The sequence below is a fragment of the Agromyces bracchium genome (assembly GCF_009709675.1).
GTDB lineage: Bacteria > Actinomycetota > Actinomycetes > Actinomycetales > Microbacteriaceae > Agromyces > Agromyces bracchium.
This window is the reverse complement of the sequence record NZ_WMLB01000037.1, coordinates 1-55,567: the sequence shown is the minus strand read 5'-3', so window position 1 is coordinate 55,567 and position 55,567 is coordinate 1. Positions and strand designations below refer to the sequence as shown.

The following is a 55,567-nucleotide window of genomic DNA, read 5'->3' as shown; positions in this document are numbered from 1 at the left end:
AGCGCATCGCCGAAGCGGCGGCCCAAGCGGCAGGCACCGAGGCCGGTGAGGGCATGACGGATGCCGCGCGCCCGCGCCGCGGCATCCGTCAGCTGCTGCCGCGTCGCCTGCGGCCGCTCTCGCCACCGCGCCCCACGATCGGCCCCGGAGCGGCGTGAGCGCCCCGCGCACCGCACGCCGGGGACGGACTTCCGGTCCGTCCCCGGTGCGGATCGCACGATCCGGCCCTAGAATCGGCGCCGTGGCGGGGCAGACGTTAACCCCGCGCGAGAGCGCGATTCTGGCCGCGGTCGAGCGGCGACTGAGCAACCCCGAGATCGCATCGGAGCTGTTCATCTCGGTGCGCACCGTGGAGAGCCACATCGCGAGCCTGCGCCGCAAGCTCGGGGCGGAGAGCCGGGCCGACCTGGTCGCGGCCGCGAGCGAGCGCCGCGAGGCATCCGTCCGCCTGCCGGACACGCGGTTCATCGGACGCGAGGCCGAGCTCGACGCGCTGACGGCGCTGCTCGACGCGCACCGCTGCGTGTCGGTGATCGGGCCGGGCGGCGTGGGCAAGACGCGCCTCGCGCTCGAGTTCGCCGCACGCCGGCACGGCGAGAGCTCCCCGATCGTGATCGAGCTGGAGCACGCCGAGCCCGACGACGTCGTGCCGCGCATCGCGCGCGCACTCGACCTCGAGGCGGTACCCGGGTCGGACGTCCTGTCCTCCGTCGCGACCGCGCTCGCGTCGCGCCCGTACCTGCTCGTGCTCGACAACATCGACCGGGTCGGCGACGCGGTGCAGGCTGCGGCGCACCGGCTGCTCCGCGAGTCGCGCCAGCTCCGGATCCTCGGCACGACGCGCACGCCGTTCGGCGACGATGCGGAGCACGTGTTCGCGTTGGAGCCGCTGCCGGTCGAGGGCGCGGAGGCCGAGGCCGTCGCGATGTTCCTCGACCGGCTGAACGCCTACGGCGTGCCGCCGACCGCCGGCGAACGTGAACTCGCGGCGCGCATCTGCACGCGCCTCGACGGGCTGCCGCTCGCGCTCGAGCTCGCCGCGACCGTGTCGCGGCACCTCGGGCTCGAGGAACTCGCCGACCGGCTCGACCGCGATTTCGCCTCACTCGACCGCGCCGCGCCGCGCGGCCGTCACCGCACGCTCGAGACCACCTTCGAGTGGACGTGGGACCTCCTGGAGGACGACGAACGCGACGTGCTCTGCCGACTGGCGGCGCTCCCCCGCACGTTCGACGTCGAGCTCGCGACGGCCGTGACGCATCCGGGCGCCGAGGGCGTCCTGTTCCGCCTGCTCGACCACTCGATGGTCGTGCCGACCGGAGGCACGCCGCGCCGCTTCCGCCTGCTCGCGGTGATGCGCGAGTTCGTGCGTGCGCGGACCGATCCGGCGACGATCCGGGAGGTGCTCGAACGGCACGCCGAGTACCACGCGGCGGTCGCCGCGCAGTTCGTCGAGCACGCACGCGTCGACGACAGCGACGAGGCCATGCAGCTCTCGATCCGCCTGTGCCCCGAGGTGAACGCGGCGCTCCGCTGGGCGATCGCGGCGCGCCATCCGTCGGCCCGGACGCTCGCGGCCTCGCTCTCGGTCGGCGTCGAGCAGTACGGATCCGACGTCGACAGCGTGCGCTCGCTCGCCATGGCCGCGCGCGACCCGCACGTCGTCGAGGGCGCGGCGCCCGGCGAACTGTTCGTGCTCGGTGCCGGCATCGCCTACCTCGACCTCCCACTCGTCGACGACCTCGCACGTCGCGCGCTCGCGATCGCCGAGGCGCGCGGCGACGCGGCCTCGCGCCTCGATGCGCACCACCTCGCGGGCCTCTCCGACGCCTACCTCGACCGCGGCGAGTCCGCGCTCGAGCACCTCGCCGAAGCCGAACGGCTCGCGATCGAACTCGTCGACGACTGGTCGCTCGCATCGATCCACCAGTTCCGCGGCATCGCGCTGCGAGGCGCCTCGCTCGACGATCCGGCCGCGGCCGTCGCCGAGTTCGACGCGGCGATGCGCGCCTACGCGCTCGCGGGCGACGCGATGCACGTCAACAACGCGCGGTACATGATGGCCTCGGTCGCCGCGCAGGCGGGGCTCGAAGCCGAGAAGGCCGCGATCTGGGCGGCGGAGTGCGCGGCCTACGCGCGCGGGGCGGGCAACGCGCACGAACTCGCGCACGCCGCGCTCGTGCAGCAGACCCTGGGGGTGCCGGATGCCGCGCTGCCGCTCGACGAGCTCGAGGCCTCGCTCCGCGCGCTCGGCGACGTGCGCTGCCTCACCCGCACGCTGCTGCTCACCGCCGAGCGCGCCCCGTCGTCGAACGCACGACTCCCCCGCCTCGAGGAGGCGCTCGCGCTGGCCGAGTCCGCCGGCGACGACGCGCACCGGATCGCCGCGCTCACGGGCCTCGTCGACGCGTACTGGGCCGCGGGCGACGTCACGCGGGCGCGCACGGCGCTCGGGCGGCTCGAGGCGATCGCCGGGGCGGATGCCGCGGCATCCGCTCGCGCGCTCATGGACGCCTGAGGACGGGGCTGAGCCGTCAGGCCCCTCAGGCTCCGGCGCCCGGCCGGATCAGGCCGCTCTCGTAGGCGAACACGACGGCCTGCACGCGGTCGCGCAGGCCGAGCTTCGCGAGCGCACGCGACACGTACGTCTTCACCGTCGTCTCGCCGAGGTAGAGCCGCGCGGCGATCTCGGCGTTCGAGTAGCCCGCCGCGACCTCGACCAGCACGTCGCGCTCGCGCTCGGTGAGCGTGGCCAGCCGCGCGACGAGGTCGGGGCGCACGCGCGGCGCGGCCGCGAACGACTCGATCACGCGCACCGTGACCGCCGGGTCGAGGAGCGCATTGCCCGCGGCGACGCTGCGGACCGCCGCGAGGAGCTGCTCGGGCGGAGCGACCTTCAGCAGGAACCCGCTCACGCCCGCGCGGAGCGCGGCCGCGAGCTGCTCGTCGTCGTCGAACGTCGTGAGGATCACGACCCGCGCGTCGGTGGCCTCGAGGATCTCGCGGGCCGCCGTGATGCCGTCGCTTCGCGGCATCCGGATGTCGAGGAGCACCACGTCGGGTCGGGTCCGCCGCACCGCGGCGACCGCGTCGAGCCCGTCGGCCGCCTCCCCCACGACGACGATGTCGGGCTGGTGCTCGAGCAGCATGCGCAGGCCCGCGCGGACCATGGCCTCGTCATCGGCGAGCACCACGCGGATCCGCGCGTCGGTCGGGGCGGCCTGCGCCGTGGCATCCGTCATCGGGTCGCCTCCAGGGGGAACTCGGCGCGCACGTCGAAGCCGCCGTCGTCGTTCGGGCCGGCCGAGAAACGCCCGTGGAACATGGCGACGCGCTCGCGCATCCCGACGAGGCCGTGGCCGCCGATCACCGCGGCGGAGGGGGTGTCGACCGGCCCCTGCTGCGCCGGCGCCCCGGCCGCCTCGCCGCCTCCGGCGCCCACCGGGACCGGCACGGGCGCCGTATTCGAGACCGCCACGACGACCGCACCGTCCGTCCGCTCGACCGAGACGGTCGCCCGGGCGCCGGGTGCGTGCCGCAGCACGTTCGTCAGCGCCTCCTGGAGCACCCGGTAGGCCGACACATCGACGCCGCGTGGCACGTCGTCCAGGTCGCCTCGCTGCTCGAATCCGATCTCGAGCCCCGCCGCGCGCACCTCGTCGACGAGTTCGGCCGCCCGAGCCAGGGTCGGTGGTGCGGCGGGCGGCACGTCGTCGGTGTCGCGGAGGATGCCGACGAGGGTGCGCAGTTCGGCGACCGACTCGCGCCCCAGCCGCTCGATGCCGCGCAGCATCTCGGCCTGCGGGGCGTCGGGTGCGAGCGTCGAACGCACGGCACCGACCTGGAGGGTCATCACGCTGACCGAGTGCGCGACGGCGTCGTGGATCTCGCGAGCGATGCGCTGGCGTTCCTCGATGAGCGCGGCGTGCTCGCGCGCCTCGCGTTCCGCGTCGAGTGCGGCGGCGAGCCGGCCGAGCCGGTCCGCCCGGTCCCGCGCCCCGCGGGCGACGAGGCCGACGGCCCACGACGCCCAGGCGAGCGAGGCGAAGAAGAGGTTCTCCCAGACCGCGGCGGCGAGGTCTGGGGACGCCGGGGCGGATGACTCCCCGCCGATGCTCGCCGACAGTACCCCGCCGACCGCGACGCCGACGGTCGCGAGCACCTGCACCGAGACCGGCGCGATCCACGAGCGGCGCGGCGGGCGGCGGAAGGCCGCCCACCCCGGGAGCAGGAAGCAGGCGAGGACCCCGACGCCCGTCGGACCTTCGAGTCCGAGGGCGGTCGCGACGGGGAACATGAGCGACGCGACGGCGGTGCCGGCGATCGGCGCCACGGCGGCGACCAAGGTGCCCGCGACCACGGGCAGGAGGACCAGCGCGGGCGCGAGGGGCGCCGAACGGAAGCCCGGGTCGAGCACGATCTCGACCGAACCGAGCACCGCGAACACCGCGGCGGCGAGCACCGGGATGAGGCGTGCGGATCGGGGCATGGCGACTCCTCGTCGTCTTCGCGGACCGTGGCGGCGGGCCGCGGTGGCTCAACGCTAGGCGACGGGCGCCGCCGGTGCGGTCATCCTCGTGGACGACACGGCCCGGCCGCATGTCGTCCTCACGGTCCGACCGGTCGGGCCGCCGGGCGGCAGACCGGCACCGCCGCCGATTCCTAGCGTGATGACCGCCGCCTCGACCGAGTCGGCGCACCGACCCAGGAGGACCACGCCATGACCACCGAAACGCTCGACTCCACCGCCGGCGCCGCCGAACGGCGACCGTCCGACGCACCGCGGCCCGCGCGACCCGTGCAGCCCACCCCGTCCACCCCGCCGACCCATCGCGCACTCGCGGTCGCCGCGGGCATCGCCCTCATCGCGGGACCGGCCCTGTTCTTCGCCGGCCTCGCCACCTCGCCGGTGCAGGAGGGCGACGACAAGGTCTCGTACATCACCTCGCTCGCCCTCGATGCCACGCTCACGCAGGTGTCGGCCGTGCTCCTGCACTACGGCAACCTGCTCATGGGCGTCGGCGTGCTCGCGCTGCCGTGGCTCGTGCGCGGCACCCGCGGCGCGGTCGCCGCGGTGATCGGCGGGCTGCTCGCGGCGGTGGCGCTGCTCGGCAACTCGGGCGCCCTGTTCGCCGACTGGATGCACCTCGAGCTCGGGCGCGCGATCTACCTCGAGACCGCGGCCGACATCTCCGACGCGGTGCTCGCGCACCCCGCGTTCCAGCTGTGCTTCGGCATCGCGCCGCTCATCTCGGTCGGCCTCATCGTCGCCGCGATCGGCCTCGCCCGCGCGGGCGTGATCGGCTGGTGGAGCATCCCCGCCCTCGTCGCGGGCTACGCGGGCATGCTCTTCCTGCCCTACTCGATCCCGATCCTGCCCGCGCTCGGCACGCTCCCGATGCTCGCGGTGCTCGTGCTCGCTGGTGTCCGCGTGCTCGGTCGGGTCCGCGCCGATCGCCGGGTGCGCGGCGCCTGAGCGCGACCGCGGCGAGCGGATGCCGCGGGGTGCTGCCCGCGGCATCCGCTCGCCGCCTCGCGTTCACCTGACACGTGCATGAGCATCCGTGCGAAGGGCCCGCCTGCGCGGCCATCGCACGGATCTTCATGCACTCGGGGCGCGACATCGGCGCGCTGCCCGATCATCCCGACGCGATCGATCCCGCGTCAGCCGGGCTGACCGAGCGGACCGGTCCCCGTCCCGTCCGGGACGGTCCGGACCTCGACGAGCTCCTCGCGGCCAGCGCCGCCGGAGATGTCGAGCGCGAGCAGCGGCCCGACGGCGCGCGCGTAGAACTTGTACTCGACGACGTCCGGATCGAGCGGCGTCGTGTCGCGCGTGACGAGCACGTCGTCGAACGCGCCGTACGGCGCCTCCGCGAGCTCGCCCGTCCTGAGGACCTCGCCCTCGTCCTCGGCCTCGCCTGCGAAGTACTCCTGGCGGTACGCCTGGCCGGGCTGCGGGTCGCCGGGCAGGAGCACACCCGCCTCGGCGCCGTCGACGCCGGCCTCGAACGAGCCGGCGGTCGTCGCGATCTCGCCGTCCTCGAACTCCGCGGTGTCCTCCCCGAGGTACCAGACCGAACCGTCCTCGTGCTGCGCGTACCAGTCGAACGTGTCCTCGACGATCGAGTCACCCTCGTAGACGGTGTCGCGGACGACCCGAGCGGTCACGCCGTTCGCGATCTCGCGCGTCTCGGTCGTGACGGTCACGACGATGCGAAGCTCACCACCCTCGCCATCGAGTTCGCGGTACTCCCACTGCGTCCCGGGCGTCATCGGCCAGTACGGATGGTCGATGTCGGGGCTGAACTCGGCCGGATCGAGTTCGACGTGCTCGTCGCCCTGCGGAAGGGCGACGGAAGAAGCATCCGTTCCGCCCCCGGCGGTGCAGCCGGCGAGCAGGACACCTGCGACCGCGACCAGCGCGACGACGGGAAAGGCTTCGGACGTTCGCGACGGCATGGTCCACCTCCTGCGGAGGCCCGCGGCGAACGGTCGCCGCCGCGGCCCCGGTCGAGTCGCCGCGGGACCGAGGCGACTCGATGCTACGCCGCTCGATCCGCAGCCGACAGGTCCTCCGTCCCACGCAAGCCCTCGACCGGCGCGGCGCCGAGGGCTACCGTGGCCCGCGGAAGGGAGCACGACCATGGGCATCCTCGCCGTCGACCTGTTCATCACGCTCGACGGGGTCTACCAGGCCCCGGGCGGTCCCGAGGAGGACCCCGAGCACGGCTTCGCGTTCGGCGGATGGCAGGCGCCGTACATCGACGAGAGGTCGGGCGAGGTGATCGGCGCGGGCATCGACCGGCTCGATGCGCTGATGCTCGGGCGCAAGACGTACGACATCTTCGCCGACTACTGGCCGCGGCACGCCGACACCCAGGTCGGCGCGAAGTTCGCGGAGGTGCCGAAGTTCGTCGCCTCGCGCACGCTCACCGACCCGACGTGGTCGGGCACGACGGTCGTGACGGATGTCGCGGCCGAGGTCCCGGCGATCAAGGACCGCTTCGACGAGATCCACGTGATCGGCAGCGGCGCTCTCGCGCGGTCGCTGCTCGCCGCCGACCTCGTCGACCGGCTGAACCTGTACCTCTACCCGATCGCGTTCGGCAGCGGCAAGCGGCTCTTCGACGAGGGCACGGTGCCGGCCGCCTTCACGCTCGCCGAGCCGCCCGTCGCGTTCCCGAAGGGCGCGGTCTCGCTGGTGTACGAGCGCGCGGGCGTGCCGGTCACGGGCATCGACATGGACCCTGAGGGGCGATAGCCGCACCCGAACACAGGCCGTTCGGCCCGGCCGCAGTCAGTCGAGCTCCTGGAAGATCGTGAGCTGCAGCCCGGCCGGCGCGCGCACCCGGCCGTTGACCGAGCGCCAGGGCGTCTCGCGAGCGGATGCCTCGAGCTCGGCGCCCGCCGCGACGAGGTCGTCGGTCACCGCCGCCGCGTCGTCGACCTCGAGCGCGACCCGGATGCGGTCGCTCCGGCCGCCGTCGGTCTCGACGCGGTCGATGAACCGCACCTGAGCGGGGTTGGAGAGCTCGAGCGTCGCTCGACCCGCGTCGAGGATGCGCACCTCGGCCCCGCCCTCGCCGCTGTAGGCCTCCTGCTCGGGCATTCCGAGCACGTCGCGGAAGAACGCGAGCGCCGCCTCGAAGTCCTCCGCCTCGACGACGAGACGCAGCTGGCGCACCCGCCCGCCGCCGGAAGCAGCAGCGCCGCCCGAGCCGTCGGCACCCGAACCCGTCCCTGCGCCCGCGTCATCCGTCATGCCGTCCCTCCTTCGTCTCCGCCGCGGAGCAGCGCCCGCAGCGTCTGGATCGTGTCGGTCTCGCCCGGCTCCTTGTCGGGCCGGTAACCCTTCACGCGTGCGAACCGCAGGGCGATGCCGCCCGGGTACCGGCTCGAGCGCTGCACCCCGTCGATCGCGATCTCGACGACCGTGATCGGCGACACGAACACCGTGCTCGACGTGCGCCGCGTCTCGATCTCGGGGAATCGCTCGGTCTGGAACCGCAGCAGCTCGTCGGTGAGCCCCTTGAAGGTCTTGCCGACCATGACGAACCCGCCGGGCTCGCCGAACTCCCCCTCGGGGTCTCGCGCGCCGAGGTGCAGGTTCGACAGCCAGCCGGTGCGCCGGCCCGATCCCCACTCCGCGCCGAGCACGATGAGGTCGTACGTGAGCACGGGCTTGACCTTGATCCAGCTCGCTCCGCGGCGCCCGGCCGCGTACGGCGCGCCCACGCCCTTGACGACGACGCCCTCGTGCCCCGCCGCGAGCGCATCGCGCGCGACGCGCTCGGCGGTCGCGGCATCGGCGGTCACCTCGCCCGGAATCCGGTGCGGCCCCGCGACGCGCTCGAGCTCGGCCATTCGCGCCGTGAGCGGTCGGTCGATGAGGTCGCGCCCGTCGACGTGCAGCACGTCGAAGAACCACGGATGCAGCAGCACCTCGCGCGCGGTCTCGGCGCCGAAGCGCGACATCGTGTCCTGGAACGGCCTCGGCGCCCCGCCCTCGTCGAGCGCAAGGGTCTCGCCGTCGAGGATGAGCTCGCTCGCGGGCAGCCCCCGCACGACCTCGACGACCTCGGGCACGCGGTGGGTGATGTCAGCGAGGTTCCGAGTGAAGACGCGGACCTCGTCGCCCGACCGGTGCACCTGGATGCGCGCCCCGTCGAGCTTGAATTCGACGGATGCCTCGCCGACCTGCTCGATCGCGGCAGCGGCGCTCGGCGCGGTGCCCGCGAGCATCGGCAGCACCGGGCGACCGACCCGGAGGCCGACGGCTTCGAGGTCGCCCGGCGCACCCGTGAGCGCGATGCGCGCGGTCTCGCCGAGGTCGCCCGACAGCATCGCCGCACGGCGAACCACGTCGCCGGGGCGATCGGCGGCGCGCGCGATCGCGTCGGTCAGCACGCCCTCGAGCGCACCCGTGCGGAGCTCGCCCAGGATCACCCGCGAGACGAAGCCCTGCTCGCGATCGGTCGCGCGCGCACCGAGGTCGGCGAGCACCGCCGCGCGCTCGGCGGCCGAACCCGAGCCTGCCGTGCCCGCGAGCCGCTCGAGCGCGTCGTCGACGTCGAGGATCGTCAGCGTCGCGGCATCCGCAGGCTCGCCGAGCCCGCCCTGGAGCGTGCGCCATCCGACGCCGACACGACCCTGTCGAGGCTTGGCGGTCAGGAAGCCGACGGCGGGCACGATCTCGTCGGGCGCGAGGCCGGCGAGCAGGCCCGCGAGCGCGTCGACCTTCGCGAGCCGCGACCGCGTGGACGCGACCCGCTCGACCGTCGTCACGACCTCGTCGAGCAGCACCCGATCATCCTCGCACCGTCCGCCGACAGTGCGGATGGAGCCTTTGCCAGGCTCAGACCCCGATCGTGAGCGCCGCGGTGTAGCCCGAGGACACCGAGCCCGACATCGACGCGATCTGGTGGATGCCGCCGTCGTCGCCGAAGACGTTGTCGCTCGCGAGGCTCACCTGCGAGGCGTTCCGCACGCTCTGCTCGTATCCGGAGGTCGCGTAGACGAGCGCGTTGGCCTCCTCGGGGAGGGCGATCTGCGAGGTCTTCACGATCGGGCCCGACGCGACCGCGTTCGCGACGTCGGAGTACACCTCGAAGTGGATGTGCGGCCAGCGGCCGGTGTAGCAGGCGGGGTAGATCGAGGTGAACTGCACCGTGCCGGAGTCGTCGGTCGCCTGCACGCCGCGCAGGTAGTTGACGCTGTCGAGTCCCGGGCTGTACAGCGAGTACCCGCCGTCGCGATCGCAGTGCCAGAGGTACACGCCCGCACCCACCACCGGGCTGCCGGTCGCCGCGTCGCGCACGGTGAGCCGGATCGTGAGCGGCACGCCCTCGGCGACCGCCGTCGACGACCCGAACGACGAGCGGATGTCGCTGCGCACGATGCCCGAATCGTCGAGCACGTTGACGCCGTTCGAGCCGTCGCCCGGATACGGCCCGGCGGTCTCGTCGGGCACCTCGTCGACGGGGCCGGATGCCGCGGCGGTCGCGCTCGGCGAGGCGGAGACCGTGGCGCTGGGCGACGCACTCGCGCTCGAACCGGCGGAGTCGGATTCGCTCATGCCGCACGCCGCGAGGAGCGACGTGAGCCCGACGCCGCCGAAGATGCCGAGCGCGCGGCGGCGGTCGATGAGGGTTCGGATGTCGTAGGTGAGCCCGCGGTGGTCCTCGTCGATGACGTGCCCGTGCTCGTCGATCCAGCGCGGGTCGACGGATTCGGCCCCGGTTGCGAGGGGGCCGTCAGGGGGCGCGGTCGTCGACGCGGTCGTCAGGTCGGTCGTCGGCCCGGTCTCGTTCGCCATCGCGGTCTCCTCGTCTCGTGGCGGGGTGGTGCGACCACGCTGTCGGGCGCGCCTGTGGGCTCGCTATGCAGACCCGATGCGCCCGCGATGACCCGGCCGGGGATCGGCGCGTCAGCCGGTCATCGCGCTCGTGCCGTCCGAGAGCACCGGCGAGATGAGCCCGAACCCGTTGCCGTCGGGGTCGATGAGGTAGCCGACCCGGCCGACGCCCTGCATGTCCTCTGCGGGGAGCATCTCGGTCGCGCCGAGCTCGACGGCGCGACGCATCACGTCGTCGATGCTGCCGTCGACCCCGATGACGAGGTTGCAGCCGTTGACCGGTGCCCCGATCGCGGGCGCGGGCCCGTCGCGCTGGGTGAGCCCGCCGTTGATGCCCATGCCGGGCTGCCCGTCGACGTTGCCGATGGCGCCTTCGCCGGTGTCGATCGTCCAGTACGGCATGTCGCCGAACTGGGTGAAGCGCCAGCCGAGCAGGTCGCCGTAGAAGTCGACGAGCCGCTGCGGCTCGGTCGCGTGGATCTCGAAGTGCACGACCAGGTTGGCCATCGTTCCCCCTCGGGTGCGACGCGCCGGGCGGATGCCGGGCGCGGATGCGCGACACGCTACGCCGGGGAGGCGACATCCGTCACCCCTCGCACCGCGTCGTCAGCCGTTCGGGAGAGAATCGTCGGGTGCCCCTCTTCTCGCGCCGGACGGCGCCGGTCGACGACGCGCCGCCCATGCCGCGGCTCGTCGAGATCGGCGAGCCCGAGCGCGACTGGATCGACGCGCACGTCGCGCTCGTCGCCGACGCCGGGGCCGACCCCGACGACCTCGCGCAACTGAGCGCGCTCTACGAACGCTGGTCGGCCGGGTGGCGCCGCATCAACCCGCCCGAGCGCGACGACCCCGTCATCCAGGTCAACGCCCTGGGCACGGCGTTCGGCGAGTACGTCGCGCGGCGCACCGGCCTGTCGTGGCGGCTCGCCGAGCACGTCGACGGTCTCGATCTCGCCCTGTACCAGCCGCGCGGCCAGGTGCTCCTCCGTCCGATCACCATCGTCGACGAGCACTGGCGCGCGGAGGAGGGCTCGGGCGCGTTCCTCGTCGACGCCGCCGAGCGCCTCACCCACGTGCGCCGACTCGCGCACGGCGACGGGGGCGGCCGCCGCCGCTGAACCCCCCGGACGGGGCTAACCCGAAGCCTTGTCGGCCGAACCCGCGAGGGATATCGTCGCGCTCGAGGGCGCAGCGCGCATCGACGCAGCGCGATCATCTGGGGGGATGATCCGATGTCCGACTTCTTCACCATGCAGGCGGGCGAGACCGCCGCGCCGGTCCCCGACGGGCCGGTGCTCTGCCAGGCGACGGCCGGGATGCGCCGCATCCACCGGGTCTTCCTCTGGTCGTACGACGAGGCGCCGGGGCTCGTGCGATCCGCTGCCGACGGCGACACCGAGCGCTCGGGCTACGTCGGCGAGGTGCTCGGCAACTTCGACAAGCTCCTGCACGTGCATCACGAGGGCGAGGACCTCTACATGTACCCGCAGCTCGGCGAACGCGCCCCGGCCTGCGCGCTGCACATCGCGCAGATGCTCGCGCAGCACGAGCAGGTCGAGCAGGCGCTCGACGACCTCGCCCCGATCCGCGAGCGCTGGCGGGAGAGCGCCGACGCCGAACTCGGCGAGCAGCTCGCGGCGAGGTACGAGGACCTCTCGGCCATGCTGAAGGTGCACCTGCGCCGCGAGGTGACCGAGGTGACGGCCGCGGTCGAGAAGGTGCTCACCGAGGAGGAGTTCGAGCAGCTGTCGAGCCACGGCGTCGACGCCTTCGAGAAGAAGGTGGTCCTCGCGTACCTCGGCATGATCCTCGCGACGAATCCGCCCGACGAGCAGCGTGCGTTCATCATGGACATCCCGTTGCCGATCCGCATGGCGTACCGGCTCGTCGGCAAGCGCCTGTATCGCAAGCAGTACGCGACGCTCTTCCCCGGCCGCGCGATTCCGCAGACGATCTAGACGTGCAGCGGGCCGGGCTTGACGCGAGCCGCGGCATCCGCTGCAATATATTGCATGCCACTACCCGCCCGCGCCTCGGCCGAGCGCCCGAAGTCGATGCGCGACCACGCGTACACGCACCTGCGCGACGCGATCGTCTCGGGCGAGCTCGCACCCGGCGAGCGCCTGCGCGACCCCGAGCTCGAGGCGTGGCTGGGCGTCAGCCGCACGCCCATCCGCGAGGCGATCGCCAGGCTCGAGGCCGCCGGCCTCGTGCAGACGCGCCGCGCGAAGCAGACCGTCGTCGCACCGCTCGACACGCGCACCGCGCTCGCGGCGCAGCGCATCGCCGCGACGCTGCACGCGCTCGCCGTCCGCGAGGCGGTGCCGCAGCTGACCACGGCCGACCTCGAGGCCATGAGCAACGCGAACGCCGCCTTCGCGAAGGCGCTCGCCACGCGCGACGTCGACGCGGCGATCGCGGCCGACGACGCGTTCCACGGCGTCGCCGTGCAGGCGAGCGCGAACCCGCTCCTGCCCGCCCTGCTCGAACAGGTCACGCCGCTCCTCCGCCGACTCGAGCGGGTCCGCTTCGCCTCGCTCGCCGGACGCGGCTCGGTCGCCGACCACGACCGCATCATCGAACTCTGCGCCGCCGGTCTCGCCGACGAGGCCGCCGCCGCCACCCACGACAACTGGTCGACCCTCGGCCGGTTGCTGCACCTCGACGACGATGACGAGGCCGTCGACGACGGCGCGGCGGGCGAGCCCGCGGCATCCGTCACCCGCACCCCCTGAAGGAGAGAACCATGGCCCTCGCCGACTTCCCCCGTCATCAGCTGACGTTCGGGCCGAGCCCGATCCACCCCGTCGACCGCCTGAGCGCCCACCTCGGCGGCGCCCGCGTCTGGATGAAGCGCGAGGACGTGAACTCGGGCCTCGCCTTCGGCGGCAACAAGACCCGCAAGCTCGAGTACCTCGTGCCCGACGCGCTCGCGAAGGGCGCTGACACGCTCGTCTCGATCGGCGGCGTGCAGTCGAACCACACCCGGCAGGTCGCTGCGGTCGCCGCGCACCTCGGCATGAAGGCCGTGCTCGTGCAGGAGCACTGGGTCGACTGGCCCGACTCGGTGAACGACCGGGTCGGCAACATCCTGCTCTCGCGGCTCATGGGCGCCGACGTGCGCCTCTCCCCCGCCGGCTTCAGCATCGGGTTCCGCGACTCGTGGAAGCAGGCGATCGCGGATGTCGAGGCCGCGGGCGGCACGCCGTACCCGATCCCCGCCGGCGCGTCCGACCACCCGCTCGGCGGCCTGGGCTTCGCGAACTGGGCCCACGAGGTCGCGGCGCAGGAGGAGGCGCTCGGCGTCTTCTTCGACACGATCGTGGTGTGCTCGGTCACGGGGTCGACGCACGCGGGCATGATCGCGGGCTTCGCCGACCTCGAGCACAACTTCGGCGGCCGGCCGCGCCGGGTGGTCGGCATCGATGCGTCGGCGAAGATCGACGAGACGCGCGACCAGGTGGCGCGCATCGCGCGGAACACCGCCGCGACCATCGGCCTCGGACGCGACCTGCGCGACGACGAGATCACCGTGCTCGAGGGCTGGGCGGGCGATCTCTACGGCATCCCGGTCGAGTCGACCGACGAGGCCATGCGTCTCACCGGCAGCCTCGAGGGAGTCATCCTCGACCCCGTCTACGAGGGCAAGTCGATGGCCGGCCTCATCTCGCTGGTGTCCTCGGGCGACATCCCGAAGGACTCGAACGTGCTCTACGCCCACCTCGGCGGGCAGCCGGCGATCAACGCGTACAGCGGCCGCTACCACTGACCGGATGTCGCCGAGCCGGGTCGGCTGCGAGTATGGAGGTCGAGGAGGCGACATGACCGGACACGACGATGCGCATCACGTCTCGCACGACCGCTACGAGGAGTTGAAGGCCGAGTACTGCCGCCGGTGCGGCATCCACTTCGACGCCGCGTCGGCGCACCTGCACGACGGGCATCACGACGAGCACGCCTGACCCGGTCGGGGAGGGTCGCGTTCTTTCGGGCGCTGCATCGGCGAGCTCGCGCTCGCGCCGATGGTCATGCGCGGCCGCCCGATGCGCGAGTGGGCGGTCGTCCCTTTCGCGCGCGACGCCGAGTGGGGCGCGATCGCGACCGACGCGTTCGCGTTCGTCGACGAGATCACCCCCTGATCGGGCACTTGTCGGCGATCAGGGCTGATGGGAGCATGTGCGCATGCGACTCCTGGGGGCGATCGGAATCGTGCAGCTCGTGTTCGGCGCGCTCGGACTGCGGAAGGCGTACGCGGAGGGACGCGGCGGCGACGTGCCGGGCTTCCCGCACCGGTCGCCCGACGAGGTGCGGCGCCGGCACTGGGTCGAGGGCACCGAGCTCTCCGCGCCGACCGTCATGCTCATCGTGCAGGCGTTCGCGAGCCTCGCGCTGCTCGTCGGCCGCCGGCCGCCCGTGGCCGCGGCGCGCACGCTCGGCGTGCTCGGAGCGATCATGAGCATCGGGTACCCCATCGAGCGGGTCTGGCGCGAGTCGTTCGTCGACCCCGACCCCGAGGTCACGCCCCTGACGGCCGGTGGATTCCTCCTCGCCCTGAAGATGGCGATCCTCGGCTTCGCGGTGGGTCGCGGCCCCCGCACTCGCTGAGTCCGTATCCACGAAGACCGCGCACCCGCGAGCCACACCCTCACGCATGAGAATCCGGCCCATGTCGCCCCCACTGCGGCCGAACCGCCGATCCTCATGCACGAGAAGACGATCACGGCGCCGTGCGGCGGGCTGGGCGCCCAGCATCGCCGCCTATCCTCGACGGGTGACCTCGACCGCCCCCACCCGCGCCGCCGCGCACGACGCCGTCGTGCTCGACGCCGCCGACTGGCAGGCCCGCGAGCAGGCGCACGCCGAGCGGGCCGACGCCCTGACGGCCGATCACCGGTCGCGCAGGGCGCGCGGCGAGCGGCATCCGATCGAGGACTTCCTCTTCACGTACTACTCGTACTCCCCGTCGCTGCTCCGGCGCTGGCACCCCGGTGCGGGCATCGAACTGGCGGATGCCGCGGGCACCCCGCGCGCCGAGTGGCGCTGGTACGCGGCCGGCGCGACCGAGCGCGGACTCGTCGTCGATGCGGACGCGATGCGCGCCGAAAAGGGCACGATGCTGGGCCTCGTCGAGCGGATGCTGCGGAGGACCGCCGCCCGCCCCGGGCAGTTCGGCTGCTTCGGGCTGCACGAGTGGGCGATGGTCTACCGGCAGGGCGAGCACCGCCATCCGGTGCCGCTCAGGCTCGGACAGGCCGCGACCGACGAGGTCGTCGAGGCGCACGAGCTCCGCTGCACGCACATCGACGCGTACCGGTTCTTCACGCCCGACGCCACGCCCCGCAACCGCTTCGCGCCGACGCGCGAATCGCAGCCCGAGATCGAGCAGCCCGGCTGCCTGCACGCGAACATGGACGTCTACAAGTGGGCGGTCAAGCTCGGCCCGCTCGTGCCGGGCGACCTGCTGCTCGACGCGTTCGAGCTCGCACGCGACATCCGCCACCTCGACATGCTGGCCTCGCCGTACGACATGGCGCCGTGGGGCGGCGAGCCGGTGCGCATCGAGACGGGCGACGGCAAGGCCGAGTACGTGCGCCGGCAGCGCGGGTTCGCCGAGCGCGCGAACACGCTTCGGGCGCAGATCCTCGCAGCGCTGCCCGGATCCCCCGCGTAGGCGGCGCGCTCGCCCGTGCCTGTCGGATCGGCGACCCCCGGTGCTAGCATCCGGAAGCGCCACGTTCTGCGACGGCGCCGCCGCTCCGATGCACCGACTGGAGGCCCGCATGCCCGGATCAGATGACCTCGTCGCGGGAGCGCCGGCCTGGGTCGACCTGACCACGACCGACCTCGACGGGGCGATCGACTTCTACACGCGCGTGTTCGGCTGGACCGCCGACCGCAGCGCGGACGAGCGGTACGGCGGCTACACGACGTTCCTCCTCGACGGCAAGCGCGTCGCGGGCGCGGGCAGCCGGTCCGACGACGACCCGTCGCCGCCGCACTGGAGCGTCTACCTGCTGACGTGGAACGCGGCGGCGACGAGCGAGCGCATCGCCGAGGCCGGCGGCACGGTGCTGTTCGAGCCGATCGACATCCCCGAGATGGGCGTCATGGGTCTCGCGATCGACGCGACGGGCGCGGTCGTCGGCTACTGGCAGCCGGGCGGGCTGCCCGGCTTCGACGCGTTCGACGAGACCGGAGCGGCGACCCGCTTCGAGCTCGCCGCGAGCGACTTCGACGCGGCGGAGCGCTTCTACGCGCACGCCTTCCACTGGGACATCGAGCATGGCGAGGGCGAGCCGCGCTACGCCGTGTATCGGCATGCCGGCCGCACGTTCGCGCGGATCCTCGACGCAGCCGAACTGCTCGGCGCCGACCTGCCGCCGTCGTGGCATGTCGGCTTCCAGGTCGACGACATCGAGGCGACCGTCGCCCGCGCGGTCGCCGCGGGCGGCACGCTCGTCGTGCCGCCGTGGGACGTGCCCGACGGACGACGAGCGGGTCTCTCCGATCCGAGCGGCGCGTACTTCGTCGTGGCGTCGCCGACGGCGGCGACCTCCGAACCCGCCGCGTCGGCGGCCTCCGCGACGCCCGAGACGGCCGGGTAGGCATGGCCGCCTGGGACGTCGTGATCGTCGGCGGGGGCAGCGCCGGCCTCTCCGCGGCGCTGATGCTCGGCCGATCGCGGCGGAGCGTGCTCGTCGTCGACGGCGGGCGGCCGCGGAACGCCCCGGCACAGCACATGCACGGCGTGCTCGGGCGCGATCACACGTCGCCGCTCGACCTGCTCGCCGCCGGGCGCGCCGAGCTCACGCGCTACGACGTCGTCGTCGAGTCGGGCGAGGTCGCCGACGCGGCCGAGGTCGAGACGGATGCCGGTGAGCCGGGCGGCCCCTCGTTCGAGGTCGTGCTCGACTCCGGCGAGCGCCATCTCGCGCGCCGGCTGCTCGTCGCCACCGGCCTGCGCGACGAGCTGCCCGACATCCCCGGTCTCGCGGAGCAGTGGGGTCGCGGCGTCGTGCTCTGCCCGTACTGCGACGGGTGGGAGGTGCGCGACCGGCGGATCGCCGTGATCGCCTCGAGCGCGGCGAACGCCCACCAGGCGCAGCTCATGCGGCAGCTCTCGGCCGACGTGGTGTTCTGCACGCAGGGCGCGGTGCTCGCGCCCGCTGCACGTTCCGGGCTCGACGCCCGGGGCATCGTCGTCGAGGACCGGCGGGTGATCGAGGTGTTCGCCGACGGGGGCGGTCGGCTCCGCGGCATCCGCCTCGAGGACGGGAGCGAGTGGGAGGCCGACGCCGTGTTCGTCGCGCCGAAGGCCGTGCCGCACGACGACCTGCTGCGACGCCTTCGAGCCCGATCGATGCGGCAGGGCGGGGTCGACCAGGTGCTGGTCGACGAGGACGGCCGGACGAGCGTGCGCGGCCTGTACGCCGCGGGCAACGTCGTGGGCGCGAAGTCGTCCGTGCCGTGGGCGATGTCGTCGGGGAGCCTCACCGGCGCCGCGATCAACGCCGACCTCGTCGACGAGGACGTGCGGAACGCGCTCGACGCGCGCGGCTGATTCGGACGCCGGCGCCGGCGGGCACCCCTCCGCCGGATGCGGGGGTTCGCCGGATGCCCGCCGACGACGGCCGTCGATACCGTCGCGGCATGACCACGACCGAGACCCACGACGCGACGACGACGCCAGCTGAGACGTCCCCGGCTCCCCCGACTCGCCCGGTTCGGCGGCCCCCCGCGGAAGGCACGCGCCTCGGCACCCGCATCGGCTGGGCCTGGATCCTGCTCTCCTCGCTCGGGATCGCGGCGTTCGCGGTCGTGCCGTACCTGACGTCGTCGCTGCCCGTGCTCGCCGAGTCGGGCGCCGGCGGGCTCGCCGACCACTACGCGGGGCAGCCGCCGTTCGTGCTCGTGGCGTTCTACGTCCACATCGTCGCCGGCGGCACCGCGCTCGTCGCGAGCCCGTTCCAGTTCTGGCGGGGCCTTCGCGACCGGGCGCCGCGCGTGCACCGCTGGACCGGTCGTGTCGCACTGGTCGCCATCGGCATCGCCGGCCTCGCCGGCCTCGCGCTCGCGCCGTTCAGCGCGGCCGGGCTCGTCGGCACGTTCGGGTTCGGCGCGCTCGCCGTGCTGTGGCTGCTGGCCGGATGGCGCGGCTACCGCGCCATCCGTCACGGCGACGTGCCCTCGCACAGGGCCTGGATGATGCGCGCCTTCGCGCTCACCTACGCCGCCGTGACACTTCGGCTCTGGCTGCCGCTGCTGATGTTCGCGCAGGTGCCGTTCGCCGGCCCGGCCGGCTTCGATGCGGATGCCGCCTTCGCGAACGCGTACGCCGCGGTCCCGTTCCTCTGCTGGCTGCCGAACCTGCTCGTCGCGGAGTGGCTCATCCGTCGGCGCGGGCTGCCGTCGTACCGGCTCGCAACCCCGCCCCTCGCGGGATGACGGTCGCCGCGGTCAGCTGAGCTCGAGCGTCATGAACACGCTGTTCGGGTCGAGCGCGTAGTCGGCGAACGGCGGGCACTCGACGAACCCGTACTTCGCGTAGAGCGTGCGCGCCGGGCGGAAGAACGCCTCGGAGCCCGTCTCGAGGCTGAGCCGTGCGTACCCGCGTCGCTTCGCCTCGGCGAGGACGTACTCGAGCAGGCGCGCGCCCAGGCCACGGCCGCGGGCCGCGGCATCCGTTCGCATCGACTTCAGCTCGCCGTGCGCGGGATCGAGCTGCTTCAGCGCCACGCAGCCGAGCAGGTCGTCGCCCTCGCCGATCGTCCAGAGCGTCACCTCGGGCACCGAGAGCCCCGAGACGTCGAGCGCGTGCACGCTCTCGGCCGGCGAGGTCGCGAACATGTCGTCGAGGTGGTCCTCGAGCAGGCGGATGACGCGGGGGTCCGCGAGGTCGGCGGGTCGGATGTCGAGGGCGGGGGCGGTGCTCACCGGTTCATTCTGCCGTGCGCGTGTTTCCCGCCTGTGACGGGTCCCCGTCGCGATGACGGGGACCCGCCGTGATCAGGCCTCGCTCGAGACGAGGAACTTCATGCCCTTGCCGCTGCGGAGGGTGTGGATCGTCTCCTCGACCGCGTCGAAGCCGATCTCGTCGACCCAGCCGGTGGTGTCGTAGAGGCCGTCGGCCATCGCCGCGATGACGGCGTCGAAGTCCTCGGGCAGGTAGCCGAGCGCGCCGACGACCTCCGTCTCGCCCATGACGAGCTGGGTCGGGAAGAAGTCCATCGTCTTCTCGTGGATCGCGACGACGACGAGCCGGCCGAGCGGCGCGAGGTTGGCGAGGGCGGATGCCACGGCGACGCCGACGCCGGCCGCGTCGAACGCGACGTCCACGCCGTCGCCGTTCGTGAGCTCGGCGACCCGGGCGCCGAGATCCTCGCTCGACGGGTCGACCACGGTCGCGCCGAGCGCCTCGATGGCCGCCCGCCGGACGGGGCTCGGCTCGGAGACGATGACGTTCTCGACACCGTGGCCCTTGAGAGCGAACCACACGCCGATGCCGATCGGGCCTGCACCGGCGATGAGCGCGGTAGCGCCGGCCTTCGCGCCGCTCTTCTCGACGGCGTGCCACGCGACGGCCATCCGCTCGACGAGCGCGCCGAGGCGGAGGTCGACGGTCTCGGGCAGCACGTGGAGCTTCGACGCGTCGACGGTGGTGAACTCGGCCATGCCGCCGCCGTGCGAGGTCAGTCCGTGGAAGCCGATGGCGCGGCAGGCGTTGTACGCACCCTTGCGGCACGCGGCGCACTGGCCGCAGTAGTAGATCGGCCAGACGGCGGCACGGTCGCCGACCTTGACGCCCTCGACGCCCTCGCCGAGCTCGACGACGGTGCCGGCGAACTCGTGGCCGATGACCTGCGGCAGCGTGGCGCCGGTCACCGGGTGGGGGTTCTCGAGGTCGAGGCCGGCCTCGGCGGGTGCGTAGTAGACGTGCAGGTCGGATCCGCAGATGCCGGCGTACGCGTTGCGCAGCTTCACCTGGCCCGGGCCCGGGGTGGGCTCCTCGATCTCCTCGACCCGAAGGTCCTCCTTGCCGTGGAAGACGACTGCTCGCATCGTGTGCGACTCCTTGCTCGTGGGGTGTGGCTCGAGGGCGCGACGGCCGCGGTTCGATTCACGCGGTGCGACCACGAGTCGGGTGTCCGTCTTCGGACATCCGCCTTCCACGGTACCACTTATCTGACACCTGTCCGATAATGGACATCAGGAGGCGACATGATCGAGCTGGACCCCCGACAGGCGCGCACGCGCGCCGCCCTGCACCGTTCCGTCCTCGAGACGGTCGAGCGGATGCCGCTGGCCGACGTGTCCGTCGCCGCGATCGCGCGCGCCGCGGGCATCAGCCGCGACACGTTCTACCGGCACGCCTCGAGCGTCGCGGACGTGCTCGCCGGCGCGCTGGGCGAACGTCTCGACGCCACCGTCGCCGAGTTCGCCGCCTTCCAGGGCGGCGCGCGCGAGCGCTTCGAACGCGGCGAGCGCCGGCTCTTCGCGCACGTCGCCGAGCATCGCGCCGTCTACCTGAACGCCATGGCGCCCGGGCTCGCCGAGCCGGTGCGGGCCATGCTCGTCGGCCGGATCGAGCAGGCCCTGGCCGAGTACCTCGACACGCATCCCGAGGTCGCGCCGATCGCCGCCGGCCACCTGTCGCGGGCCGAGCATCACGCGCTCTACGCCGCGTACGGCGCGGCGGGCACGGTCGGCGTCATCGAGCACTGGCTGCGGGCGGGTGCCGCGGGCGACGCCGACGACATCGCCCGCAGCACGCTCGCCGTCTCCGCGCCGTGGTGGTGGGCCGACTGAGTCTCGTCAGGCGCTCGCGCCGGCCGGCTGGCGCAGCCCGACCGCTTCGAGGGCGCGCACGAGCGTGTCGGGCCCGCCGACGTTGCCCGGCACGACGACGTAGAGCACCTCGCGGCCGTCGTGCGCCGTCATCCGCCACGCGGAGACGCCCGGCAGCACCTGGCCGAGCACGACCGCCGAGCGTGCGCCGATGCCCGTGCGCGCGACCTCGGCCGACGTGATGCCACCCTTCGCGACCACGACCGACACGTCGGGCAGCAGGTCGCGCACCGCGGTCGTGAGCGCGGTCATCACGAGCTCGCCGTGGGCGAGCGTGTTGTGCGACGACGAGCGCTGCCGTTCCGTCGTGACGAACGCGAGCGGGCGGTCGGCGAGTCGGTCGCGCGCGGCCGATGCGGCGCGGCGCCCGGCCTCGACGGGGTCGACGAGCGCGGCGTCGGTGTCGATCACGGCCGGCCATCCCCAGTCGGCGACGACGGCGTCGAGCTGCGCGGTCGCGCCCGCGGTGTGCGAGCCGCACGCGAGGAGCACCGCGCCGCCTGCACCCTCGAGCGGCGTCGGGAGCAGACCGTCGCTCGCCACCCCGGCGAGCGCCGCGGCGAGCGGCGAGGCCGAGCGGACGACGACGCTCGTGCCGCCGCGGGTCGCGGCATCCGTCGCCTCGGCGATCAGGCGGATGTCGTCGTCGGTCACCGCGTCGGGGACCACGACGCTGCCCGCCGGGGCCGCAGCGAGCACCCTGGCGAGGCCGCCGACGCGGACCTCCTCGAGGTGCACCGGGATCGCGAGCCGCGAGGACTTCTCGGCGACGTAGTCGACGAGCACGCCCGTGCCGAAGCCGAACACGGGGTCGTCGGCGTACTCGCTCTCGTGCGCGGGCACGTCTTCGCCGGCCACGCGCACGTAGTGGACGCAGTCGCGCGTCGTGCGGCCGCCGTCGGGGAACGCGGGCACGAAGAGCATGACCGCGTCGTCGGCGAGGAACACGCCGGTCTCGGCGAAGACGTGCCCGCGGAGCGTCGAGTCGCCGCGCAGCACGAAGCGCACCTCGACGCCGAGCCGGGCCGCGACGGCGAGCGCGTCGTCCCGGATCCGGCGCGCGAGCGCGACCGCTTCCTCCTCGGGCAGCGCCCGGCTGTTGGTCTGCACGTACACCGCGTCGGCCCCGGCGAGCGCGGCCTCGAGCGAGTCCGCGAGCACCGCGGCATCCGTGTCGAGCAGCACCGTCACGCCGGTGGCGGACTGCGTGCCCGTGGGGTCGTCGTCGAGGACGATGGTCTTCATGGTTCCTCCGATGGGGATGCGGGAACGGGCCGACGGGGCGGGCGCGACGGTGCGCGCCCGCCCCGCGGCATCCGGTCAGGACTTCGCGATGATCGCGTCGACCTCTGCGCGCTGTGCGCGGCCCCAGGTCTCCCTGGTCAGCAGCGTGCCGATGAGGCCGAGCACGCCGCACGCCATGTAGACGATCGCGACGCCGCCCCAGCCGAGGGGCACCGCGACCGCGGTCGCGATGAACGGAATGAAGCCCGAGATCGCCGCCGAGAACTGGTAGCCGATCGACGCGCCCGACGAGCGGGTATTCGTGTTGAACAGCTCGGAGAACCAGGCGCCCTGCGTGCCGGCGAGCGAGTCGTGGATGATCGCCATCGCGACGACGTACACGAACACGATCACGTACGGCAGGCCGGTGTTCACGAGGAGGAACATCGGGAACGCGAACGCGATGAGCAGGATCGTGCCGAAGAAGTACACCGGGCGACGCCCGATGCGGTCGGAGAGCGAGCCGAACAGGATCGTGGTGAACAGGCCGAGGGCCGCGGCCACGATGAGGCCCGTGAGCGCGGTCGCGCGGTCGGTGATGGGCTCGTCGCCGCTCGTGAGGTACGAGAGCATGTAGGTCACGATGACGTAGAAGCCGCCCGACTCCGCCAGGCGGAGGGCGATGACGCGAAGGATGGTGCGCCAGTCGTTGCGGAAGACCTCGCGCAGCGGGTTCTTCACGACGAGGCCCTGGGTCTTGGTGTCCTCGAACTCGGGGCTCTCGGAGACCTTCGCGCGGATGATGAGGCCCGCGATGATGAGCACCGCCGAGAGCAGGAACGGCAGGCGCCAGGCGAGTTCGCTGTCGAGCGTCGACGACCAGAGGAACACGAGGTTCGCGAGCAGCAGGCCGAGCGGCACGCCCGCCTGCGGGATCGCGGTGTATCGCCCGCGCTGCTTCCACGGCGCGTGCTCGAAGGTCATCAGGATCGCGCCGCCCCACTCGGCGCCGAATGCGATGCCCTGGATGACGCGGATCAGCGTGAGGAGGATGGGCGCGAGCAGGCCCACCTGCGCGTAGGTCGGCAGCACGCCGATGAGCACGGTCGAGATGCCCATGAGGAGCAGGGCGCCGACGAGCACGGGCTTGCGGCCGATCTTGTCGCCGAGGTAGCCGCCGATGAGCCCGCCGAGCGGGCGCATGGCGAAGCCGATGCCGAAGGTGCCGAAGCCGAGCAGGATGCCGACGACGGGATCCTCCGAGTGGAAGAACACCTCGTTGAAGTAGAGCGCCGCGGCGGTGCCGTAGGCGAGGAAGTCGTAGTTCTCGATCGTCGTGCCGACGGCGCTGCCGATCGCGGTGCGCAGCTTGTCGGGCGAGCCGTGTCGGGCCCGCTCGTTCGGTCGGAGCGTGGTGCTGGTCATCGTCGTCATGGTCGGTCCATATCTCCCTTGATAGTGAAGCCGGTGGCCTCATTCCGTTCCGGGAGCTGGACCGGCGCTCAGGCCGGCGCGGGACTCCCGTCGCGGGGATTGATCTTGTAGAAGTCGGTGATGTGCGCTCGCACGGCGGCGGCGGCGCCGGGCCCGTCGCGATCGATGATCCGCTGGAGGATCTCGCGGTGCTCGGCTCGGACGGTCTTCGCGGTCTCGCGCCAGTCGTCGAGTTCGGCGTACATCTCCACCATCTGGCGGTGGATCGCGGTACGCAGCGAGCTCATGAAGTGGGCGGTCAGTGCGTTCCCGGTCGACTCCGCGATCCGGACGTGGAACGCGGCGTCGAGGCGGTTGAACTCGGAGGAGTCGATGGACGTGTCGTCCATGCGGTCGAGGATCGCCTCGAGTTCGGCGTGGTCGTCGTCATCGGCTCGGTAGGCGGCCTCCTCGACGCTCCAGGTCTCGAGGATGAGCCGCGTCTCGAGGACGTCCTCCCAGCTGAAGTGCGCGAGCGCGATCTGCAGCTTGAGGAGGTTGACCATCCCGTCGCCGGGGCTCTGCACGAGCATCGCCCCTCCGTCGGGACCGCCGCCCACCCTGATGTCCACCAGGCCGAGCGCCTCGAGCACCCGCATCGCCTCGCGGAGGGAGGGCCGGGAGACCCCGAGCGACTGGGAGAGCTCCCGTTCGCTCGGCAGTCGGTCGCCCGCCTTCAGCCGTCCGTCGAGGATGCGCTGCTCGATCTGCGACATGACCTGCTCGTAGGTCCGGATGCGCTGGACCGGCTCCCATCCGTCGCTCGCCGTGACCACGTGGATGCCCTCCCGTTCGCCGGCCGAGGCGGCCGGTCGTGACGTCGTGTCCGTCCATCGTAGCCTCCGAGGTCTGACCGTCTGACGGTGGTTCAGGCCACCGCGGCGGCGGCCGCGGTGCTGGCGGCACCGGTCGCGGCGGCGTGCTCGGCACGGAACTCGGCCTCGAGCTCGCGGCGGATCTGCACCGCGAACTGGGCCTCGTCGAGCACCACGTCGTCCCACGAGACGATCTGGTCCTTGGGCACGTCGCGGATGAGCTTCGCGCCGTGCGCGAGGCCGAGCGGCAGCGCGCTGCGCTCGAGCGAGACGTGCGCGGGGGCGAGCTTGCCGAACACGGTGTAGCCGCCCTCGCCGTCGAGCGTGTCGCCCGCACGGAGGTCGCGCTTGGCGGTCGTGACGACGTCACCGCGGAACCCGGTGGGGGCGCCGGTGGCCTCGCCGCGGACGACGGCCGACGCGATCGAGACCCCGAGCTCGAGGCCGATCATGTGGTACGGCCGGTAGAGCGAGCCGTAGCGGCCGGTCGCGTCGGTGTGCACGCCGTACTCGGCGAAGCACTGCACGGCGTAGTCGGTGACGGCCTCGAACGTGACGTACACGCCCCAGCGCAGGTTGTCGGGCACCTCGGTGCCGTCGCGGTACATGCTCGAGGCGATCTCGACCGTGCCGCGGCGGGTGAGCGAGCCGCCGAGCGAGCGCTCGCGGAACACGGTGGGCAGGTCGTCCTTGCTCGCGGCCGGGAAGAGCAGGCCCTCGTCCTGGGGCAGCAGGCCCGTGCCGTTCGCGACGGCGGCCATCTCGATGGCCGACTTGGTGCCGTCGAGGAACGAGTTGAACATCTTGGGGTTGTAGTCGCCCGACGCGAGCTGCTCGTCGGTGAAGCCGTAGTAGTTCCACACCGTGTCGGGCGTGGAGTAGTTGTACTCGGGTAGGTACTTCGTGCCCTTGCCGGCCGCGACGACGTCGAAGCCGACCGTGCGGCACCAGTCGACGAGCTCGCAGATGAGCGCGGGCTGGTCGCCGTAGGCCATCGAGTACACGACCCCGGCGGCCTGGGCGCGGCGCTGCAGGATCGGCCCGACCATGCAGTCGGCCTCGACGTTGACCATGATCACGTGCTTGCCGTGGTCGATCGCGGTGACCGCGTGGTACGTGCCGACGAGCGGGTTGCCCGTGATCTCGAGCACGACCTCGACCGACGGGTGGGTGATCAGGGCCGTCGAATCGTCGATGACGGCGGTGCCGCCGGTGCGAACGGCTTCGTCGACGGATGCCGCGGCGTAGCGCTCGGCCGGCCAGCCGGTGCGCGCCAGCGCGTCCTTCGCCTTCGGCACGTTGATGTCGGCGACGCCGACCACGTGGATGTTCTCGGCGCCGACGGCCTGCGTCAGGAACATCGACGAGAACTTGCCGGCGCCGATGACGCCGACTCGGATCGGCCCCGCCTCGGCGGTGCGCTGCTGCATGAGCGAGAACAGGTTCACGGACCCTACCCCTTTGTATCGATCGCTCCGGCCGGTCGGTCGGAAGGTAGAACATTAGATGGTCTGACCATCTGAGCGATGACAGTACGCAGGGTCGAGCGCGATGTCAAGTCCGACGGCCCACGAGGCCGATGGGCGAGTGATCGCGCCGCCGGGTGCGCCCGCGCGTCTCAGCGCCCGATCAGCTCGTTGAACCAGCCCGGGCCCGCGACCTGCACCCCGTCGCCGAGACGCGCACGCAGGCCGCGGTCGGCCGTGACGACGAGCACGCGCTCCCCCGCCTCGGCCAGACGAGCCGCTTCCTCGACGATCGCGGTGTCGCCGTCTGCCGGCGCCGGCAGGAGGTCGATGCCGTCGGGCGCCGACGCCGCCTTCGCCGCACCCTCGACCACGGCGACCAGCCGCGAGATCGCCACGGTCGGCCGGTCAGCGCCGTCGGGCGCCTCGACCGCGCGACCGACGAGCGCCGGCATCCGCTCGAGCAGTCTCGTCGCGGCGCCGGCGCGGTCGCGCCACCATCCGTCGGGCCGTGAACCCATCACGTTGGCGACGTCGACGATGACGACGACGGGCGGGGCGGATGACTCGGGCTCGCCGCCCGGCCCCGCGCCCGTCACTCGGTCTCCCCCGCCTTCAGCGGCAGGATCTCGCCGCCGGTCTGGCAGTCGGGGCAGTACTGCGCGGTCGTGCTCGCGAACGTGAAGTCGCGGATCTCGCCGCCGCACTCACCCGGGCAGGGCTCACCCGCGCGCCCGTGCACCTGCATCGCCTCGACCTTCGCCGCCTTCAGGCGGTCGATCGGGATGCCGCGGCGCGCTTCGATCGCGTCGCGGATCGTGCCCACCGTCGCCTCGAACAGGCGCGCGAGCTCGTCGTCGGCGAGCGTCGCCGCGTGCACGACGGGCGAGAGCCGGGCCGCGAAGAGGATCTCGTCGGAGTACGCGTTGCCGATCCCGGCGAGCGACTCCTGCTCCTGGAGGATCGCCTTGAGCTGCTTGCGTCGCCCGGCGACCGCTCGGTCGAACTCGGCGCGCGTGAAGGCCGGATCGGCCGGGTCGGGTCCGTGCTTGGCGACCGCGGCGACCTCGTTCGCCTCGTCGACCACCCAGCACCCGAGCGACACCCAACCACCGGCATCCGTCAGCTCGAGCACGACGCCGTCGTCGAACTCGAGGGCGGCGAGGGTGGGCGGCGGCGGCTCTGCGGCTTCGCCGGCGTCGGCATGGGCTGCGGCATCGGCCGCGTCGGCGGCACCGCCCGCGGCATCCGTCTCGCCGGCGCCCCAGCGCGCCCACCCGTGGCGCCCGAGCGAGACGACGAGCAACTCGGAGCCGTCGAGCTCGACCGCGAACAGCTTGCCGTGGCGGGTGACGGCGAGCACACGTTCGCCGACGAGCGTCGTCAGCGGTCGGCTGCGCGTCTTGGTGACACGGAACTCGACCACGTCGACGGCCGCGACGGTTCGCCCGCGCAGCGTCGTCTCGAGTTCGTCGACGAGGGCCTGGACCTCCGGGGATTCCGGCATACCGTCAGCCTCGCACGACCCGCGGACGCTGCCAACGGTCTTCGGTCACCCGGTCTTGCGCCAAGCTGTACGAAGAGTCAGAATGCTGTACATGCGTACAGTCTCGGTCGCCGACGGCGACCTCACCGCCCGCGCGCGCATCGTCGCCGCGGCCCTCGATCGCTTCGCCGCCCACGGGTACGACGCGGCGACCATGCGCGACATCGCCGCGCACGCCGGGGTCAGCACCGCCCTCGTCACGCACCACTTCGGCACCAAGCGGGCGCTCCGCGAGGAGTGCGACGCGCGCGTCGCGCGGTTCATCGCCGAGAAGCAGGATGCGGCGGCGGCATCGGACGTGCTCGGCGAGGTGCTCGGCACGTACGGGCCCTACCTCGCGCGCATGCTCGGCGACGGCGGCGCGGCATCCGATGCCCTCTTCGCCCGACTGGTCGCGGTCGCGCGCGCATCGATCGACGACGGGTCGGCGAGCGGATGGCTCCGCGCCTCCCGCGATCCGGACGCGCAGGCCGCCGCACTGGTCCTCCTCGGCGTCGCGCCGTTCCTGCTGCTCGACCGGCTGGCGGCCTGGGCGGGCGGCGACCCCGAGGCCGCGCTCGCGCGCCTGGCCGTCCCGCTCGCGGAGCTGTACTCCGACGGGCTCGTCAGCGACGACCGGCTGCTCACGGCGACCGGCCTCGTTCCGGAGGAGGCACGATGAAGCTGCTGCTCGTCACCGCGGGCTCGCGCGGCGATGTGGAACCGTTCGCCGCGCTCGCGCGTCGCGCCGCGGCGGCCGGCCACGAGGTGCGCCTCGCCGTCCCCGACCGCTCCGGCGTCGACACGACCGGGCTCGACGTGCGGAGCCTCGAGGTCGACTTCTCGGCGCTGATCGAGTCGCAGGGCGTCTCGCCGATGGCCGCGATGCGCAACCTGCACGACGTCGTGCGGCCGGTGATGCGCGGCGTCATCGTCAACGCCGTGCATGCGGCGCTCGAGTTCCGGCCCGATGTCATCGCCTGGCATCCGAAGGTCCTCTCGGCCCCGCTCGTCGCCGACGCGCTCGGCATCCCGCACGCGCTCGTCGAGATGGTGCCCGCCATGACGCCGACGCGCGAGTTCCCTGCGGCGGGCACCGTCGCGCGCAGCCTCGGCCCGGTGAACCGGCTCACCTACCGCGCGGCCGCGGCGGCCGGTGCCATGTTCCGGCGCGAGGTCGACGAGGCGGCCGAGGTGGCGGGCGTACCGCGCACCCGCCGGACGTCGCCGCCCGCGGCGACGCTGATGCCGATCAGCCCGGCGATCCTGCCGCGCCCGGCCGACTGGCCCGATTCGGTCGCGCTCACGGGGGCGTGGCGTGCGCCGGTGACGGATGCCGCGGTGCCGGATGCCTCGGCATCCGCCCTCGACCCCGCCCTCGCCGCCTTCCTCGATGGCGGGCCCTTCGCCTACGCCGGCTTCGGCTCGATGGCCGCGGGCGACCCCGACGCGCGCGGACGCGCGCTCGTCGCGGCGGCGCGGGCCCGCGGCATCCGCCTGCTCGTCGCGACCGGCCTCGGCGGCATCGCGGTGCCCGACGACGTGCGTGGCGACGACGTGTTCGTGACGCGCTCGGTCGATCACGCGGCCGTGCTGCCCCGCGCGGTCGCGGCGATCCACCACGGCGGCATCGGCACCGTGCAGGCCGCGACCGCAGCGGGCACCGTGTCGATCATCGTGCCGTTCATCGCCGACCAGCCGTTCTGGGGGGCCACCCTCCACCGGCGCCGGCTCGCGCCGGCCGCGATCCCGCAGCGGAAGCTCACCGCCGAGCGCCTCGCCGAGGCGTTGGCGGCCGCACCGGCGTTCCAGTCCGCGGTGGATGCCGCGGCCGCCCGGATGGCCGACGAGGACGGCGCAGGCGAGGCGCTCGGCGTTCTCGAAGGGCTCGCCGCCCGGCCGAGGAAGCCGGCGCTGCGGCATCCGTGACCCGGTCGGAGGCCCCCGACGCCCAACCCCGGCGATTGTGCCGAGCGCCGCACGGGAGGATCCTGAACCCATGAACGACCGCGAGGAATTCCTGATCTGGATCAACAACGCGCTCGTCCGGGCCGAGCGCGCCCTGTTCGACGGCGACGCGGGCCCACGGCGCTCGACGTGGTCGGCCTCCGACGACGTGAGCGTGCTCGGTGCATGGCGCAACGCGGTCGGCCGCTCGGAGCTGCTGGACGCGTTCGACAGCGTCGCCGCGAGCTTCGCGACCTGCACCGACTACGCCTTCGAGATCATCTCGTTCGACGTCGCGGGCGACATGGCGTACACCGTCGGGTACGAGCGCATCTCGGCGACGAAGGACGGCTCGCCGAGCAGCTTCACCGTGCGCTCGACGCAGGTGTACCGCCGCGAGGACGGCGAGTGGAAGGTCGTGCACCGGCACGCCGACACGATGTAGCGGCGGCGCGCCGGGCGGCGCTCGCCCCGCGCCTATCGGGTCATCGTCACCTTGCTGAGGCCGGCGGGCCGGTCGGGGTCCATGCCCCGGCGGCTCGACAGTTCCGCCGCGAGCACCTGCAGCGGCAGCACCTCGAGCATCGGGACGAGCTCGTCCGGCACGCCGGCCGCCGTGTCGATCGACGTCGAATCCGCGACGGCGGCCGGTCCGATCTCGAGGATCCGGGCGCCGCGGGCCATCGCGGCGGCGGCGAACTCCACGACCGATTCCCGGCCGGCGGCGGTGCCGGTGAGCGCGATGACGAGCGTGCCGTCGTCGACCTGGCCGAGCGGACCGTGCGCGGCATCCGCGGCACTCCATCCCGATGCCGCGATCCCCGAGGTCTCCATGAGCTTCAGCGCGCCCTCCTTCGCCGTGGCCATCGAGTAGGCGCGTCCGACGAGCATCACGCGATCGACGGCGGCGAACTCCTCCGCGATCGGCGGGAGCTCGGATGCGAGCCGTACGAGCACGCGCTCCGCACGGGTCGCGAGCCCGTCGATCTCGTGCGCGAGGCCCGCGAGCCCCTCGCCCGCGACGGCCCGCACGAGCGTGTGCACCGCGAGCAGTTCGGCCGTGTAGCTCTTGGTCGCCGCCACAGAGCGCTCGGGCCCGGCAGCGAGGTCGAGGTGCACGTCGGCCAGTCGCGCGAGGCCGCTCGCGACGTCGTTCGTGATCGAGACCAGCGGGAGCCCCGCGCCGCGGAGCGCGACGGCGGTGGCGACGAGGTCGGGAGAACGCCCAGACTGGGAGATCGCGACCTGCACGCCCGCGGGGTACTCGGGCGTCGCGCCGAGCACGCTGTGCAAGCTCGGCGTGGTGAGGAGCGCGGGGCGCCCCAGTACCTGCTGCACGAGGTACTGGCCGTAGACGGCGGCGTGGTCGCTCGAGCCGCGCGCCACGAACGCCACGAGCTCGGGCGCCGCGGCCCGGAACGCGTCGACGGCCGCCTGCCAGGCCGGCCGCTGCGACGGGATCAACTCGCGCCACCGGGCGGGCTGCTCGGCGATCTCGGCGCGCATGAGCGCGCCTGGTGCCAAGGGCTCGTCGGGCGCGACGGGCGCGGCGGGAGCGACGGACGCGGCCAGCGCGTCCGTCGCGCCCGGCGCCATGACCCCGCCGCTCACGAGCTCAGCCCCGTGATCATCGACACGAGCTCGTTGTGGCTCGTCTCCGCGACCCGTCGCGTGCCCACCTGCCGCCCGCGGCGGAGCACGGTCACCCGGTCGGCGATGCGGAACACCTGCTCCATGTTGTGGCTCACGACGAGCACTGCGGCGCCGCGGGCCTTGAGCTTCAGGATGAGCTCCTCGACCTTCGCGGTCTCGGCGACGCCGAGTGCGGCGGTCGGCTCGTCCATCAGGACGAGACGGCTCGCCCAGTGCGTGGCGCGCGCGATCGCGATCGCCTGTCGCTGGCCGCCGGAGAGGTCGCTCAGCGTCGCCTTCGCCGTCGGGATGCGCACGTCGAGGTCGTCGACGAGCTGCTGGGTCTGCCGAGCCATCTCGGCGCGGTCGAGCAGCCCGAAGGGCTTCCGCCGGAGTTCCCGCCCGAGGAACAGGTTCATGTAGACGGGCTGCAGGTCGACGAGCGCGAGGTCCTGGTAGACGACCTCGACGCCGTTCGATCGGGCGTCCGAGGCATCCCGGAACGCCACGCGCTCGCCCGCGAGCCGGATCTCGCCGTCGGTGGGCTGGTGCACGCCCGAGATGATCTTCACGAGCGTCGACTTGCCCGCGCCGTTGTCGCCGACGAGCGCGACCACCTCGCCCGACTCGACCTCGAGGTCGAACCGCTCGATGGCGACGATGCCGCCGAAGTGCTTGCTGATGCCCGAGAGGCTGAGCGGGTTCATCGAGCGTCCTCCGTTCCCTGGATGGCGTCCGCGATGGTGAGCGGCTTCGAACCGTCGGCCGACCAGAGCCCCGCGAGGCGCGGCTCGCCCGAGTCGAGGCCGCGGATGCCCGCGGTGAGCGCGCGCGTCACGAACACCTGCGGCCGGAAGCCGAACACGACCGTGTCGCCCGGGCGCGCCGCGCCCTGCGGCACGGGGATGGTCGCGTAGTAGTCGATCGCCTGGGGTGCGGGCATCTCGACGGGGCGTGCGGTGACGGATGCCGCGGCGTCGTCGGGTCCGATGATGAGCGCGTCGGTCGCCGCCGACCCCAGCACCGGGTCGACGTAGAGGCCCCCGCCGAACACGTACGCCCGGTCGTTCCAGAGATGCGACACCTCGGAGACGTACGCGATGGCCGGCTCCTCCTCGAGGTCGCGGACGGCGTGCAGCGGGGTCGTGCCGGTGAGGCCGTGGCCGGGCTCGACCTGCGTGGCCCCCGCCTCGGCGAGCCGCTCGAGTGCGGCGGTCGAGGTCGTGCCGGGCGCGTTCAGTTCGACGTCGCGGAAGCCGGCCTCCTCGAGGGCGCGCTTGGCGCGGGTCAGCGTCGCGAGGTTCGGGGTCGACACGATGTCGCCCGCCGCCTGGTCGAACAGCGTGGCCGGGAAGTTCGTGACGCCCGCGAACCGCACCCCGGGGAGGGCGTCGACTCGTCGCGCCGCCTCGACCACGGAGGCCGCGTCGAATCCGCCCTCGTGGCCCGCGTAGAACCGGTCGCCCTCGCCGACGATCCGCAGCAGCACGCCCTGCACGTACCCGGCGGCGGATGCCGCGGCGCCCGCCTCGCGGGCCTTCTCCTCCGAGAACACGGTCCAGTAGCGGGGCCGCAGGGCCGCGGCCTCGCGCGCCCGGTGCCTCGGGATCTGGACGAGGTGCCCGACATGGCCCGACGCGAGGCCGCCGGCGGCGGCCGCGACGGCGCACTCGAGGTCGACGCCCACCGAATGCGTGATGCCGCCTGCGCGGATGGCACGCGACGCGTCGGGGTTGCGACCGATCTGCTTGGTCATCGCGAAGGCGGTGAGCCCGAGCCGGGATGCCTCGGCCGCGACGACCCCGGTATTGCGCTCGACGGCGTCGAGGTCGATGACGTACGTGTTCGGCGGCAGCTCGCCCGAGCGGTGCAGAGCGACGGCGGCGTCGATGAGCCGCGGGTTGCGGCGGCGCAGCAGGGACAGGAACACGACTCAGCTCCCCTTCTTGCCGCGGAGCGACAACGAGACGGCGATCAGGATGATGACGCCGCGCACGATCTCCTGCTGCGCGACGGTGAGGCCCGCAAGGAGCAGGCCGTAGTTGATCATGCTCATGAACAGGCTGCCGACCACGGCCCCGATCATCGATGCCCGGCCGCCGGTGAGGGCGGTGCCGCCGACGATGACCGCGGCGAGCACGCTCATGAGGTCGGTCGTGCCGAGCGTGTAGGTCGCGCCCGCGAGTCGCCCGGCGTAGAGCAGTCCGGCGAGCGCGGCCGTCATGCCGCTCAGCATGAACACGGCGATGCGCACCCGGGTGACCTTGATGCCCGAGACGCGGGCCGCCGAGGCGTTGTTGCCGACGGCGAGCACGTGCGCGCCGAATCGGCGCTGGCGGAGGACGTGCCATCCGATCGCCGCGGCGACCGCCGACCACCAGATCAGGATCGGGACGCCGAGGAGCGTGCCGCCGCCGAAGATCCAGCCGAAGGCCTCGTCGGTGACGGGGACGGACTGGAGGTTCGTGATCTGCTGCGCGAGCCCGGCCACGAGTCCCATCGTCGCGAGCGTGACGAGGAACGAGGGCAACCGGACGAGCGTCACGAACACACCGTTGACGAGGCCGACCACGGCGCCGACCGCGAGCCCGGCGAGCGCGGCGATCCACCACGCCCCGGCGACCTGGAGCGTGACGGCGGCCGTGAGGGCGGCGAGCGCGACGGTCGAGCCGATCGAGAGGTCGATCTCGCCGAGGCTCAGCACGAACACCGTGCCGACGGCCATGATCGTGATCGGCGTCGCCTGCGTGACGATGTTCACGAGCGTCGTGCCGCTGAGGAAGTTCGCGCCCTGGGTGGCCGCGAAGTAGAGGAACACCACGACGAAGCCGACGTAGACGACGTAGTTGCGCCAGGACCGGACGACGAGGTGCACCCCCTTCTCGGCGGGCGCCTTGGTCGGGGCGATGGTCATGCGTGGACTCCTTCGTGGGTGCGGCCGGCAGCCGCTCTGGCGAGGTGCAGCGCTCCGAGCACGGGCGCTGCGCCGCCCAGCTCGCTGATCGTGACGGGGAGGTCGGGGCGACCGAGGCGGGCGAGCCAGTCGCGTATGGGCGCGAGGAGCTCGGGGCGCGAGCCGATCCCGCCGCCGAGGACGAACCGGCCGGGATCGACGATCGCGTCGACGGCGGCGATGGCGTGGGCGACCCACTTCGCCTCCTCGTCGAGCGACGCGATCGCGCGGGCGTCGCCGCGCGCGGCGAGGTCGAACACGTCTCGGGCGGATGCCTCGGGGCCGAGGCGTGCGGCGAAGGCGTCGCCCGCGACGACCTCCTCGAGCGGTCCGCGCCGGTGGGCGGCGGGGTCGAGCGGGTCGCCGCCGAAGGGCAGGTACCCGATCTCTCCCGCGGCGTTGCCGGCCCCGCGCACGAGCGAGCGGTCGAGCACGACGCCCATCCCGATCCCGGTGCCGATCGAGACGAAGGCGAAGTCGTCGTGCCGGGCGCCGACGCCTGCGGCGAGCTCGCCGAGCGCGGCGACGTTGGCGTCGTTCTCGAGCGCGACCGTGCAGCCGAGCGCGAGCCGCAGTTCGTCGGCGAGGCTGAACGACGTGAGGTCGCCGAGGTTCGGTGCGTGCTCGAACCCGCCGTGCGCGTCGACGGGGACGCCGGCGCCGCCGATGCCGATCGCGTGCACCGCGTCGATCGGCGACGAGACCGCGGCGCAGAGCTCGTGCACGAGCCCGACGACCTGGGTCACGAGGGCCCGCCCGCCGCCGGCGGCCGTGGCCTGCTCGACCTCGGCGAGCGGGCGGCCCGGCGCCGCGCCGCCGCCCGAGTCGTCGAGGGCGGCGATGCCCGCGCGCACCTTGGTGCCGCCGAGGTCGATGCCGACCACGAACGCACGTCCGACGACGTCGAGCTCACCCGCGCCCCTCACGCGCCCACCTCCAGCAGGCGCGCGGGCGTGCGCGCCGTCATCTGCTCGATCGCATCCTCAGGCACCCCGCTCGCCGCGAGCGCCGGCAGGAAGCGCTCGGCGAGGTACGCGTAGCCGAGCTGTCCGTGCGTGCCCGGGTTCATCCACACCTCCGCGCCCGTGAGGTCCTGCGCGAGCAGGATGCGCTCGGCGTACCCGTCGGCGACGAGCTCGGCGACGAACGCGACCCGGCCCTCGTCGGAGCGGGCGAACGACCGCTTCGGGAACTCCCCGTCGGGCCGGTCGGGCGCGGGTTCGAGGAAGAAGTCCCAGACCTCCTTGCCGATGGTGTCGACGGCGATGAGCGCGCCCCGGTCGAGGATGCTCCTCGCGAGGTCGACGCTGAGCTGCGTGTCGAGGTGGCCGATCACGACGCGATCGAGGTCGGCGCCCTCCGAGACGAGCAGGTCGACCTGCTCGTGCGACATGGTGCCGTGCGTGGTGTGCGTCATGATCGCGAGTCCCGTCTCCCGGTGGGCGCGTGCGACCGCGCGCAGCACCCGATCCTCGAACGGGGTGATCTCGCCGAGGCTCGTGGCCTGCTCGCCGAAGACCCCGGCGCGGATGCCGCTGTCGCCGATGCCGTCGACGGCGTCGGCGATGAACCGGTCCGTGAGCTCGTCGATCGTGGCCTCCCGCGCCCAGGCGGGCGCGTAGGCCTCGAGGTACAGCGCGGTGCCGGTGACGATGTGCAGGCCGCTGCGCTCGGAGATCTCCGCGAGCATCGCGATCTCCGCGCCATCCGGGTCGCGCCCGACCACGCCGTACGGCGAGAGGTCGACGACGGTGCCGAAGCCCCTCGCGGCGAGTCCGGCGAGCGCGCCCACCGCGAGGTCGATGCGGTCGTCGCGGGTGCCCGCGGTGAGCCACGGCCCCGGCGTCAGCGAGAGCAGGTGCTCGTGCGGCATGACCCGCCCGAGCTCAGATGACGGCGCGGGGCCGCGCACGGTCATGACCTCAGCCATCCGATGTCCTTTCGTTCGTTCCGGCGCTCGGCCGGTGCGGGAGGGGCCGCGAAGCGGGCCGGGCCCCTCCCCCGATGATCAACCGCCGGTGACGCTCGCGGGCGGCTCGACGCCGTAGTCGGCCTGCCAGCCCTCGACGAGGTTCTCGGCGGTGACCTTGGTCGGGTCGGATGCCACGAGCTCGGGCGCGTCCTTGTCGAGCACGCCGTACGCTCCAGCCCGGGCGAGCCCGGCGCCGATGTCGAGCGAGCCGTTGCCGACCATGCCGGCGACGTTGGTGCCCGTGACCATCGCGGCGGCGACGGTCGTGTCGAGGTCGTTGGTGACGACCTGGATGTCGGTGCGCCCGGAGGCGCGGATGGCGGCGAGCACCCCCTGGGCCGCGGTGGCCCACGAGACGTAGATGCCCTTCAGGTTCGGGTTCTTGGCGATCATGGCCGCGGCGGCGGCCTGCGTCGCGGTCTCGTCGGCGAAGCCCTGCTCCTCGACGACCGTGATGTCGGGGTACTCGTAGGCGAGCCAGTCGGTGAACGACTGATCGCGCTGGTTGGTGAACCAGAAGTTGGCGTTGAACGTGAGGACGCCGACCTCGCCCTCGCCGCCGAGCGCGTCGCCCAGGATCTCGGCGTTCGCACGGCCGGCCTTCGCGAGGTCCTCGGTGACGATCGAGACGAACTCGTCGCCCGCGGCGTACCCCTCGGGAGGAGTGGTCATGATGACGAGCTTCGCGCCCGCGTCGAGGATCGGCTGGAACGACTTCGCCGCGGACGTCGGGTCGACCGCGATGGCGACGACGATGTCGGGATCGAGCGCCATGACCGTCTGGACGTTGTTCGCCTGCGTGCCCGCGTCGAAGTTCGCTTGCGTGCTGGCGACGACCTCGATGCCGAGCTCCTCGAACTCGGCGCGGGCGCCCTCCTCGACGGCGGCGACGAAGTCGCCGGAGGTGTGCCACACGAACGCGGCGGTGTAGTCGCCGGCCTCGACCTCGGCGAGCTCGTCGTCGGTGAGCTCGAGTTCGGCGAGCGCGCCGGGAACCTCGCCGTTGGGGCCCTCGAACTCGAGGCTGGGCTCGGCGGCGGCCGCGCTCGGCTCGGCCGGAGCGGCGGCGGTGCCCTGGGCGGCGCAGCCGCTCAGCATGAGGGCGGATGCGACGGCGCCGACGAGCGAGACCCGGAGGACTCGCGTGGGGGCGAACGGTGATCGTGCCATGGTGTGGGACCTTCCTGTGCGGGACGTGACCTGGGTGCGACGACCGGCCGGCCTGGTGCATGTCGACGGCGAGCGTGCATGGTCATTTTGATTTCACTCAGCAATCAAAGTCAAGAAGATTCTGGAAGATCTGCACGGATGCCGCGTCTGGACGCGCGCGACGGCATCCGTCTGCCATGATTTACGCTCAGACTGAACTGAAATCGGAGAGATCGATGGTCAACGACACGCGGCAGCTGAACCGGATGGCGGTGCTCACCGAGCTCCTGCGCATCAGGCCGGCGAGCAGGAAGCAGCTGGCCGCGGCATCCGGCATCTCCGCCGCGACGGTCACGCGCGCGGTCGAGCAGCTCATCGCCGAGGGCGTCGTGGTCGAGGCATCCGAGCTGGTGTCGGTGCAGCGGGGCCGCCGGGCGGTGCTGCTCGACGTCGTCGCCGATCGCGCATTCGTCGTGGGCATCGACCTCGGCGCCTCGAACACGCGTATGCTCCTCGCCGACCTCGTCGGCACGCCGATCGCACGGCGAGAGCTCGTGACCCCGGTCGAGGCGGATGCCGCCCACCTCGCCGAGTGGCTCGCCTCGGCGGCCCGCGAGATCGCGGGCGAGCGCTGGCAGCGGGTCGCGGGCCTCCGACTCGGTCTGCCCGGCGCGGTCGGCCGCGACGGATCGACGATCTCGAACGCGCCGAACCTCCCCCAGGTCGAGGCGTCCGGATTCCTCGAACTCGTCCGCGCCGCCGCGGATCGCCCGGTCGGAGCCGACAACGACGCGAACCTCGCCCTGCTCGGCGAGCAGCACTTCGGCGCCGCGCGCGCAGCGCCCACGGCGGTCATGGTCACGATCGGCGCCGGCCTCGGTGCCGGGATCGCGATCGACGGGCGGATCCTCCGCGGGGCGCGGGGCGTCGTCGGCGAGTTCGGGCAGCTGCCCGCGGGTCCGCTCGGCACGCGACTCGAGCTCATGGTCACGGGCCCCGGCATCATGCGGCTCGCCGCCGAGGCGGGCGTGCGGCTCGATTCACCCGCCGACCTGTTCGCGACGGATGCCTCGGAGCCGGTGCGCGCGCTGCGCGCCCACTTCGACCAGGCGATGCTCATCGTGCTCACCGCGGCCACCGTCTCGTGCGAGCCCGAGGTGATCGTGCTCGGCGGCGGCATCGCGAAGTCGCTCGCCCGCGACCTCGGCCGCTACGAGACCGTGCTCGAGCACCACCTCGGCGCCGCGCCGCGCCTCCTCGCCTCCGAACTCGGCGACTTCGCCGGCGCGACGGGCGCGGTCGTGGCCGCCCTCCACGAGGTGTACCGCGGCATGGGCATCGACGAGCGCGCCTTCGGCGACCTGCCCGTCGCCACCGCCGACGAGCCCGAGCCCGAGCCCGCCGACCGGCCTCGGTGACGACAGTCCCTGCGGGTGTCGGCCGTCCCGCACCCGCACGGACTGTCGCGCCACCTGAAGCGTCGTCCCGTACCGATGGGCCCTTCGGCCCGTGCCGCTGAGTCCCGGGCACCGCTAGCCTCGCGCCATGACTGCTGCCACCACCCCGCAGACCGATCGCTGGAACGTCTTCGCGATCATCGCCTTCGTGACCGTGTGGTTCACGGTCATCCTCGGGCTGATCTTCGGCCACATCGCGCTCTCGCAGATCAGGAAGTCGGGCGAGAAGGGCCGCGGGCTCGCCCTCGCCGCCGTGATCATCGGATGGATCGCCGTCGTGCTCGGCGCACTGACCGCGATGTTCTTCCTGATCTTCGGCGGGCTGGCGATCTCGGCCAACACGTAGCCGCGGCGCGCCCTTCCCGCTCCCCTACTGCCTGGCCAGCGCCGCCCGCAGCTCGGCCTCGTGGTCGACGATGTGCTCGCCCGACACGTCGTACACGACCCGGTGGATCGTGCCGGTGAACGGGAACGGCGCGGCATAGGCATCCGTCAGCGGCGCCCCGGCGTCGAGCCCCACCGACACGCCCGCGGCGAGCCCGAGCATGATCGGGATGGTGACCGGCAGCTCGCCGCCGCCGATCGCCTCGCCGTCGACGAACAGCGTCACGGTGCCCGGCGTGCCCTTGCCCTCGCGGATGCTCGGTTCGCCCGTCGGCGCGAACTCCATGCTCAGGATGTGCCGGCCGGACGGCACGTCGGTGTCGCTCGTGATGTGGAAGTACTCGGCCGCGACGTAGTTGTACGTGTAGACGAGCCGCCCGCCCTGCAGGTACAGGCTGTAGCCGCCGTCGACGCCGCCCTGGCTGACGAGCACGCCCTCGGCCCCGCCATCCGGGATCTCGACCAGCGCGTTGATGGTGTGCGGGCGGTTCACCAGCCGCGGTGCGGCGCTGCCCGCGACCTCCGAGGTGTGCGGGAAGTACACGTACCGCGAGCGGTCCTTCGCGATGACCGGCCGCTGCTCGGCGAAGCGCTGCTGGCCCCGCCCGTCGATCGGCAGCACGTTGTACTTGCCGGCCTCGACGTACCAGAGCGAGATGAGCTCGACGAGCTTGTCGGGGTACTGCGCGGCGAGGTCGTGGTTCTCGGCGAAGTCCTCCGCGACGTGGTACAGCTCCCACGCGTCCGCGTCGAGCTCACGCAGCACGTCGGCCGTGATCGGGTCGCCGAACGCGCGCCCCGACTCGGAGAACGAGGTTCCGGGCCAGGGGCACACGGCGCGCCATCCGTCGTGGTAGATCGAACGGTGGCCGAGCATCTCGAAGTACTGCGTCGTGCGCGATGAGGGGGCGGATGCCTCGACGAGCGCGTCCTTGAAGCTGACGCCCTCGATCGGCGACTGGGTGACGCCGCGGATCGACGCGGGCGGCTCGATGCCGAGCAGGTCGAGCACGGTCGGCACCATGTCGATGGCGTGCGCGTACTGGGTGCGGATCTCGCCGCGCGCGGGAATGCGGTTCGTCCACTGCACCATGAACGGGTCGCTGATGCCGCCGCGATAGGTCTCGCGCTTCCAGCGCCGGAACGGGGTGTTGCCGGCCCAGGTCCAGCCCCACGGGTAGTGGTTGAAGTACTTCGGCCCACCGAGCTCGTCGATCGCGGCGAGGTTCTGCTCGAGCGAGTCGGGCACGAAGTTGAAGAACTTGTTCTCGTTGATCGACCCGGTCGGCCCGCCCTCCGAGCTCGCGCCGTTGTCGGAGATGAGCATGATGAGCGTGTCGTCGAGCACGCCGAGCTCCTCGAGGAAGGCCAGCAGCCGGCCGATCTGGTGGTCGGTGTGCTCGAGGAAGCCCGCGAACACCTCCATCATGCGCGCGTAGAGGCGCCGCTCGTCGTCGGAGAGCGAGTCCCATTGCTGCACGTCGGGGTCGTGCCGCGAGAGCTCGGCGCCCTCCGGCACGAGGCCGAGCTGCTTCTGGCGGGCGAACGCGCGTTCGCGGTAGACGTCCCAGCCCTCGTCGAACACGCCCGCGTAGCGGTCGGTCCACTCCTTCGGCGCGTGGTGCGGCGCGTGCATCGCGCCGGGGGCGAAGTAGGTGAAGAACGGCTTGGTCGGCGCGACCTGCTTCGCGTCGGCGATGAACGCGATCGCCCGGTCGACGAGGTCCTCGGTGAGGTGGTACCCCTCCTCCGGGGTCTTCGGCGGCTCGACGCGGTGGTTGTCGTAGACCAGTTCGGGGTAGTACTGGTGCGTGTCGCCACCGAGGAACCCGTAGTACCGCTCGAAGCCGCGACCGAGCGGCCACCGGTCGTACGGCCCGGCCGCGGTCGTCTGGTCGGTCGGCGTCACGTGCCACTTGCCCACCGCGAAGGTGTTGTAGCCCTCGCCCTTCAGGATCTCGGCGATGAAGCCGTTCTCGAACGGCACGTTGCCGTCGTAGCCCGGGAACCCCGTCGAGGCCTCGGTGATCGCCGCCATGTGGTTCGAGTGGTGGTTGCGACCGGTCAGAATGCACGTGCGCGTCGGCGAGCACAGCGCGGTCGTGTGCATGTTCGCGAAGCGGATGCCGCCCGCCGCGATGCGGTCGATGTTCGGCGTGCGGATCGGGCTGCCGTAGCATCCGAGCTGCCCGTAGCCCATGTCGTCGATGACGATGAACAGCACGTTCGGCGCGCCCTCGGCGGCGCGCAGCGGCTCCGGCCACGCCGGCGACGACTCGTCGACCGTGCGCCCGATCACGCCGGGGAACGTGGTTCCCGGTCGGTACTCGTGCAGCTGCGGTTCCTCGGACATGGTCTCCCCCAGACTCGGCCGTGCCGCGGCGGCGCGGCCCCCGTGGAACCTAACAAGGGGTCGCCGGAGCCCGCGGGCCTTCGGTCCCTTGTGCAGGTGACGCTGTAGCGGTTTCGAGTGCCCGGGGACCGCGACGCGAAAACAGGATCAGGCACGTCATCCAGTCGATACGGCACCCAAGCGGCAGCTCATCCTGCGAACTCGACGCGGCCCCGGGGCCGGGCTTTCCCCGGCCGCGATGCGAAAACAGGATGAGACGCGTCATCCGGTCGATACGGCGCCCATGCGGCCGCTCATCCTGCGAACGCGACGCGGCCCGGGGTCGGGCTTTTCCCGGCTGCGATGCGAAAACAGGATGAGGCGCGTCATCCGGTCGATCCGGCACCCAAGCTGCAGCTCGTCCTGCGAACTCGACACGGCCCCGGGGCCGGCTGTGCGGGCCCGTACGCTGGCGGGTGAGCGAGAGGATGCCGCATGGCGGGACACGATCGACACGAGCACGAGCACGAGCGCGGGAACGAGCACGGGCACTCCGACGCCGACGGCCCCGAGATGTTCGAGCCGCCCGCATGGGACGAGGCGTACTCGGGCGACGAGGCCCGGTGGAGCGGCAACCCGAACGCGCAGCTCGTCGCCGAGGCATCCGCCCTGACCCCCGGCACCGCGCTCGACGTCGGCTGTGGCGAGGGTGGCGACGTGATCTGGCTGGCGCAGCGCGGATGGCGCGTGACCGGCGCCGACTTCTCGGCGAACGGGCTCGCCCGCGCGGCCGAGCACGCCGAGGCGGCGGGCGTCGCCGACCGCACCGACTGGTGGCAGGTGGATGCCAGGACGTTCGCCCCCGACGGCCGGTCGTTCGATCTCGTGACGACGCACTTCCTGCATCCGCCGGATCACGGCATGGTCCACGTCGTCCGCCGCCTGGCCGGCGCGGTCGCGCCCGGCGGACACCTGCTGGTGGTCGGGCACGCGCCATCCGCTGCCTTCGCGCACCTGTCGGCGAGTCACCGCGACGCGATGTTCCTCGCCGCCGACCTGCTGCCCGGGCTGCCCGACGACTTCGAGGTGCTCGTGGTCGAGCAGCGCCCGCGCACGACGGTCCGCGACGGCGAGACCATGGAGGTGCACGACTCGACGCTCCTCGCGCGCCGCCTGCCCTGACCCGCCGCGCGGGCCCGGCCGTCGCCGGGCGCGGCGTGAGGTCCGTGGGCCGGCGCGACTCCCGGGAACTGGCGACCCGACCCGCCATTTTCCGGGACTCGGCGTGCGGTCCGTGGGCCCGCACGCATCGGCGCCTCGGCGCCTCGGCGTCGGCGGCCGGACGCCCGCGCCGTGCCTGCCCGCGCGACTCCCGGGAACTGGCGACTGGACCCGCCATTTTCCGGGACTCGGCGAGACGTCCGTGGGCCCGCACGCGCGCCGCGGCGACGCGACATCGGCCGATCGGCCGAGGCGAGGCGAGCCTCCCGGCCGATGTGCCGCGCGGCCCCCGCGACGACGATCGACGCATGACCACGACCGCCGCCACCAGCCACCGCCCCGGCCGCCGACCGCGCCGCCCCGAGTGGCTTGCGCCCGCCGGCCTCATCGCGCTCAGCATCGTGCCGATGCTCGGCGGCGCCTCGCGCCTCACCTCGCTCGCGGCCGGCGCCCCGGCGACGGCCGAGAACGCCCGCTTCGTCGAGTCGCCCGTGCCCGTGGTCGTCCACATCGTGGGCTCGGTCGTGTTCCTCGTGCTCGGCGCGCTGCAGTTCGCGCCATCCCTCAGGCGTCGACGCTGGCACCGCATCGCGGGCCGCATCGTCGCGCCCGCCGGCCTGCTCTCGGCGGGCTCGGCACTCTGGATGACCCTCCTCTACGACATGCCCGCGATCAACGGCCCGGCCCTGTTCGTGATGCGACTCGTGTTCGCGTCGGCGATGGCCGCCGCGATCGTGGTCGCCTTCGCCGCCATCCGTCGCGGCGACGTCGTGACCCACAGCGCGTGGATGACCCGCGCCTACGCGATCGGCCTCGGCGCGGGCACGCAGGTGCTCACGTTCGCGCCGTGGTCGCTCGCATTCGGCGCGCCCGACCAGCTCATGCACTCGGTGCTCATGGGCGCGGGATGGGTGATCAACCTCGTCGTCGCCGAGGTGATCATCCGGCGACGGGCGGCGCGGATGCCTCGCGGGCCCCGTCGTTCCCGTACTTCCGGCCGATCCGGGGCGGCGACCGCGCGCCTATCATGAGGGGCATGACGAGCCCCGCCCGGGCGCTGTGGGATGCTCCGGCCGCCTCCCCGCCGCCGCCCCGCCGGGTCTGGCGCGACTGGGTGCTCGTCGCGGCGCTCCCGCCGCTCATCCTGATCGAGGCGATGCTGCGAGCGGATGTCCCGTGGCGCTGGCTCTGGGCGGTCGTGCTCGTGGTGCTCGTGCCGACCCTGCTGTGGCGGCGCATCCGGCCCTTCACCGTGCTGGCGATCTCGTTCGCCGTCGGATCGACGGTCGGGTTCGTGGTGGGCGGCGACCCGCAGCTGATCGCGACGGCGTACGTCCTGATCCTCGTGTACGCGGTCATGCGATGGGGCTCGGGCCGCGCGATGCTGGGCGGCGCGGCGCTGGTGGTCGTCGGAACGCTCGTCTCCCTGCTGTTCAGCGCCCCGACGCTCGGCGACGTGGTGGGCGGCATATCCGTCGCGGCCGCGACGATGACGCTCGGCGTCGCCTTCCGGCAGCGCGCGGCGGCGCGGGCGCGCGAGCTCGACCGTGTTCGGCTGCTCGAGCGCGAGCAGTTCGCCCGCGACCTGCACGACACGGTCGCGCACCACGTGTCGGCGATCGCGATCCAGGCGCAGGCGGGCCGGGCGGTCGCGGAGTCCGATCCGGCCGCGGCGTCTGAAGCCCTTCGCGTGATCGAGGGCGAGGCGTCGCGAACGCTCGACGAGATGCGTTCGATGGTCGGGGTGCTCAGGCGAGCGGATGCCGCGGAGCTCGCGCCGACGCCCGGCATCGCGGACATCCGGCGTCTCGCACGGGTCGGAGCGAGCGTTCCCGGCGCCGCGGATGTCCTTCGATTCAGGAATGGCGCCGCATCGTCCGTCGCCACCAGAGACGGCGGTACCGAGTCCGCCCTCGACGATCCCGCGGCCGGCGCCCTTGGATTCAGGAACGGCGCTGCCTCGTCCGTTGCCACCCGAGACGGCGGTTCCGAGTCCGCCCCCGGCGATCCCGCGGCCGGCGCCCTTGGATTCAGGAGCGCCGGCGTCGATGCCTCCTCCCCCGCCGAGGTCGGCGGTTCCGAGGCCGTGCCCGGTGACCCGACGGTCGAGGTTCACATCGACGGCGACCCCGACGCCGTCCCGCCCGCGGTCGGAGCGGCCGTCTTCCGCATCGTGCAGGAAGCCGTGACCAACGCGCGTCGGCACGCGCGCGACGCGTCGCGAATAGATGTGCGCGTTCGAGTCGATGCGGCCGGCGTGCGCATCGACGTCCGCGACGACGGTGCGCCCGCGGCATCCGTCGCCCCCGGATTCGGCCTGACCGGCATGGCCGAGCGAGCCGCCGTGCTCGGCGCAACCTGCACGGCGGGCCCGGCGGCCGACGGCCCCGGCTGGGCGGTCATCGCCGAACTCCCGAGCCGCGGATGGTCGGCGTGAGCGACCGCGCGCCCGTGCGGGTGCTCATCGCCGACGACCAAGATCTCGTGCGCGCCGGGCTGCGCATGATCCTGAACGCGCAGTCCGGCATCGAGGTGGTCGGCGAGGCCCGCGACGGGGCCGAGGCGGTGGCGCTCGCCCGCGACATCCGCCCCGATGTCTGCCTGCTCGACATCAGGATGCCCGTCATGGACGGCCTCGAGGCGACGCGCGTGCTCGCCGGCGCTGAGGTCGCCGACCCGATCCCCGTCGTCGTGATCACGACGTTCGACCTCGACGAGTACGTCTACGGCGCGCTGCGCGCCGGCGCCCGGGGGTTCCTCCTCAAGAACGCCGGGCCGGCGATGCTCGCCGAGGCTGTGCACGCGGCCTCGCGCGGCGACGCGCTCATCGACCCGAACGTGACGGTCCGGCTCATCGAGGCATTCGCCGGGTCGGATGCCGCGTCCGCGCGATCCGCGGCGCTGCCCCCGCCCGCGACCCCGCTCACCGACCGCGAGGAGGACGTGCTCGCCGCCGTCGCCCGCGGCCTCGGCAACGACGAGATCGGCCGCGCGCTGCACATCTCGCTCAGCACCGTCAAGACGCACATCGCGAGCCTCATGGCGAAGATCGGCGTCCGCAACCGCGTCGAGCTCGCGATCTGGGCGCACGAGCGGGGCGTCGCGCGCTGAGGGGGGGTGCCCGACGCCGCGCGCGGCGCTACGCCGCGGATGCCAGACCCGCCGAGGATTCGGCCTCGGACTCGAGGATCGCGACCAGCTCCGGATCACTCTGCCGCACCTCACGCTCGATCGCGCGCCGCAGGATGGGCTCGGCGAGTCGGGTGAGTCCGTGCGTGGTCATGCGCATGACGCACGTGAGGAGCGTTCCAGCGGAGTGCGGCTCGACGCGGTACTCGACGTCGCCGGAGATCGACCCGTCGTTGATCTCGAAGGCGACGAGGCGACCCGGCTCGAACCGGACGAACCGGTTGCGAGCCTCGAAACGCCGCCCGGCGACCCGCCGGACGAAGGCCTGCTCGGTTCCGACTCCGATCGGCCCGGGGGTGAGCCGGCGTACCTCGATGAGCCCCGACTGCCACTTCGGAGCGTTCGTCTGATCCGCGACGAACCGGAACACGTCTTCAGGTGCCCGCGCGATGACGACGTGAGACTCGATGGTGAACATCGGTGCCCCCTTGTTCAGATCGTAGTGTTTCACTAGAGCGTCGCTCTAGTGGGGCGCACTATGCTCTCGACCGTGACCAGCGACAAGGGCAGCACACGACGCGATCAGGCACGGCAGACCCGGCGCAAGATCCTGGATGCCGCGCACCGCGAGTTCCTGGAACGCGGCTTCCATGGCGCGACCATGGCTGCGATCGCCCGGCGCGCGGGCGTCGCCAACCAGACGGTCTACTTCGTGTTCCACACGAAGACCGCGCTCATCAGCGCGGTGATCGACGACGCCGTGCTCGGGCCCGACGATCCGACCGTTCCGCAGCAGAGCGAGTGGTGGGCGGCGGCCCAGGCGGCGCCGACGGCGCGGGCCGCGCTCGAATCGTTCATCCGAGGCGCCGCCCCGTTGCTCGAGCGCGCCGCGCCGGTCTCTGAGGTCCTGCGGGCGGCCGCGCTGACCGACGAGGAGGTGATGGCCGTCCATCGGTACCACGACGGAATGCAGTCCACCGGTTATCGTCAGGTCGTCGAGATGGTGGCCGGCAAGGGGCCTCTCCGCGAGGGCGTCACCGTGGACACGGCGACCGACGTGCTGCTGACCCTCTGCGGTGACGCCCTGTGGGTCCAGCTGCGACAGGAACGAGGATGGCCGTTCGAACGGCTGGTCGACTGGATCGTCACGACCGCGGCGGAGGCGATGCTCGCCGAGCCGCATCGGTGATCTCGATCGCGGCGGACGACATCCGCCTCCCAGAATCAGACGGGTCGATCGGGGCAGTCCAGCAGCTTGGAGCCTGTGACCGGGTCCACCGAGATCACCCCGATGCAGCCGTCCGGAAGCGGCACCTCGCGCGACGGGCCCCACCACGGCGCGGTGGCCTGCGACGCGGCCTCCTCCGCGGCCTTCCTCGCCGCCTCCTCGGCAGCCGCCTTCTCGGCAGCGACCGCGTCCTCGTGCGATTTCTCGGCCGCGGATGCCGCGAGCAGCCAGCGCGGAACCGCCGCGAGGCCGGCGCCATCGCCTGCCTCGGCGAGGACGGCCTCGCGTGCCGACCGGAGCTGGGCGACGGATTCGGCGGAGGCCTTCTTCGAGGCCGCGACGACGCGGTTCGTCAGTGCATCGATGTCGGCGACCACGGCGGCGGTGGCGCGCCTCGCCGACTCGCACGCCGCGTGCCGCTCGATCGCGGCGAGGCGCATGCGGGCCGATTCCGTTCCGATCGCCGCACGGAGGTCGCCGAGCAGGTGGATCTCGTCGACGAGCTGGTCGCGCGTGGGGCCGGAGGCGTCGGAGTACTCGAGTAGCTCGATGACGACGGCGGCCGGCTCGGCGAGACTCGCCTCCGCGCCCGCTCGGATGATGGCCGCGGTGCCCATCGTGATCGTCGGGCCCGCGAAGCGGCCGGGTTGGGCAACTGCGGGCTGCAGCAGGTTCGCGCCGTCGCGGGCGCAGCGGTCGGCCTCCTCGGCCATCGCGCGGTCGGCGTCGACGCGCACGTTCGCCATCTCGATCTCGCTGAGAAGTCGATCGCGCTCAACGGTGAGTTCGGCACGGGCCTCGGCATCCAGGCCGAGCGCTCGGATGCCGGTCGCACCGGCTGCGGACACCACCGAGACGACAAGCAGCACAGCGATCGCGAGCGGGCGGCGCCACAGCCAGGATCGGGCAGCGTCAATGGACATGCAGGGCTCCATCTGCGGTCATCGGGGTCGCCGCTCCCCAAACGTAGCGGGCCGACCCCACCCGATGGATCACGGAACGGAATCGATCCCCCGTATGCCTGCGACGGTGCTCATCGGCCCTGTCAGTGTCGTCGCCCGCGGACGTCGTCGATCACGCTCTGCGCGTACCCGACGCGGATGGTGCCGGAACGCCCCGTTCCTCGAGTCGCCGATTGAGCTCGTCAAGGAGGTCGCGGACGGTCTGCACGTCGAATTCGTGCTTCATCGCGTCGACAGCGAGTTCTCGTCGATGAAGATGTTCAGGTCGCGCAGGCGCTGCGGGGTCGAGGTCTTGGCCTTCTCGCGAAGCGGCGCGAATCGGGAGACGTACCAGCGTCGGTTCAGCCGCTCCGGCTTCGCCCAGTCGGGACGCCGTGGCTCGGGGATGGCGTCGCCGTAGACCGCTCGGAACAGCTGTTCCCAGCGCGAGTCCTTGATCTGGGATGGCCGGCGCTCCAGTTCGGCATCGCTCAGCTGTTCGACGTCATCGCGCAACACGGATGCCGCGTGCGTGATGAGTCGCAGCGCGTAGCTGCCGTCGCGTTCGTCGAGCGCATCGTTGACCTGGTCCGTGACCGCAGCCGGGGCGTAGTCCGCGTACGCAGTCGTGGGAGTTGTGCCGAGGTCGAGACGCCGGTCGAGCGCGCCAAGCGCGCGCTCGAGGGTGTCGAGCCTGATGCGGCCATCGCGCTCCGACCGTTCCATCTGCGAGATCGCGCCTGCGGTGACACCGAGACGCTCGGCGAGCTCGGCGCCGGTGAGCCCGAGCTCCTCCCGGGTGGTGCGGATCAGGTCGGACATGCATCAATGATAGCTATAACTGATACTCGTGCAATACTCTCCGGCGGAGGGTGCGGGCAGATGCGACGAATCCCGGGAAAGGGTGCGTCAGGCAACCATTTCCCGGGATTCGGGGCGTGGGGTGGTCTCGATACGCGCCGCCTGCGGCGGTGCTACTCGACCACCGGGCTAGGCAGCGAGGTTCACGGTGGCGTTGGGCACGGATGCCACGACGAAGTCGCCGTCGGCGGCATCCACGCGCACCGCCTCACCGTCGCCGAGCGCGCCGGTGACGAAGAGGTCGGCGATGCGGTCGTCGATCTCGCGCTGGATCAGGCGACGCAACGGTCGGGCACCGTACTCGGGCTCGTAGCCGCGCTCCGCGAGGAGCGCCACCGCGGCATCCGTCACCTCGAACGCGATCTCGCGAGCGGCCAGTCGCGACTCGGTCGCCGAGAGCATGAGCCGCACGATCTGCGCGATCTCAGCGGACGACAGCTTCTGGAACAGCACGATCTCGTCGATGCGGTTCAGGAACTCCGGCCGCATGGCCTCGCGCACCTTGCCCATCACCCGGGCGCGCACATCGTCCGAAGACGAGAACCCCGAGCCATCCGCCGACGCCACGAACCCGAGCGCACCCGACCGCGACGCGAGGAACTCCGAACCGAGGTTCGAGGTCATGATGACCACCGTGTTGCGGAAGTCGACCGTGCGACCCTGCCCGTCGGTCAGGCGTCCGTCGTCGAGCACCTGCAGCAGCAGGTTGAACACGTCGGGGTGCGCCTTCTCGATCTCGTCGAACAGCACAATCGAGTACGGGTTGCGCCGCACCCGCTCGGTGAGCTGCCCGGCCTCGTCGTAGCCGACGTATCCGGGAGGGGCGCCGACGAGCCGCGACACCGTGTGCCGCTCGCCGAACTCGCTCATGTCGAAGCGGATGATCGCGCCCTCGTCGTCGAACAGCGACGACGCCAGCGCACGCGCCAGCTCGGTCTTGCCGACGCCGGTCGGCCCGAGGAACAGGAACGAGCCCACCGGTCGCTTCGCGTCGCCCATGCCGGTGCGGTTGCGACGCACCGAGCGGGCGACGGCGGTGACCGCGTCGTCCTGCCCGATGACCCGGGCGTGCAGCTCGCCCTCGAGGTTCGCGAGGCGCTCGCGCTCGCCCTCGGTGACCCGGTTGACCGGGATGCCGGTGGCCCGCGAGATCACGGCGGCGATCTCGGCCTCGGTGATCGAGTAGGACGCTTCAGCGCCCGTACCGAGATCACCCTGTGCAGACGGGTCTCGATACGCTCCGCTGCGCTCCGCTACTCGACCACCGGAGGTGGCGGCGTCGAGCCGCTCCTGCACCTTCTCGATCTCGTCGCGGATGCGCGACGCCTCCTCGTAGTGCTCGGCGCGGACGGCCGCGTTCTTGTCGGCCTCCAGGTCGGCGAGGCGCTCGATGAGGGCGGAGACATCCACCTTCACGCCCAGCTTCAGGCGCAGGCGCGCGCCGGCCTGGTCGATGAGGTCGATGGCCTTGTCGGGCAGCACGCGGTCGGTGAGGTACCGCGCCGAGAGCTCGACGGCGGCACGCAGGGCGTCGTCGGTGTAGGTGACGCCGTGGTGCTCCTCGTACGCGGGGCGCAGGCCCTGCATGATGAGCACGGCGTCCTCGATCGAGGGCTCCCCCACGCGAACCGGCTGGAACCGGCGCTCGAGCGCGGGGTCCTTCTCGATGGTGCGGTACTCCTTGAGCGTGGTCGCGCCCACGAGGTGCAGCTCGCCGCGGGCGAGGCGGGGCTTCAGGATGTTCCCCGCGTCCATGCCCTCACCGGCACCGCCGGCGCCGACGACCGAGTGCAGCTCGTCGACGAAGACGATCAGCTCGCCCTTGTGCTCGGCGATCTCCTCCATCGTCTTGGTGAGGCGCTCCTCGAAGTCGCCGCGGTAGCGGGTTCCGGCGAGCATGGCGGGAAGGTCGAGTGCGACGACGCGCTTGCCGAGCAGCGCCTCGGGCACGTTCTCCTCGACGATCGCGCGGGCGAGGCCCTCGACGATGGCGGTCTTGCCGACGCCGGCCTCGCCGATCAGCACGGGGTTGTTCTTCGTGCGGCGGCTGAGGATCTCGATGGTCTGCTCGATCTCGTCGGTGCGCCCGATCACGGGGTCGAGCTGGCCGTTCGCGGCGCGCTCGGTGAGGTCGAGGCCGAACTTGTCGAGCATGGGCGTGGCGGATGCCGCGGCATCCTTCTGCTCGCCCATGCCGCCCATCTCGGCGCCGGCGGACGGGTCGGATGCCACGTGCTCCCCCAGCCCGGCCGCGAGCGCCTCGGCGGTGACGCCGGCGCGCGCGAGCACCTGCCCGGCGGGGGCGTCCTGCCCGAGCACGAGCGCGAAGAAGAGGTGCTCGGGGTCGATGTACGTCGACCCACTCGAGCGTGCGACCTGGTACGCGTGGAACAGCGCGCGGCTGGCCGACGGGGTGATGGTCGCCGCGTTGGCGTCGGCGGTGTCGGATGCCGCGGGCAGCCGCGCCTCGGTCGCCGTGATGATGCGCTCGGGCGACGCGCCGACGCGGGTGATCGCCTGCGCGACGGACTCGTCCTCGACGATGACGCGCAGGATGTGCAGCGCGTCGAGCTCGGTCTGTCCGCGCTCGAGCGCGAAGCGTCCGGCACGCTGCAGGATGCTCTGGGTGCGCGAAGTCAGGAACCGGCTGAGGTCGATCGACCGCGCCTGCCTGGCCTGCTCACCCGCGAGGTAGCGGCTCAGGAACTCGTCGAACGAGCTCGAGCCGGCCTCGTTGAAGTCGTCTGGCACCTAGGTCCTCCTGGGGAACTTGAGTTGGGTACGCTCAAGTTTAACAAAGAGGCCAGCGCCGTATTCCCGGCGGAGTGGAGCCTGTTGCCAGAACTGTCAACTCCGAGCTAGACTTCTGGGATGACGAGGGGTGACACGGCAGCATCGCTCCTTCGCGAGCTTCGAACCAAGCAAGGAAGAACGTTGCGCGCGGCAGCTTCCGAGATCGGCGTCACGCCATCGCAGTTGTCTCGGATGGAGCGAGGCGAACGGACGGTTGGCGAAGGCACGGTATCTCGCCTTTCCGCGTACTACCAGGTACCCGCAGAAGTAATCAACCTCTCGCAGGGGCAGGTGCCAGAAGACGTAGTTTCGATCCTGCGTGAACACCCCGAGGAACTAGCCCGACTGCGAAACAAGTATCGCGGATGACGGCCGGGCTCAACCCAACGGTTGCGCCTTGGGTGGCGATCCTCACGGGACAGAATTTCGGTCCGTACACGCTGGAACGTTTCCTCGGCGCCGGCACGTTCGGGCTTGTATTCGAAGCAGTTAACCATTCCACCAACGGTCGATTCGCGGTGAAGGTTCTGATCCCCGGCGCAAACGCTGAAGCTATCCTGGACTTTCAGAACGAGGGCATCCTGTTACAACAGCTGAACTCCTGCGAGGGAGTTATTGGCTATGTGGATGGTGATGTTCACCATATCGACATGTGCACCGGCATCGCGGGAGTTATCGTCCCGATGGCAGTGCACTACCACGTTCTGACGATGGCATCCGGCTCACTCGACGAACTCATCAGCAATCCCGTGGCGCGAGCAAGGCTTGGATGGATCGAGAAGCTCAAGATCTGGCGCAGCGCAGTCAAAGCTCTACATCAGATGCACCTCCGCGCTGTCGCGCACCGAGATCTAAAGAGCAGCAACTGTCTATTGATGATTCGCCAGAATCAAACGCACGCACGCTGGGCGGATCTTGGCCGCGCGAAGGACATGCGGAGCCCCGCGAGTCGTGCACCCGTCGAATACCTTCACGGTCGCGGAGACATGCGGTTTGCACCGCCCGAGTACTTGTACCTGCAGGGTGGTTCAGCCGCGGAAGACTTCATCGCGGCGGACTATTACGGGCTCGGTTCATTGCTCGTTGAATTGATCTCGGGACACCCGATGTCCTCGCTCGCACTTGGGGATATCCGGGCGATTCTAACCGAGGCAGAGCTCGATCTCATCGCCGGACGTCGACGAGATCTTTCCTCCCTTGATCTGAAGTTTCGCAAGGTCATCGCGGATCTCGTCGAAGTCCTGCCCAGATCAATTCAAGTCGACGTCAAGGTCTTGCTCAGTACCCTCTGTCACCCCGTTGCAAAAGCGCGTCTCACTCGGTCACCGTACAGGCGTGATCGCCTCAATCGAGATGGCCTGGAATGGATATTGCGCAGAGTTGACATCTTGATCAAGCGTCTCGAGATCGAACACAGAGCAGCAGCGCGATCGAACAACAGATTGGAGGTCTCAGCCTGATGAACGGATTCGGACTCGGAATACTGTCGGTGAATGACGCCGATGCAGCTTTCGTCGCGGAGTCGGCTCAGCCAGTCCCTCCCGGCACAAAACGCCGTCAGTTCGGCTCGACGCCGGTCCATGGCGCTCGGCGTCGCGAGTCCGAAGCTGTACGCCGGGCTATTGAGGCCAACATCTCGATAACGGTAGAAGCAGCCCAGGCACAGGTTGAGCGTGACCGAAACTCCACCACGCTATCCGGGCTTGCGCAGGCCTTCGAGATCGCTGGTGAGCAGAAGGCTGCAATCGAGTCGGCCACCGAGGCGCTCCGTGCATGCGTATCACAGTCGAACAGCTCGACGTCGGAAGCGGCTGACCCGATGTCGGCGCGGCTGGCCCTTGAGGTGCTCTTCAGGTCTGACCGCGCGGACGATGCGCTGGGATTCGCCATGAACCTTCCGCTAAGCAACCAGCTGAGGCTCGTCGTCGGAGCGACCCTGGCGAGTGCAGGCAGATGGGATGAAGCGCACGCCTTCGTGGATGCCGCTGAAGCCCCAGAACGTGATGCCGTGCTGGGTTTCATGCTCGCGCTAGAGGGCAAGAGTCAGGCTGCCGTACCTCACCTGCGAGCCGCCCTTCGCCACGCGCCGGATGACGCCGACTCTGCGTTCAATCTTTCGATCGCCCTCTGGACAATGGGAGCTCGCAGAAAAGCTCTCCAGGCTGCGCTGCAGGCTACGCGTTCATCACCCGGTCGCCAAGACGTGGCTCTGCATTATCTCGAGTTGCTTCTCGCTGAGGATTCAATTGAGCGATTTGATGATGAGGTTGATGCCCTAGAACGACTCGGCGTTGATCCCCCGACGCGCCTTATCGTACTAAAAGCTCGAGCCAGACTCGCTCGCAATGACGTTGCACGAGCCATGAAGTTGCTGCAGCAAGCCAGTGCCCGAGCGCGTTCTGAGGACGATCGGGAGACGATCGCCGAAGTCGAAAGTAATCTCATTCGCCTTCGTGTCTTGCGTGGAAAGATTAGCCGCGAGGAAGCCATTGCCGAGCTCATCAAATTGCACGATGAGTTTCCGACGAGCGACGTGATAGTCGCCAGTCTGGCGCAGGTGTCGTACCGAAAGAAGCACGCCCGGGTGCTCCGACAGGCGTTTGGGCGATTGCGCGATCAAATGCCTGCGGCCCGTCGAGCGTTCGTGGAGTATGAGATTGCATCACTGGAGGGAGATAACGCGCAGGCTGCCGCGCTTGCCTCCGAATGGATGACCGCCGAGCCAGAAAATTCTAGGGCATGGACCGCTGTACTGATTGCGTCTGGGATCGGGCAGGAAGACTGGCCACGGGTGGTTGACCTTGCTCGTCGGGCCTTGGCCGAGGCTAGCGATGACTTGACGCTCATCAATAATGCGTCGTATGTGCTTGCGATGGCGGGGTTCGGCAATGAGGTGATTGAGGTTCTGGAGCCACACGCCGAAACTGACTTCGTACTCAAAGCAACACTGGGCCTCGCCTACTTGTCAGTTGGACAGGTTACGCATGGGATGAAGCTCTATCGCCAGGCGGCGGAGCTTGCCGAGAAGAGTGATCCGGATTCACGAAGCCTTATGACCGTGTATCAGGCGATGGTTGTTCGGCAGCTCGGTCTGCTGGACGCGACGGATGCGACGATGCTGAGTGCGGTTTCACTTCCACCCGTACAACTACCTGATGATTGGCGTGATCGCCCGGAGTTTCTGCGGCTCGAACACGTGGCAGTGAAGCGCGGGTATGAATGGCCCATGAGGCTCTAATATCGGACTCACGAGTTCGCGAAAAGTGACGACTCGCCGTCGTAGAGCATCCGCCCGCCACCCCTCGCGGGGAGCGGATCCTGCGGGGTGGCCGACCCGCAGGACGATAGGCCGTACCTGTCGTGACACCTCTTGCGCAGAGAACGGGGAGGCGAATTGGGCCACGCGATCCTCCCTCTTCTTGGTACCGACCATCGCCGTGCACGCGAGCTTCTCGTCAACCCGCGACCGAAGTGTAGGTCGGCACCCCACGCGCCGACCTTCTCCGACAGGAAGTCGGCGAGGTCCAGCATCAGCTTCGCCGTGCCGTCTTCGACCGCGCCCGCGACCTCAGCGCCCCGGCGGCGCCGTCGACGCTCGCGGAATGAGGTTCGGCAGCGCCATCCGAATCCCCCGATCCCCCTCCTCCGGCGACAGCAGCAGCTCGAGCGCCGTCGAGGCGATCTGTTCGAAGGGCGTGCGGACCGAGGAGAGCGCCACCGGCAGGCGTGAGACGAGGGGGATGTCGTTGTAGCCGACGATCGAGAGGTCGGTGCCGATGCGGAGGCCGAGGCCGCTCGCCGCGGTGAGCACGCCGATCGCGAGGTTGTCGTTCGCGGCGAAGACCGCCGTCGGGCGGTCGGGG

56 protein-coding genes (1 of these 56 cut by a window edge) are annotated in these 55,567 nt (G+C 71.8%); 28 read left to right on the top strand and 28 right to left on the bottom strand.

Translation table 11 applies throughout. From position 1 onward, the window contains the following. Together GJ743_RS16075 and GJ743_RS16070 are read left to right on the top strand one after the other, a co-directional pair. A protein-coding gene (locus GJ743_RS16075) for a hypothetical protein (RefSeq protein ID WP_155052915.1) crosses the window boundary here: on the top strand, positions 1-158 show its 3' portion. The gene continues 94 nt to the left of window position 1, outside the view; the window shows 158 of its 252 coding nt (coding positions 95-252); its start codon lies beyond the left edge, outside the window; the stop codon is at positions 156-158. An 83-nt stretch (positions 159-241) separates the two neighbouring features. Continuing rightward, the gene (locus GJ743_RS16070; RefSeq protein WP_155052914.1) at positions 242-2,518 is read left to right on the top strand and encodes a LuxR C-terminal-related transcriptional regulator; all 2,277 of its coding nucleotides are present in this window, start codon (positions 242-244) and stop codon (positions 2,516-2,518) included. A 25-nt stretch (positions 2,519-2,543) separates the two neighbouring features. On the opposite strand, the gene GJ743_RS16065 is transcribed toward GJ743_RS16070, so the two are convergent. Both GJ743_RS16065 and GJ743_RS16060 read right to left on the bottom strand, forming a co-directional pair. Beyond that, entirely contained in the window at positions 2,544-3,242 is a 699-nt protein-coding gene (locus GJ743_RS16065; RefSeq protein WP_155052913.1) for a response regulator, read from the bottom strand. After that, the gene (locus GJ743_RS16060) at positions 3,239-4,489 is read right to left on the bottom strand and encodes a sensor histidine kinase (RefSeq protein ID WP_155052912.1); all 1,251 of its coding nucleotides are present in this window, start codon (positions 4,487-4,489) and stop codon (positions 3,239-3,241) included. Before GJ743_RS16060 ends, GJ743_RS16065 begins: the two co-directional genes overlap by 4 nt. A gap of 231 nt (positions 4,490-4,720) precedes the next feature. On the opposite strand from GJ743_RS16060, the gene GJ743_RS16055 reads away from it, so the two are divergent. Next, positions 4,721-5,476 (top strand): hypothetical protein, encoded by a 756-nt coding sequence (locus GJ743_RS16055; RefSeq protein WP_155052911.1) that lies wholly within the window; start codon positions 4,721-4,723, stop codon positions 5,474-5,476. Between the two features lie 188 nt (positions 5,477-5,664). Here the strand turns inward: GJ743_RS16055 and GJ743_RS16050 are convergent, their stop codons facing one another. Then, positions 5,665-6,462 carry a hypothetical protein gene (locus GJ743_RS16050; protein WP_155052910.1) on the bottom strand — a complete coding sequence of 266 codons (798 nt, stop codon included), beginning with the start codon at positions 6,460-6,462 and terminating at the stop codon, positions 5,665-5,667. Positions 6,463-6,646: 184 nt separating this feature from the next. Between GJ743_RS16050 and GJ743_RS16045 the strand changes: the two genes are divergently transcribed. After that, positions 6,647-7,264 (top strand): dihydrofolate reductase family protein, encoded by a 618-nt coding sequence (locus GJ743_RS16045; RefSeq protein ID WP_155052909.1) that lies wholly within the window; start codon positions 6,647-6,649, stop codon positions 7,262-7,264. A 36-nt stretch (positions 7,265-7,300) separates the two neighbouring features. Here GJ743_RS16045 and GJ743_RS16040 read toward each other — a convergent pair whose 3' ends face one another. From GJ743_RS16040 to GJ743_RS16025, 4 genes are all read right to left on the bottom strand, one after another. Then, a complete protein-coding gene (locus GJ743_RS16040; RefSeq protein ID WP_196217031.1) occupies positions 7,301-7,765 on the bottom strand; it encodes a VOC family protein in 465 nt (154 codons plus the stop codon). Further along, positions 7,762-9,306 carry an ATP-dependent DNA ligase gene (locus GJ743_RS16035; protein ID WP_328289276.1) on the bottom strand — a complete coding sequence of 515 codons (1,545 nt, stop codon included), beginning with the start codon at positions 9,304-9,306 and terminating at the stop codon, positions 7,762-7,764. The genes GJ743_RS16040 and GJ743_RS16035 overlap by 4 nt, the downstream gene beginning before the upstream one ends. Before the next feature lie 52 nt (positions 9,307-9,358). Then, on the bottom strand, positions 9,359-10,318 hold the full coding sequence (locus tag GJ743_RS16030) for an intradiol ring-cleavage dioxygenase (RefSeq protein WP_155052908.1): 960 nt from the start codon (positions 10,316-10,318) through the stop codon (positions 9,359-9,361). Positions 10,319-10,429: 111 nt separating this feature from the next. Beyond that, positions 10,430-10,864, bottom strand: coding sequence for a VOC family protein (locus GJ743_RS16025; RefSeq protein WP_155052907.1), 435 nt, complete (start codon positions 10,862-10,864; stop codon positions 10,430-10,432). A 125-nt stretch (positions 10,865-10,989) separates the two neighbouring features. Here GJ743_RS16025 and GJ743_RS16020 point away from each other — a divergent pair, with 125 nt between their 5' ends. The 10 genes from GJ743_RS16020 (at position 10,990) to GJ743_RS15975 (ending at position 18,802) form a co-directional block, all read left to right on the top strand. Continuing rightward, complete coding sequence (locus tag GJ743_RS16020) at positions 10,990-11,475, top strand: DUF3806 domain-containing protein (RefSeq protein ID WP_155052906.1); 486 nt, start codon at positions 10,990-10,992, stop codon at positions 11,473-11,475. A gap of 114 nt (positions 11,476-11,589) precedes the next feature. Next, the gene (locus GJ743_RS16015; RefSeq protein ID WP_155052905.1) at positions 11,590-12,315 is read left to right on the top strand and encodes a hemerythrin domain-containing protein; all 726 of its coding nucleotides are present in this window, start codon (positions 11,590-11,592) and stop codon (positions 12,313-12,315) included. 54 nt (positions 12,316-12,369) lie between these two features. Then, on the top strand, positions 12,370-13,092 hold the full coding sequence (locus tag GJ743_RS16010) for a GntR family transcriptional regulator (RefSeq protein WP_155052904.1): 723 nt from the start codon (positions 12,370-12,372) through the stop codon (positions 13,090-13,092). Between the two features lie 11 nt (positions 13,093-13,103). Next, positions 13,104-14,126, top strand: a complete 1,023-nt coding sequence (locus GJ743_RS16005) for a 1-aminocyclopropane-1-carboxylate deaminase (protein ID WP_155052903.1) — start codon at positions 13,104-13,106, stop codon at positions 14,124-14,126. A gap of 52 nt (positions 14,127-14,178) precedes the next feature. Then, positions 14,179-14,319 (top strand): hypothetical protein, encoded by a 141-nt coding sequence (locus tag GJ743_RS16000; RefSeq protein WP_155052902.1) that lies wholly within the window; start codon positions 14,179-14,181, stop codon positions 14,317-14,319. Positions 14,320-14,539: 220 nt separating this feature from the next. Beyond that, positions 14,540-14,962, top strand: coding sequence for a hypothetical protein (locus GJ743_RS15995; RefSeq protein ID WP_155052901.1), 423 nt, complete (start codon positions 14,540-14,542; stop codon positions 14,960-14,962). A gap of 166 nt (positions 14,963-15,128) precedes the next feature. After that, positions 15,129-16,028, top strand: coding sequence for a 3-methyladenine DNA glycosylase (locus GJ743_RS15990; protein ID WP_328289275.1), 900 nt, complete (start codon positions 15,129-15,131; stop codon positions 16,026-16,028). 109 nt (positions 16,029-16,137) lie between these two features. Next, on the top strand, positions 16,138-16,962 hold the full coding sequence (locus GJ743_RS15985) for a VOC family protein (protein WP_196217030.1): 825 nt from the start codon (positions 16,138-16,140) through the stop codon (positions 16,960-16,962). A 2-nt stretch (positions 16,963-16,964) separates the two neighbouring features. Beyond that, a complete protein-coding gene (locus GJ743_RS15980; protein ID WP_155052899.1) occupies positions 16,965-17,918 on the top strand; it encodes an NAD(P)/FAD-dependent oxidoreductase in 954 nt (317 codons plus the stop codon). A gap of 89 nt (positions 17,919-18,007) precedes the next feature. After that, positions 18,008-18,802 carry a DUF2306 domain-containing protein gene (locus GJ743_RS15975; RefSeq protein ID WP_155052898.1) on the top strand — a complete coding sequence of 265 codons (795 nt, stop codon included), beginning with the start codon at positions 18,008-18,010 and terminating at the stop codon, positions 18,800-18,802. A 12-nt stretch (positions 18,803-18,814) separates the two neighbouring features. On the opposite strand, the gene GJ743_RS15970 is transcribed toward GJ743_RS15975, so the two are convergent. Continuing rightward, the gene (locus tag GJ743_RS15970) at positions 18,815-19,291 is read right to left on the bottom strand and encodes a GNAT family N-acetyltransferase (RefSeq protein WP_328289274.1); all 477 of its coding nucleotides are present in this window, start codon (positions 19,289-19,291) and stop codon (positions 18,815-18,817) included. Positions 19,292-19,363: 72 nt separating this feature from the next. Continuing rightward, positions 19,364-20,416, bottom strand: a complete 1,053-nt coding sequence (locus GJ743_RS15965) for a 2,3-butanediol dehydrogenase (protein WP_155052897.1) — start codon at positions 20,414-20,416, stop codon at positions 19,364-19,366. A 159-nt stretch (positions 20,417-20,575) separates the two neighbouring features. Between GJ743_RS15965 and GJ743_RS15960 the strand changes: the two genes are divergently transcribed. Then, complete coding sequence (locus GJ743_RS15960; protein WP_155052896.1) at positions 20,576-21,163, top strand: TetR/AcrR family transcriptional regulator; 588 nt, start codon at positions 20,576-20,578, stop codon at positions 21,161-21,163. A gap of 6 nt (positions 21,164-21,169) precedes the next feature. Here GJ743_RS15960 and GJ743_RS15955 read toward each other — a convergent pair whose 3' ends face one another. From GJ743_RS15955 to GJ743_RS15930, 6 genes are all read right to left on the bottom strand, one after another. Beyond that, positions 21,170-22,447, bottom strand: a complete 1,278-nt coding sequence (locus GJ743_RS15955; protein ID WP_155052895.1) for a four-carbon acid sugar kinase family protein — start codon at positions 22,445-22,447, stop codon at positions 21,170-21,172. Positions 22,448-22,522: 75 nt separating this feature from the next. Further along, on the bottom strand, positions 22,523-23,851 hold the full coding sequence (locus tag GJ743_RS15950) for an MFS transporter (RefSeq protein WP_155052894.1): 1,329 nt from the start codon (positions 23,849-23,851) through the stop codon (positions 22,523-22,525). A gap of 77 nt (positions 23,852-23,928) precedes the next feature. Beyond that, positions 23,929-24,675 carry a FadR/GntR family transcriptional regulator gene (locus GJ743_RS15945; RefSeq protein ID WP_328289273.1) on the bottom strand — a complete coding sequence of 249 codons (747 nt, stop codon included), beginning with the start codon at positions 24,673-24,675 and terminating at the stop codon, positions 23,929-23,931. Between the two features lie 92 nt (positions 24,676-24,767). Continuing rightward, positions 24,768-26,162, bottom strand: coding sequence for an NAD(P)H-dependent oxidoreductase (locus GJ743_RS15940; protein ID WP_328289272.1), 1,395 nt, complete (start codon positions 26,160-26,162; stop codon positions 24,768-24,770). Positions 26,163-26,332: 170 nt separating this feature from the next. Further along, positions 26,333-26,779 (bottom strand): hypothetical protein, encoded by a 447-nt coding sequence (locus GJ743_RS15935; protein ID WP_328289271.1) that lies wholly within the window; start codon positions 26,777-26,779, stop codon positions 26,333-26,335. Next, complete coding sequence (locus GJ743_RS15930) at positions 26,776-27,687, bottom strand: DNA-formamidopyrimidine glycosylase family protein (RefSeq protein WP_155052893.1); 912 nt, start codon at positions 27,685-27,687, stop codon at positions 26,776-26,778. Before GJ743_RS15930 ends, GJ743_RS15935 begins: the two co-directional genes overlap by 4 nt. A gap of 91 nt (positions 27,688-27,778) precedes the next feature. On the opposite strand from GJ743_RS15930, the gene GJ743_RS15925 reads away from it, so the two are divergent. The 3 genes from GJ743_RS15925 to GJ743_RS15915 all read left to right on the top strand — a co-directional run bounded on the left by GJ743_RS15925 (position 27,779) and on the right by GJ743_RS15915 (position 30,097). After that, positions 27,779-28,387, top strand: coding sequence for a TetR family transcriptional regulator (locus GJ743_RS15925; RefSeq protein WP_196217028.1), 609 nt, complete (start codon positions 27,779-27,781; stop codon positions 28,385-28,387). Next, positions 28,384-29,634, top strand: coding sequence for a glycosyltransferase (locus tag GJ743_RS15920; protein WP_155052891.1), 1,251 nt, complete (start codon positions 28,384-28,386; stop codon positions 29,632-29,634). Before GJ743_RS15925 ends, GJ743_RS15920 begins: the two co-directional genes overlap by 4 nt. A gap of 70 nt (positions 29,635-29,704) precedes the next feature. Then, on the top strand, positions 29,705-30,097 hold the full coding sequence (locus tag GJ743_RS15915) for a YybH family protein (protein WP_155052890.1): 393 nt from the start codon (positions 29,705-29,707) through the stop codon (positions 30,095-30,097). A gap of 32 nt (positions 30,098-30,129) precedes the next feature. Here GJ743_RS15915 and GJ743_RS15910 read toward each other — a convergent pair whose 3' ends face one another. The 7 genes from GJ743_RS15910 to GJ743_RS15880 form a co-directional block, all read right to left on the bottom strand. Then, positions 30,130-31,263, bottom strand: coding sequence for an SIS domain-containing protein (locus GJ743_RS15910; RefSeq protein WP_155052889.1), 1,134 nt, complete (start codon positions 31,261-31,263; stop codon positions 30,130-30,132). Next, positions 31,260-31,991: an ATP-binding cassette domain-containing protein gene (locus GJ743_RS15905; protein ID WP_155052888.1), complete on the bottom strand. Its 732-nt coding sequence runs from the start codon at positions 31,989-31,991 to the stop codon at positions 31,260-31,262. The genes GJ743_RS15910 and GJ743_RS15905 overlap by 4 nt, the downstream gene beginning before the upstream one ends. Beyond that, positions 31,988-33,214, bottom strand: a complete 1,227-nt coding sequence (locus GJ743_RS15900) for an alanine racemase (protein WP_328289270.1) — start codon at positions 33,212-33,214, stop codon at positions 31,988-31,990. Before GJ743_RS15900 ends, GJ743_RS15905 begins: the two co-directional genes overlap by 4 nt. Positions 33,215-33,217: 3 nt before the next feature. After that, positions 33,218-34,198 (bottom strand): ABC transporter permease, encoded by a 981-nt coding sequence (locus GJ743_RS15895; protein ID WP_155052887.1) that lies wholly within the window; start codon positions 34,196-34,198, stop codon positions 33,218-33,220. Continuing rightward, positions 34,195-35,163 (bottom strand): ROK family protein, encoded by a 969-nt coding sequence (locus GJ743_RS15890; RefSeq protein ID WP_328289269.1) that lies wholly within the window; start codon positions 35,161-35,163, stop codon positions 34,195-34,197. The genes GJ743_RS15895 and GJ743_RS15890 overlap by 4 nt, the downstream gene beginning before the upstream one ends. After that, a complete protein-coding gene (locus GJ743_RS15885; protein WP_155052886.1) occupies positions 35,160-36,167 on the bottom strand; it encodes a phosphotriesterase family protein in 1,008 nt (335 codons plus the stop codon). Before GJ743_RS15885 ends, GJ743_RS15890 begins: the two co-directional genes overlap by 4 nt. A gap of 78 nt (positions 36,168-36,245) precedes the next feature. After that, positions 36,246-37,379, bottom strand: coding sequence for a substrate-binding domain-containing protein (locus tag GJ743_RS15880; protein ID WP_155052885.1), 1,134 nt, complete (start codon positions 37,377-37,379; stop codon positions 36,246-36,248). Positions 37,380-37,594: 215 nt separating this feature from the next. On the opposite strand from GJ743_RS15880, the gene GJ743_RS15875 reads away from it, so the two are divergent. After that, on the top strand, positions 37,595-38,776 hold the full coding sequence (locus GJ743_RS15875; RefSeq protein WP_196217027.1) for an ROK family transcriptional regulator: 1,182 nt from the start codon (positions 37,595-37,597) through the stop codon (positions 38,774-38,776). 127 nt (positions 38,777-38,903) lie between these two features. Further along, on the top strand, positions 38,904-39,161 hold the full coding sequence (locus GJ743_RS15870; protein WP_155052883.1) for a DUF4190 domain-containing protein: 258 nt from the start codon (positions 38,904-38,906) through the stop codon (positions 39,159-39,161). A gap of 24 nt (positions 39,162-39,185) precedes the next feature. Here the strand turns inward: GJ743_RS15870 and GJ743_RS15865 are convergent, their stop codons facing one another. Continuing rightward, positions 39,186-41,552: an arylsulfatase gene (locus GJ743_RS15865; RefSeq protein ID WP_155052882.1), complete on the bottom strand. Its 2,367-nt coding sequence runs from the start codon at positions 41,550-41,552 to the stop codon at positions 39,186-39,188. A 474-nt stretch (positions 41,553-42,026) separates the two neighbouring features. Here GJ743_RS15865 and GJ743_RS15860 point away from each other — a divergent pair, with 474 nt between their 5' ends. From GJ743_RS15860 to GJ743_RS15845, 4 genes are all read left to right on the top strand, one after another. Beyond that, on the top strand, positions 42,027-42,713 hold the full coding sequence (locus tag GJ743_RS15860; protein ID WP_155052881.1) for a class I SAM-dependent methyltransferase: 687 nt from the start codon (positions 42,027-42,029) through the stop codon (positions 42,711-42,713). Positions 42,714-43,060: 347 nt separating this feature from the next. Continuing rightward, on the top strand, positions 43,061-43,783 hold the full coding sequence (locus tag GJ743_RS15855) for a DUF2306 domain-containing protein (RefSeq protein ID WP_155052880.1): 723 nt from the start codon (positions 43,061-43,063) through the stop codon (positions 43,781-43,783). Between the two features lie 5 nt (positions 43,784-43,788). After that, positions 43,789-45,189, top strand: a complete 1,401-nt coding sequence (locus tag GJ743_RS15850) for a sensor histidine kinase (RefSeq protein WP_196217026.1) — start codon at positions 43,789-43,791, stop codon at positions 45,187-45,189. Beyond that, entirely contained in the window at positions 45,186-45,863 is a 678-nt protein-coding gene (locus tag GJ743_RS15845; RefSeq protein ID WP_328289268.1) for a response regulator transcription factor, read from the top strand. Before GJ743_RS15850 ends, GJ743_RS15845 begins: the two co-directional genes overlap by 4 nt. Positions 45,864-45,891: 28 nt before the next feature. On the opposite strand, the gene GJ743_RS15840 is transcribed toward GJ743_RS15845, so the two are convergent. Continuing rightward, a complete protein-coding gene (locus GJ743_RS15840) occupies positions 45,892-46,359 on the bottom strand; it encodes an SRPBCC family protein (RefSeq protein WP_155052877.1) in 468 nt (155 codons plus the stop codon). A gap of 72 nt (positions 46,360-46,431) precedes the next feature. Here GJ743_RS15840 and GJ743_RS15835 point away from each other — a divergent pair, with 72 nt between their 5' ends. Beyond that, positions 46,432-47,070 carry a TetR/AcrR family transcriptional regulator gene (locus tag GJ743_RS15835; RefSeq protein ID WP_328289267.1) on the top strand — a complete coding sequence of 213 codons (639 nt, stop codon included), beginning with the start codon at positions 46,432-46,434 and terminating at the stop codon, positions 47,068-47,070. A 35-nt stretch (positions 47,071-47,105) separates the two neighbouring features. Here the strand turns inward: GJ743_RS15835 and GJ743_RS15830 are convergent, their stop codons facing one another. From GJ743_RS15830 to GJ743_RS15820, 3 genes are all read right to left on the bottom strand, one after another. Further along, positions 47,106-48,032 carry a hypothetical protein gene (locus GJ743_RS15830; protein ID WP_155052875.1) on the bottom strand — a complete coding sequence of 309 codons (927 nt, stop codon included), beginning with the start codon at positions 48,030-48,032 and terminating at the stop codon, positions 47,106-47,108. Between the two features lie 261 nt (positions 48,033-48,293). Then, positions 48,294-48,872: a helix-turn-helix domain-containing protein gene (locus tag GJ743_RS15825; RefSeq protein ID WP_155052874.1), complete on the bottom strand. Its 579-nt coding sequence runs from the start codon at positions 48,870-48,872 to the stop codon at positions 48,294-48,296. 168 nt (positions 48,873-49,040) lie between these two features. Beyond that, positions 49,041-51,662 (bottom strand): ATP-dependent Clp protease ATP-binding subunit, encoded by a 2,622-nt coding sequence (locus GJ743_RS15820; RefSeq protein ID WP_328289266.1) that lies wholly within the window; start codon positions 51,660-51,662, stop codon positions 49,041-49,043. Positions 51,663-51,782: 120 nt separating this feature from the next. Between GJ743_RS15820 and GJ743_RS20415 the strand changes: the two genes are divergently transcribed. The 3 genes from GJ743_RS20415 to GJ743_RS15805 are packed head-to-tail and all read left to right on the top strand — an operon-like array spanning position 51,783 to position 54,942. Further along, positions 51,783-52,073, top strand: coding sequence for a helix-turn-helix domain-containing protein (locus GJ743_RS20415; protein WP_155052873.1), 291 nt, complete (start codon positions 51,783-51,785; stop codon positions 52,071-52,073). Then, the gene (locus tag GJ743_RS15810; RefSeq protein WP_155052872.1) at positions 52,070-53,164 is read left to right on the top strand and encodes a protein kinase domain-containing protein; all 1,095 of its coding nucleotides are present in this window, start codon (positions 52,070-52,072) and stop codon (positions 53,162-53,164) included. Before GJ743_RS20415 ends, GJ743_RS15810 begins: the two co-directional genes overlap by 4 nt. Next, positions 53,164-54,942 carry a tetratricopeptide repeat protein gene (locus tag GJ743_RS15805; protein WP_155052871.1) on the top strand — a complete coding sequence of 593 codons (1,779 nt, stop codon included), beginning with the start codon at positions 53,164-53,166 and terminating at the stop codon, positions 54,940-54,942. Before GJ743_RS15810 ends, GJ743_RS15805 begins: the two co-directional genes overlap by 1 nt. A gap of 330 nt (positions 54,943-55,272) precedes the next feature. Here GJ743_RS15805 and GJ743_RS15800 read toward each other — a convergent pair. Continuing rightward, positions 55,273-55,567 (bottom strand): substrate-binding domain-containing protein (locus GJ743_RS15800; protein WP_196217025.1); only part of this gene is annotated, 295 nt, incomplete at its 5' end.

Excerpts from the sequence above, each read along its gene's own strand:
- GJ743_RS16030 (WP_155052908.1), bottom strand. The coding sequence starts at position 10,318 with ATGGCGAACGAGACCGGGCCGACGACCGACCTGACGACCGCGTCGACG.
- GJ743_RS15965 (WP_155052897.1), bottom strand. The coding sequence starts at position 20,416 with ATGCGAGCAGTCGTCTTCCACGGCAAGGAGGACCTTCGGGTCGAGGAG.
- GJ743_RS16025 (WP_155052907.1), bottom strand. The coding sequence starts at position 10,864 with ATGGCCAACCTGGTCGTGCACTTCGAGATCCACGCGACCGAGCCGCAG.
- GJ743_RS15885 (WP_155052886.1), bottom strand. The coding sequence starts at position 36,167 with ATGGCTGAGGTCATGACCGTGCGCGGCCCCGCGCCGTCATCTGAGCTC.
- GJ743_RS15895 (WP_155052887.1), bottom strand. The coding sequence starts at position 34,198 with ATGACCATCGCCCCGACCAAGGCGCCCGCCGAGAAGGGGGTGCACCTC.
- GJ743_RS15920 (WP_155052891.1), top strand. The coding sequence starts at position 28,384 with ATGAAGCTGCTGCTCGTCACCGCGGGCTCGCGCGGCGATGTGGAACCG.
- GJ743_RS15880 (WP_155052885.1), bottom strand. The coding sequence starts at position 37,379 with ATGGCACGATCACCGTTCGCCCCCACGCGAGTCCTCCGGGTCTCGCTC.
- GJ743_RS15875 (WP_196217027.1), top strand. The coding sequence starts at position 37,595 with ATGGTCAACGACACGCGGCAGCTGAACCGGATGGCGGTGCTCACCGAG.
- GJ743_RS20415 (WP_155052873.1), top strand. The coding sequence starts at position 51,783 with ATGACGAGGGGTGACACGGCAGCATCGCTCCTTCGCGAGCTTCGAACC.
- GJ743_RS15905 (WP_155052888.1), bottom strand. The coding sequence starts at position 31,991 with ATGAACCCGCTCAGCCTCTCGGGCATCAGCAAGCACTTCGGCGGCATC.
- GJ743_RS16040 (WP_196217031.1), bottom strand. The coding sequence starts at position 7,765 with ATGACGGATGACGCGGGCGCAGGGACGGGTTCGGGTGCCGACGGCTCG.
- GJ743_RS15995 (WP_155052901.1), top strand. The coding sequence starts at position 14,540 with ATGCGACTCCTGGGGGCGATCGGAATCGTGCAGCTCGTGTTCGGCGCG.
- GJ743_RS15840 (WP_155052877.1), bottom strand. The coding sequence starts at position 46,359 with ATGTTCACCATCGAGTCTCACGTCGTCATCGCGCGGGCACCTGAAGAC.
- GJ743_RS16000 (WP_155052902.1), top strand. The coding sequence starts at position 14,179 with ATGACCGGACACGACGATGCGCATCACGTCTCGCACGACCGCTACGAG.
- GJ743_RS15870 (WP_155052883.1), top strand. The coding sequence starts at position 38,904 with ATGACTGCTGCCACCACCCCGCAGACCGATCGCTGGAACGTCTTCGCG.
- GJ743_RS16055 (WP_155052911.1), top strand. The coding sequence starts at position 4,721 with ATGACCACCGAAACGCTCGACTCCACCGCCGGCGCCGCCGAACGGCGA.
- GJ743_RS15925 (WP_196217028.1), top strand. The coding sequence starts at position 27,779 with ATGCGTACAGTCTCGGTCGCCGACGGCGACCTCACCGCCCGCGCGCGC.
- GJ743_RS15950 (WP_155052894.1), bottom strand. The coding sequence starts at position 23,851 with ATGACCAGCACCACGCTCCGACCGAACGAGCGGGCCCGACACGGCTCG.
- GJ743_RS16010 (WP_155052904.1), top strand. The coding sequence starts at position 12,370 with ATGCCACTACCCGCCCGCGCCTCGGCCGAGCGCCCGAAGTCGATGCGC.
- GJ743_RS15980 (WP_155052899.1), top strand. The coding sequence starts at position 16,965 with ATGGCCGCCTGGGACGTCGTGATCGTCGGCGGGGGCAGCGCCGGCCTC.
- GJ743_RS15805 (WP_155052871.1), top strand. The coding sequence starts at position 53,164 with ATGAACGGATTCGGACTCGGAATACTGTCGGTGAATGACGCCGATGCA.
- GJ743_RS15930 (WP_155052893.1), bottom strand. The coding sequence starts at position 27,687 with ATGCCGGAATCCCCGGAGGTCCAGGCCCTCGTCGACGAACTCGAGACG.
- GJ743_RS16050 (WP_155052910.1), bottom strand. The coding sequence starts at position 6,462 with ATGCCGTCGCGAACGTCCGAAGCCTTTCCCGTCGTCGCGCTGGTCGCG.
- GJ743_RS15865 (WP_155052882.1), bottom strand. The coding sequence starts at position 41,552 with ATGTCCGAGGAACCGCAGCTGCACGAGTACCGACCGGGAACCACGTTC.
- GJ743_RS15960 (WP_155052896.1), top strand. The coding sequence starts at position 20,576 with ATGATCGAGCTGGACCCCCGACAGGCGCGCACGCGCGCCGCCCTGCAC.
- GJ743_RS15955 (WP_155052895.1), bottom strand. The coding sequence starts at position 22,447 with ATGAAGACCATCGTCCTCGACGACGACCCCACGGGCACGCAGTCCGCC.
- GJ743_RS15825 (WP_155052874.1), bottom strand. The coding sequence starts at position 48,872 with ATGTCCGACCTGATCCGCACCACCCGGGAGGAGCTCGGGCTCACCGGC.
- GJ743_RS15860 (WP_155052881.1), top strand. The coding sequence starts at position 42,027 with ATGGCGGGACACGATCGACACGAGCACGAGCACGAGCGCGGGAACGAG.
- GJ743_RS15850 (WP_196217026.1), top strand. The coding sequence starts at position 43,789 with ATGACGAGCCCCGCCCGGGCGCTGTGGGATGCTCCGGCCGCCTCCCCG.
- GJ743_RS15855 (WP_155052880.1), top strand. The coding sequence starts at position 43,061 with ATGACCACGACCGCCGCCACCAGCCACCGCCCCGGCCGCCGACCGCGC.
- GJ743_RS16015 (WP_155052905.1), top strand. The coding sequence starts at position 11,590 with ATGTCCGACTTCTTCACCATGCAGGCGGGCGAGACCGCCGCGCCGGTC.
- GJ743_RS15985 (WP_196217030.1), top strand. The coding sequence starts at position 16,138 with ATGCCCGGATCAGATGACCTCGTCGCGGGAGCGCCGGCCTGGGTCGAC.
- GJ743_RS15830 (WP_155052875.1), bottom strand. The coding sequence starts at position 48,032 with ATGTCCATTGACGCTGCCCGATCCTGGCTGTGGCGCCGCCCGCTCGCG.
- GJ743_RS15975 (WP_155052898.1), top strand. The coding sequence starts at position 18,008 with ATGACCACGACCGAGACCCACGACGCGACGACGACGCCAGCTGAGACG.
- GJ743_RS16005 (WP_155052903.1), top strand. The coding sequence starts at position 13,104 with ATGGCCCTCGCCGACTTCCCCCGTCATCAGCTGACGTTCGGGCCGAGC.
- GJ743_RS16065 (WP_155052913.1), bottom strand. The coding sequence starts at position 3,242 with ATGACGGATGCCACGGCGCAGGCCGCCCCGACCGACGCGCGGATCCGC.
- GJ743_RS15915 (WP_155052890.1), top strand. The coding sequence starts at position 29,705 with ATGAACGACCGCGAGGAATTCCTGATCTGGATCAACAACGCGCTCGTC.
- GJ743_RS16045 (WP_155052909.1), top strand. The coding sequence starts at position 6,647 with ATGGGCATCCTCGCCGTCGACCTGTTCATCACGCTCGACGGGGTCTAC.
- GJ743_RS16060 (WP_155052912.1), bottom strand. The coding sequence starts at position 4,489 with ATGCCCCGATCCGCACGCCTCATCCCGGTGCTCGCCGCCGCGGTGTTC.
- GJ743_RS15810 (WP_155052872.1), top strand. The coding sequence starts at position 52,070 with ATGACGGCCGGGCTCAACCCAACGGTTGCGCCTTGGGTGGCGATCCTC.